This window comes from Albidovulum inexpectatum, assembly GCF_002927635.1.
Lineage (GTDB): Bacteria > Pseudomonadota > Alphaproteobacteria > Rhodobacterales > Rhodobacteraceae > Albidovulum > Albidovulum inexpectatum.
Genome location: NZ_PRDS01000011.1, coordinates 1 through 55941, shown reverse-complemented (window position 1 = coordinate 55941; position 55941 = coordinate 1). Strand labels below are relative to the sequence as shown.

At 65.1% G+C, this 55941-nt stretch carries 54 protein-coding genes, 2 tRNA genes and 1 rRNA gene (1 of these 57 only partly in view); 17 read left to right on the top strand and 40 right to left on the bottom strand.

What is annotated here, in order from left to right:
- From LV82_RS13750 to rlmB, 18 genes are all read right to left on the bottom strand, one after another.
- Positions 1-1216 carry the 5' portion of an ArnT family glycosyltransferase gene (locus tag LV82_RS13750; protein WP_170063448.1) on the bottom strand. 206 nt of this gene lie to the left of the window's left edge, so 1216 of the gene's 1422 nt are visible here — the first part of the coding sequence; it begins with the start codon at positions 1214-1216; its stop codon lies off the left edge, out of view.
- On the bottom strand, positions 1209-1514 hold the full coding sequence (locus LV82_RS13745) for a lipid-A-disaccharide synthase N-terminal domain-containing protein (protein ID WP_104072628.1): 306 nt from the start codon (positions 1512-1514) through the stop codon (positions 1209-1211). The genes LV82_RS13750 and LV82_RS13745 overlap by 8 nt, the downstream gene beginning before the upstream one ends.
- A gap of 3 nt (positions 1515-1517) precedes the next feature.
- Positions 1518-2249 (bottom strand): glycosyltransferase family 2 protein, encoded by a 732-nt coding sequence (locus LV82_RS13740; protein ID WP_104072626.1) that lies wholly within the window; start codon positions 2247-2249, stop codon positions 1518-1520.
- A gap of 45 nt (positions 2250-2294) precedes the next feature.
- The gene (locus LV82_RS13735; protein WP_104072624.1) at positions 2295-3146 is read right to left on the bottom strand and encodes a glycosyltransferase; all 852 of its coding nucleotides are present in this window, start codon (positions 3144-3146) and stop codon (positions 2295-2297) included.
- A 108-nt stretch (positions 3147-3254) separates the two neighbouring features.
- Positions 3255-7490 carry a DNA-directed RNA polymerase subunit beta' gene (gene rpoC / locus LV82_RS13730; RefSeq protein ID WP_104072622.1) on the bottom strand — a complete coding sequence of 1412 codons (4236 nt, stop codon included), beginning with the start codon at positions 7488-7490 and terminating at the stop codon, positions 3255-3257.
- 48 nt (positions 7491-7538) lie between these two features.
- Positions 7539-11672 (bottom strand): DNA-directed RNA polymerase subunit beta, encoded by a 4134-nt coding sequence (rpoB, locus tag LV82_RS13725; RefSeq protein ID WP_104072620.1) that lies wholly within the window; start codon positions 11670-11672, stop codon positions 7539-7541.
- Between the two features lie 251 nt (positions 11673-11923).
- Entirely contained in the window at positions 11924-12304 is a 381-nt protein-coding gene (rplL, locus tag LV82_RS13720) for a 50S ribosomal protein L7/L12 (protein WP_104072619.1), read from the bottom strand.
- Between the two features lie 64 nt (positions 12305-12368).
- A complete protein-coding gene (rplJ, locus tag LV82_RS13715; RefSeq protein ID WP_104072617.1) occupies positions 12369-12884 on the bottom strand; it encodes a 50S ribosomal protein L10 in 516 nt (171 codons plus the stop codon).
- 266 nt (positions 12885-13150) lie between these two features.
- A complete protein-coding gene (rplA, locus tag LV82_RS13710) occupies positions 13151-13849 on the bottom strand; it encodes a 50S ribosomal protein L1 (protein WP_104072616.1) in 699 nt (232 codons plus the stop codon).
- Positions 13850-13852: 3 nt separating this feature from the next.
- The gene (gene rplK / locus LV82_RS13705; RefSeq protein WP_104072614.1) at positions 13853-14305 is read right to left on the bottom strand and encodes a 50S ribosomal protein L11; all 453 of its coding nucleotides are present in this window, start codon (positions 14303-14305) and stop codon (positions 13853-13855) included.
- A gap of 96 nt (positions 14306-14401) precedes the next feature.
- Positions 14402-14935 carry a transcription termination/antitermination protein NusG gene (gene nusG, locus LV82_RS13700; RefSeq protein ID WP_104072612.1) on the bottom strand — a complete coding sequence of 178 codons (534 nt, stop codon included), beginning with the start codon at positions 14933-14935 and terminating at the stop codon, positions 14402-14404.
- Between the two features lie 185 nt (positions 14936-15120).
- Positions 15121-15315, bottom strand: coding sequence for a preprotein translocase subunit SecE (gene secE, locus LV82_RS13695; RefSeq protein WP_104072611.1), 195 nt, complete (start codon positions 15313-15315; stop codon positions 15121-15123).
- A 92-nt stretch (positions 15316-15407) separates the two neighbouring features.
- Positions 15408-15725, bottom strand: a complete 318-nt coding sequence (locus tag LV82_RS13690; protein ID WP_104072609.1) for a phosphoribosyl-ATP diphosphatase — start codon at positions 15723-15725, stop codon at positions 15408-15410.
- Positions 15722-16483, bottom strand: a complete 762-nt coding sequence (hisF, locus tag LV82_RS13685) for an imidazole glycerol phosphate synthase subunit HisF (RefSeq protein WP_104072608.1) — start codon at positions 16481-16483, stop codon at positions 15722-15724. Before hisF ends, LV82_RS13690 begins: the two co-directional genes overlap by 4 nt.
- 57 nt (positions 16484-16540) lie before the next feature.
- A complete protein-coding gene (gene hisA, locus LV82_RS13680; protein ID WP_104072606.1) occupies positions 16541-17260 on the bottom strand; it encodes a 1-(5-phosphoribosyl)-5-[(5-phosphoribosylamino)methylideneamino]imidazole-4-carboxamide isomerase in 720 nt (239 codons plus the stop codon).
- A 64-nt stretch (positions 17261-17324) separates the two neighbouring features.
- The gene (locus LV82_RS13675; protein WP_104072604.1) at positions 17325-17801 is read right to left on the bottom strand and encodes a CoA-binding protein; all 477 of its coding nucleotides are present in this window, start codon (positions 17799-17801) and stop codon (positions 17325-17327) included.
- A 165-nt stretch (positions 17802-17966) separates the two neighbouring features.
- Complete coding sequence (locus LV82_RS13670; protein ID WP_245873171.1) at positions 17967-18458, bottom strand: YHS domain-containing (seleno)protein; 492 nt, start codon at positions 18456-18458, stop codon at positions 17967-17969.
- Between the two features lie 94 nt (positions 18459-18552).
- Positions 18553-19335 (bottom strand): 23S rRNA (guanosine(2251)-2'-O)-methyltransferase RlmB, encoded by a 783-nt coding sequence (rlmB, locus tag LV82_RS13665; protein ID WP_104072646.1) that lies wholly within the window; start codon positions 19333-19335, stop codon positions 18553-18555.
- 122 nt (positions 19336-19457) lie between these two features.
- Between rlmB and LV82_RS13660 the strand changes: the two genes are divergently transcribed.
- Positions 19458-19541 (top strand) — tRNA-Tyr (locus tag LV82_RS13660).
- Between the two features lie 53 nt (positions 19542-19594).
- On the opposite strand, the gene LV82_RS13655 is transcribed toward LV82_RS13660, so the two are convergent.
- From LV82_RS13655 to LV82_RS13625, 7 genes are all read right to left on the bottom strand, one after another.
- Positions 19595-20374 (bottom strand): beta-keto acid cleavage family enzyme, encoded by a 780-nt coding sequence (locus LV82_RS13655; protein ID WP_104072603.1) that lies wholly within the window; start codon positions 20372-20374, stop codon positions 19595-19597.
- The gene (locus LV82_RS13650) at positions 20371-21699 is read right to left on the bottom strand and encodes an aspartate aminotransferase family protein (RefSeq protein WP_104072601.1); all 1329 of its coding nucleotides are present in this window, start codon (positions 21697-21699) and stop codon (positions 20371-20373) included. Before LV82_RS13650 ends, LV82_RS13655 begins: the two co-directional genes overlap by 4 nt.
- A gap of 3 nt (positions 21700-21702) precedes the next feature.
- The gene (locus LV82_RS13645) at positions 21703-22128 is read right to left on the bottom strand and encodes a universal stress protein (RefSeq protein ID WP_104072599.1); all 426 of its coding nucleotides are present in this window, start codon (positions 22126-22128) and stop codon (positions 21703-21705) included.
- An 11-nt stretch (positions 22129-22139) separates the two neighbouring features.
- Positions 22140-24785, bottom strand: a complete 2646-nt coding sequence (locus tag LV82_RS13640; RefSeq protein ID WP_104072597.1) for a TRAP transporter permease — start codon at positions 24783-24785, stop codon at positions 22140-22142.
- A 133-nt stretch (positions 24786-24918) separates the two neighbouring features.
- Positions 24919-25881 (bottom strand): TAXI family TRAP transporter solute-binding subunit, encoded by a 963-nt coding sequence (locus LV82_RS13635; RefSeq protein WP_104072596.1) that lies wholly within the window; start codon positions 25879-25881, stop codon positions 24919-24921.
- A 311-nt stretch (positions 25882-26192) separates the two neighbouring features.
- Positions 26193-27356, bottom strand: a complete 1164-nt coding sequence (locus LV82_RS13630; RefSeq protein ID WP_104072594.1) for a lytic murein transglycosylase — start codon at positions 27354-27356, stop codon at positions 26193-26195.
- Positions 27357-27422: 66 nt separating this feature from the next.
- Entirely contained in the window at positions 27423-28397 is a 975-nt protein-coding gene (locus LV82_RS13625; RefSeq protein ID WP_104072592.1) for a glutathione S-transferase family protein, read from the bottom strand.
- 200 nt (positions 28398-28597) lie between these two features.
- On the opposite strand from LV82_RS13625, the gene LV82_RS13620 reads away from it, so the two are divergent.
- Positions 28598-28951 (top strand): hypothetical protein, encoded by a 354-nt coding sequence (locus LV82_RS13620; protein ID WP_104072591.1) that lies wholly within the window; start codon positions 28598-28600, stop codon positions 28949-28951.
- A gap of 34 nt (positions 28952-28985) precedes the next feature.
- Here the strand turns inward: LV82_RS13620 and LV82_RS13615 are convergent, their stop codons facing one another.
- Positions 28986-30176 carry a MalY/PatB family protein gene (locus LV82_RS13615; RefSeq protein ID WP_104072589.1) on the bottom strand — a complete coding sequence of 397 codons (1191 nt, stop codon included), beginning with the start codon at positions 30174-30176 and terminating at the stop codon, positions 28986-28988.
- Positions 30177-30277: 101 nt separating this feature from the next.
- Here LV82_RS13615 and def (LV82_RS13610) point away from each other — a divergent pair, with 101 nt between their 5' ends.
- The 4 genes from def (LV82_RS13610) to LV82_RS13595 are packed head-to-tail and all read left to right on the top strand — an operon-like array spanning position 30278 to position 32503.
- Entirely contained in the window at positions 30278-30799 is a 522-nt protein-coding gene (gene def / locus LV82_RS13610; protein WP_104072587.1) for a peptide deformylase, read from the top strand.
- Positions 30796-31326: a peptide deformylase gene (def, locus tag LV82_RS13605; RefSeq protein ID WP_104072585.1), complete on the top strand. Its 531-nt coding sequence runs from the start codon at positions 30796-30798 to the stop codon at positions 31324-31326. Before def (LV82_RS13610) ends, def (LV82_RS13605) begins: the two co-directional genes overlap by 4 nt.
- 25 nt (positions 31327-31351) lie before the next feature.
- Entirely contained in the window at positions 31352-32248 is an 897-nt protein-coding gene (gene fmt / locus LV82_RS13600; protein ID WP_104072583.1) for a methionyl-tRNA formyltransferase, read from the top strand.
- A 12-nt stretch (positions 32249-32260) separates the two neighbouring features.
- The gene (locus LV82_RS13595) at positions 32261-32503 is read left to right on the top strand and encodes a GlsB/YeaQ/YmgE family stress response membrane protein (protein ID WP_104072581.1); all 243 of its coding nucleotides are present in this window, start codon (positions 32261-32263) and stop codon (positions 32501-32503) included.
- Between the two features lie 3 nt (positions 32504-32506).
- On the opposite strand, the gene LV82_RS13590 is transcribed toward LV82_RS13595, so the two are convergent.
- The 4 genes from LV82_RS13590 to LV82_RS13575 form a co-directional block, all read right to left on the bottom strand.
- Complete coding sequence (locus tag LV82_RS13590) at positions 32507-33127, bottom strand: trimeric intracellular cation channel family protein (RefSeq protein WP_104072579.1); 621 nt, start codon at positions 33125-33127, stop codon at positions 32507-32509.
- Positions 33114-33590, bottom strand: coding sequence for a ribonuclease HI (gene rnhA / locus LV82_RS13585; protein ID WP_104072578.1), 477 nt, complete (start codon positions 33588-33590; stop codon positions 33114-33116). Before rnhA ends, LV82_RS13590 begins: the two co-directional genes overlap by 14 nt.
- Positions 33591-33596: 6 nt before the next feature.
- Positions 33597-34544 carry a 4-hydroxy-3-methylbut-2-enyl diphosphate reductase gene (gene ispH / locus LV82_RS13580; protein WP_211289221.1) on the bottom strand — a complete coding sequence of 316 codons (948 nt, stop codon included), beginning with the start codon at positions 34542-34544 and terminating at the stop codon, positions 33597-33599.
- 76 nt (positions 34545-34620) lie between these two features.
- Positions 34621-35205: a LabA-like NYN domain-containing protein gene (locus tag LV82_RS13575; RefSeq protein WP_104072576.1), complete on the bottom strand. Its 585-nt coding sequence runs from the start codon at positions 35203-35205 to the stop codon at positions 34621-34623.
- Positions 35206-35308: 103 nt separating this feature from the next.
- Between LV82_RS13575 and folK the strand changes: the two genes are divergently transcribed.
- From folK to LV82_RS13550, 5 genes are all read left to right on the top strand, one after another.
- Entirely contained in the window at positions 35309-35929 is a 621-nt protein-coding gene (gene folK, locus LV82_RS13570) for a 2-amino-4-hydroxy-6-hydroxymethyldihydropteridine diphosphokinase (protein WP_104072574.1), read from the top strand.
- 36 nt (positions 35930-35965) lie between these two features.
- Entirely contained in the window at positions 35966-36319 is a 354-nt protein-coding gene (rpoZ, locus tag LV82_RS13565) for a DNA-directed RNA polymerase subunit omega (RefSeq protein ID WP_104072572.1), read from the top strand.
- Positions 36320-36350: 31 nt separating this feature from the next.
- A complete protein-coding gene (locus tag LV82_RS13560; RefSeq protein ID WP_104072570.1) occupies positions 36351-38474 on the top strand; it encodes a RelA/SpoT family protein in 2124 nt (707 codons plus the stop codon).
- A 16-nt stretch (positions 38475-38490) separates the two neighbouring features.
- Positions 38491-39141 (top strand): DUF2062 domain-containing protein, encoded by a 651-nt coding sequence (locus LV82_RS13555; RefSeq protein ID WP_104072568.1) that lies wholly within the window; start codon positions 38491-38493, stop codon positions 39139-39141.
- Positions 39142-39219: 78 nt separating this feature from the next.
- Entirely contained in the window at positions 39220-39966 is a 747-nt protein-coding gene (locus tag LV82_RS13550) for a pyridoxine 5'-phosphate synthase (protein WP_104072565.1), read from the top strand.
- A 47-nt stretch (positions 39967-40013) separates the two neighbouring features.
- Here the strand turns inward: LV82_RS13550 and dapA are convergent, their stop codons facing one another.
- Complete coding sequence (dapA, locus tag LV82_RS13545) at positions 40014-40889, bottom strand: 4-hydroxy-tetrahydrodipicolinate synthase (protein ID WP_104072563.1); 876 nt, start codon at positions 40887-40889, stop codon at positions 40014-40016.
- A gap of 147 nt (positions 40890-41036) precedes the next feature.
- Between dapA and LV82_RS13540 the strand changes: the two genes are divergently transcribed.
- Positions 41037-42971: a lytic transglycosylase domain-containing protein gene (locus LV82_RS13540; protein WP_104072561.1), complete on the top strand. Its 1935-nt coding sequence runs from the start codon at positions 41037-41039 to the stop codon at positions 42969-42971.
- Here LV82_RS13540 and LV82_RS13535 read toward each other — a convergent pair.
- Positions 42968-43846, bottom strand: a complete 879-nt coding sequence (locus LV82_RS13535; RefSeq protein ID WP_104072559.1) for a DMT family transporter — start codon at positions 43844-43846, stop codon at positions 42968-42970. The two genes, LV82_RS13540 and LV82_RS13535, sit on opposite strands and share 4 nt — an antisense overlap.
- A 21-nt stretch (positions 43847-43867) precedes the next feature.
- The gene (gene mnmC2 / locus LV82_RS13530) at positions 43868-44548 is read right to left on the bottom strand and encodes a tRNA (5-methylaminomethyl-2-thiouridine)(34)-methyltransferase MnmC2 (protein ID WP_104072557.1); all 681 of its coding nucleotides are present in this window, start codon (positions 44546-44548) and stop codon (positions 43868-43870) included.
- 43 nt (positions 44549-44591) lie between these two features.
- Here mnmC2 and LV82_RS13525 point away from each other — a divergent pair, with 43 nt between their 5' ends.
- Together LV82_RS13525 and smc are read left to right on the top strand one after the other, a co-directional pair.
- Complete coding sequence (locus tag LV82_RS13525) at positions 44592-45644, top strand: NAD(P)/FAD-dependent oxidoreductase (RefSeq protein WP_104072555.1); 1053 nt, start codon at positions 44592-44594, stop codon at positions 45642-45644.
- Positions 45645-45782: 138 nt separating this feature from the next.
- The gene (gene smc, locus LV82_RS13520; protein ID WP_104072554.1) at positions 45783-49238 is read left to right on the top strand and encodes a chromosome segregation protein SMC; all 3456 of its coding nucleotides are present in this window, start codon (positions 45783-45785) and stop codon (positions 49236-49238) included.
- A gap of 4 nt (positions 49239-49242) precedes the next feature.
- Here smc and bluB read toward each other — a convergent pair whose 3' ends face one another.
- From bluB to LV82_RS13500, 5 genes are read right to left on the bottom strand one after another with little or no spacing between them, the layout of a single operon-like run.
- Positions 49243-49866: a 5,6-dimethylbenzimidazole synthase gene (gene bluB / locus LV82_RS14995; protein ID WP_170063446.1), complete on the bottom strand. Its 624-nt coding sequence runs from the start codon at positions 49864-49866 to the stop codon at positions 49243-49245.
- Positions 49867-49873: 7 nt separating this feature from the next.
- Positions 49874-50845, bottom strand: coding sequence for a threonine-phosphate decarboxylase CobD (cobD, locus tag LV82_RS14990; protein ID WP_170063445.1), 972 nt, complete (start codon positions 50843-50845; stop codon positions 49874-49876).
- Between the two features lie 9 nt (positions 50846-50854).
- Complete coding sequence (cbiB, locus tag LV82_RS13510) at positions 50855-51796, bottom strand: adenosylcobinamide-phosphate synthase CbiB (protein WP_104072552.1); 942 nt, start codon at positions 51794-51796, stop codon at positions 50855-50857.
- Positions 51793-52617 (bottom strand): propanediol utilization protein, encoded by an 825-nt coding sequence (locus LV82_RS13505; RefSeq protein ID WP_245873170.1) that lies wholly within the window; start codon positions 52615-52617, stop codon positions 51793-51795. The genes cbiB and LV82_RS13505 overlap by 4 nt, the downstream gene beginning before the upstream one ends.
- Complete coding sequence (locus LV82_RS13500) at positions 52614-53201, bottom strand: histidine phosphatase family protein (RefSeq protein WP_104072640.1); 588 nt, start codon at positions 53199-53201, stop codon at positions 52614-52616. Before LV82_RS13500 ends, LV82_RS13505 begins: the two co-directional genes overlap by 4 nt.
- Positions 53202-53253: 52 nt before the next feature.
- Here LV82_RS13500 and cobU point away from each other — a divergent pair, with 52 nt between their 5' ends.
- Genes cobU through LV82_RS13485 form a run of 3 tightly spaced genes read left to right on the top strand, consistent with a single transcriptional unit; the run spans position 53254 to position 55527 of the window.
- A complete protein-coding gene (gene cobU, locus LV82_RS13495; protein ID WP_104072551.1) occupies positions 53254-53760 on the top strand; it encodes a bifunctional adenosylcobinamide kinase/adenosylcobinamide-phosphate guanylyltransferase in 507 nt (168 codons plus the stop codon).
- A 1-nt stretch (position 53761) separates the two neighbouring features.
- Positions 53762-54781, top strand: coding sequence for a nicotinate-nucleotide--dimethylbenzimidazole phosphoribosyltransferase (gene cobT / locus LV82_RS13490; RefSeq protein ID WP_104072549.1), 1020 nt, complete (start codon positions 53762-53764; stop codon positions 54779-54781).
- Complete coding sequence (locus tag LV82_RS13485) at positions 54778-55527, top strand: adenosylcobinamide-GDP ribazoletransferase (RefSeq protein WP_104072547.1); 750 nt, start codon at positions 54778-54780, stop codon at positions 55525-55527. The genes cobT and LV82_RS13485 overlap by 4 nt, the downstream gene beginning before the upstream one ends.
- A 55-nt stretch (positions 55528-55582) precedes the next feature.
- Here LV82_RS13485 and LV82_RS13480 read toward each other — a convergent pair.
- A tRNA-Met gene (locus tag LV82_RS13480) sits at positions 55583-55659 on the bottom strand.
- Positions 55660-55721: 62 nt separating this feature from the next.
- Positions 55722-55836 (bottom strand): 5S ribosomal RNA (gene rrf, locus LV82_RS13475).
- Positions 55837-55941: the final 105 nt, after the last annotated feature.

Here is a 55941-nt window from a genome sequence, read left to right as displayed (position 1 = left end):
ATTTCAGGCCCGTATCGCGGCCGGTATGGAACAGATCGGCGAGAATGTCGCGGCTGACCGCAACGACGGTATCGACCCCATTGCCCTGCGCCGTTTCGATGATCTGGCGTGACAGCTCGGCGCGGCCCAGATACCGCTCAAGCACGGGCTTGCCGCCGATTTCGGGAAACGGCGCGACAACCGCCAACACGGGCAGAGCCAGCGAAACGAACCCGTTGATTGCCAGCGACACCGGCAGAAGCCTGGGGGCGCGATCCAGCATCTGGACGACGGCCAGAATCGTGCCCGCGAAATAGGCCGCGACCGCCCAGTTGGCATAGGCCTTGTCCAGAAATGCCTGGGTGCAGACGATCGCCACGATCGGAGCCGACAGCCAGATCAGCGGCCCCAGCCCGGGGCGCGCCGGTCGAAGCCAGGCCCAGAGCAGTGCGGAAAACAGGACCGGACCCGCAACGGCAAACTGCGCAAGGAAGAACGCGACAGCGCCGATCGGGTTCAGCCGTGCCCACCAGGCCTCTTGGCGGACCCACCCGACATTGTCGAGCGTGTGCGCCACGGTCGCCAGATCATGGCCAAGGTTCCACAGGATGTTCGGCGCTATCACGGCAAGAAAGGCCGCCAGCATTGCGCCCCACTGCCGCAGTCTCAGCCGCGCCTTCGGCAGGAACAGCGCAGCCAGCATGGTCCCCAACAGAAAGTAGATGCCCGCATATTTCGCCAGAAAGCCAAGACCCGCGGCGACGCCTGCCGCGACCGAATCCGTGATGCGGCCGCTCGCGATCGCGCGCTGATGCAACAGGATGGCCGCCGCGAAAAACGGCGCCATTACCGTGTCGGTCGAGATCAGGAGACTGCCGAGCGCGGCCAGGGGCAATGTCACGTAGCTGGCCGCAACCCAGATCGCGGCGCGCGCGGAATGCAGCCTTGCCGCCACCGCGCCAAGGACCAAAGCCGTGAGCGCATGCAGAAACGGCGCGGGAAGGCGCACGAAGAAGGGCGCGTCGGATCCGGCCAGATCGGTGACGGCACGGATCAGCCATGCGATCAGCGGCGGTTTCGAATAATAGCCAAGATCGAGCCGCTGCCCCCACAGCCAGTACTGGCTTTCATCGACGAACAGATCGGTCCGGTTGAACCACAGCGCGACGACCCGCGCGAATGTCACGACGCCCACGACAAGGGCGGCGCGGGGCAACCACGCGCGGTTCTCAGGCATCCGCATTCCGTTCGCGGTGGATCAGGTACAGGTTGCGGGCATAGATGAAGACACCCGTGGATTGCCCCAGAATGAACACCACGTCCCGGCGCCAGATCGCGTAGCTCAGCAGGATCAATCCACCCGCCATGGAGAGGTACCAGAAGGCCAGCGGCACGACCGAACGCCGCGCGCGCTCGGACGCGATCCATTGCACCAGGAACCGTCCGGTGAACATCAGCTGCCCCAGAAGACCGAAGGCAACCCACCAGAACTCGGCCCAGCCCGAGACATGGAGTATCGCGAAGACCCGCTCCATCCGTCAGTTTTCCACGGCAATTTCAGTGGGGCGCGACCGCTTGCGGCGCCGGATCAGCCACATCACACCGACCATGTCCACGATCCCGACCAGCGCCCGCTGAAGGTTGGAATATTTCGACCGGCCTGCGCCGCGCGGCCGATGACCAACATCAACATGAACGATCTTCCAGCCGTCCCTGTTGAACAGTGCGGGAAGATAGCGGTGCATATGGTCGAAATAGGGCAAGGCAAGAAAGGCATCGCGGCGAAAGGCCTTCAGCCCACAGCCGGTATCGCGAGTGCCGTCGCGCAGAAGACGCGAGCGGATACCATTCGCGATCTTCGATGCCATGCGACGCGAGAACGTATCCTGACGCCCGACCCTCTGCCCCGCGACCAGGCCGACGCCATCGCTGCCGGGCGCCAGAAGCGGCGCGAACAGGCGCGGGATCTCGGCCGGGGGGTTCTGACCGTCACCGTCGAGCGTGCAGACGATCTCGCCCCGCGCGGCGCGGACCCCGGAATGAATGGCCGCGCTTTGTCCGCCCGACCGGTCATGCCGGATCAATCGCAGGTTCGACCGCCCCGTCATCCGATCGCGCACGACCCTGTCGGTGCCATCATCCGACCCATCGTCGACGACAATGACCTCGTAATTTCCATGCGCGGCACAGGCCGCATCGATCTCGTCGATCAGCGAACCGATATTCTCCGCCTCGTTCCTGGCGGGTATGACGACCGAGATCATGGTCATGACAGATGCCCTGGATTGGCCCGGATTGCGGGGTCTTACTTCCGCTCAGGGCGATTGTAAATCAGCGCGCGCCTCTTCAAGCGCCCGCATCAGCCGCCACGCGCGAATTCCAAAGCGCCGGCGCAGGATCTGGCGGGCGCGTGCATCCTCCAACCGGGCGACATAGGCGCGCCGGCCGGCGTTGCTGTCATTGTCCTCATGCGCGCCGCGCACATACATCGGCTGGTCCTGCAGGCTGAGTACCGGCATGCGGCGGAATACCAGATGGTGGGCGTAATCAAGAACGGTGCGATCATGGTCCGGCGGCATGTAGATCGTCAGGCCGCAGGACAACGATTGCGCCGTCACGCGATAGACCTCGGGCTGACCATCGCGTGGCAACAGCGTCAGCCCGTGGCAATAATCCAGCGCGGCCACCGAGTGCATCGCAAAGACCGGCGCAAGGAACATGCGAAAATCGCCCCGGACCCGCTCGACGTAATCACGCGCGACCGCGTCATCATCGTCCAGCCTGAACTGGGCAACGATATCGGCCCGGGGGTCGATCCGGTCCGCGATCGCTGCCCGCGTCACGTCGGCCTGCAGCCCCACCGGAAGGCGGACGATCTCGATCTGAGGCACGCGCGCAACGGCGCGGACCAGGCGTTCATACCAGTCCTCGGGCAGATCCTCGCCCGTCGCGATGATCAGGGTGAAATCGGGATCGGTCTGACCGGCGATCGAGGGCAGGAAAACCTCGGTGAACCATGCCATGCGCCGGGCCATCCGGCCCGGGTCGTAGAGCTGCGCGCGACGTTCGGCCAGGGTTTCCGGCATGCGCTGAAATCCGTCACTGACAAGCAACGAAAAGCGGCAGATGCCGAGAACCTGTATGCGCACGGGTGTCGCCCCCACCATTCGCTTCGGTGATCGGCAGGATGCGGGCCGGCACCGCGCAATGTCAACGCAGGACCTGAATGAAAAGGCCCCCGCGAATTGCGGGGGCCTTTGATCTTCCGCTCCGTATCAGTCGCGGCTTTCGAACGGGTCGCCTGCCTCGGCGATGTCGTCGATCACCTCTTCGGCCGGTGCCGCGAGGCGTGCTGCCTTTTCGGCCTCGGCCCGACGTTCCTCGATCACCTTCTGGTCGCGGTCATGCGCAATCTTGGTCAGGCGCTGGATCGCGCCGCCGGTGCCCGCCGGGATCAGGCGGCCAACGATGACGTTTTCCTTCAGGCCGACCAGCTTGTCGCGCTTGCCCTGGACCGCGGCCTCGGTCAGCACCCGGGTCGTCTCCTGGAACGACGCCGCCGAGATGAACGACCGGGTCGTCAGCGAGGCCTTGGTGATGCCCAGCAGAACCGGTTCGCCGGTTGCCGGGCGGCCGCCGCGGGCGATGACCTTTTCGTTCTCCTCGTTGAACTCGGCCTTGTCGACGTGCTCGCCCTTCAGAAGCGTCGTGTCACCGCTGTCGGTGATCTCGATCTTCTGCAGCATCTGGCGAACGATCACCTCGATGTGCTTGTCGTTGATCTTCACGCCCTGCAGGCGATAGACCTCCTGCACCTCGTCGATCAGGTAATCGGCAAGCGCCTCGATGCCCAGGATCCGCAGGATGTCGTGCGGTGCCGGGTTGCCGTCCATGATGTAGTCACCCTTCTGGACGTGGTCACCTTCCTGGACCGGAATGTGCTTGCCCTTGGGCACCATGTATTCGACGGGCTCCAGCGACTCGTCGATCGGTTCGATGGTGATGCGGCGCTTGTTCTTGTAGTCCTTGCCAAAGCGCACGTAACCCTCGACCTCGGCGATGATCGCGTGATCCTTCGGCCGGCGTGCCTCGAACAGTTCGGCAACGCGCGGCAGACCACCGGTGATGTCCTTGGTCTTGGCGCCTTCGCGCGGAATACGCGCAACGACGTCACCCGCCTGGATCGAGGCGCCATCCTCGACCGACAGGATCGCATCGACCGACATCGGATAGGTGACCGGGTTGCCCAGATCGTTGCGCACGGGCTCGCCCGTTTCGGGGTCGACGATGATGATCTCGGGCTTCAGATCGCTGCCCTTCGGCGCGCTGCGCCAGTCGGAAACGATCTTCTGCGTCATGCCGGTCGCCTCGTCGGTATCCTCGCGCAGCGAGATGCCCGAAACGAGATCCACGAACTTCACGACACCCGGCTTCTCGGCGATGATCGGCAGGGTATAGGGGTCCCATTCGAACAGCTTGGCGCCCCGTTCGACCATCTGGCCATCCTCGACCAGAACCTTGGCGCCATAGCCCACCTTGTAGGTGGCGCGTTCCTGGCCGTTCTCGTCGATGATCGCGATTTTCATCGCACGTCCGGTGACGACACGTTCGCCGTTCGCGTTGGTCAGGATCGTGGCATTGCGGAACTCGATCCGGCCTGCCTGACTGGCTTCCTGGAACGACTGGCTGCCGCCCTGGGCGATACCGCCGATGTGGAAGGTCCGCATCGTCAGCTGCGTGCCCGGTTCGCCGATCGACTGGGCCGCGATGATGCCCACGGCCTCGCCGATATTCACCAGCGTACCGCGCGCCAGGTCGCGACCATAGCACATGGCGCAGACGCCCTCCTCGGCCTCGCAGGTCAGCGGGCTGCGGATGCGGATCGAGGCAAGACCGGCGGCTTCGATCTCGTCGGCCTTGCGTTCGTCGATCAGTTCGCCCCTGCGGATCAGAACCTCGTCGGTGCCCGGCAACAGCACGTCCTCGGCCGCGACACGACCCAGGATGCGCTCGGACAGCGACGCCACGACCTCGCCGTCATTGATCGCGGCCTTGGCCGTGATGGCCCGGTCGGTGCCGCAATCATGCACCCGCACGATGCAGTCCTGCGCGACATCGACCAGACGGCGCGTCAGGTAACCCGAGTTCGCCGTCTTCAGCGCCGTATCGGCCAGACCCTTCCGCGCGCCGTGCGTGGAGTTGAAGTACTCCAGCACGGTCAGGCCTTCCTTGAAGTTCGAGATGATCGGCGTCTCGATGATCTCGCCCGACGGCTTGGCCATCAGGCCACGCATGCCGCCCAGCTGCTTCATCTGCGCGGGCGAACCCCGGGCGCCCGAATGGGCCATCATGTAAATCGAGTTGGGTTCGAGCTCGCGCCCCTCTTCGTCCCGGCGCACGGCCGAGATCTCGGCCATCATGGCCTGAGCCACGGCATCCGAGCATTTCGACCAGGCATCGACGACCTTGTTGTACTTTTCGCCCTGGGTGATCAGGCCGTCCATGTACTGCTGCTCGAACTCCTTCACCTGCTCGCGCGTGGCATTCACGATCTCCCACTTCTTCTGCGGGATGACCATGTCATCCTTGCCGAACGAGATGCCGGCCCGGAAGGCCTCGCGGAAGCCGAGCTGCATGATCTGGTCACAGAAGATGACCGACTCCTTCTGACCGCAATAGCGATAGACGGTGTCGATGACGTTCTGGACGTCCTTCTTGCGCAGCAGGCGGTTGACAAGATCGAACGGAGCCTTGGCGTTCTTCGGCAGAAGCGCGCCCAGCCGGACACGGCCCGGCGTGGTTTCATAACGCTTCAGGACCTCGTTGCCTTCCTCGTCGATCTGGGGAATGCGCGCGGTGATCTTGGCGTGCAGATGCACCTCGCCGGCCGCCAGCGCGTGCTCGACTTCCTCGATCGATGCAAAGGCCATGCCTTCGCCCTTCATGCCCTCGCGCATCATCGTGATGTAATACAGCCCCAGGACCATGTCCTGCGACGGCACGATGATCGGCGCGCCGTTGGCGGGCGACAGCACGTTGTTGGTGGACATCATCAACACGCGCGCTTCCAGCTGGGCCTCCAGCGAGAGCGGCACGTGCACGGCCATCTGGTCGCCGTCGAAGTCGGCGTTGAACGCCGCGCAGACCAGGGGGTGCAGCTGAATCGCCTTGCCCTCGATCAGAATGGGTTCGAACGCCTGGATGCCGAGCCGGTGCAGCGTCGGCGCGCGGTTCAGCAGCACCGGATGCTCGCGGATCACCTCGTCGAGGATGTCCCAGACCTCCGGGCGCTCCTTCTCGACCAGCTTCTTGGCCTGCTTGACGGTGGACGACAGGCCCTTGGCCTCGAGCCGCGAATAGATGAACGGCTTGAACAGTTCGAGCGCCATCTTCTTGGGCAGGCCGCACTGGTGCAGCTTCAGCTCGGGGCCCGTCACGATGACCGAACGGCCCGAGAAGTCGACGCGCTTGCCCAGCAGGTTCTGACGGAACCGGCCCTGCTTGCCCTTCAGCATGTCCGACAGCGACTTCAGCGGGCGCTTGTTTGCGCCGGTGATGACGCGGCCGCGACGGCCGTTGTCAAAGAGCGCGTCCACTGCTTCCTGCAGCATCCGCTTCTCGTTGCGCACGATGATGTCGGGCGCGCGCAGTTCGATCAGCCGCTTCAGACGGTTGTTGCGGTTGATGACCCGACGATAGAGATCGTTCAGGTCCGAGGTGGCGAAGCGACCACCATCCAGCGGAACCAGCGGGCGCAGTTCGGGCGGAATGACCGGGATCACGGTCAGGATCATCCATTCCGGCCGGTTGCCCGATTCCAGGAAATGCTCGACCAGCTTGAGCCGCTTGATGATCTTCTTGGGCTTCAGCTCGCCCGTGGCTTCCTTCAGCTCTTCGCGCAGGCGCTCGGCCTCGGCCTCGAGGTCGATCTGGCTCAGCATCTCGCGGATGGCCTCGGCGCCGATACCGGCGGTGAACGCGTCCGCGCCGTACTGATCCTGCGCGTCGAGATATTCCTCCTCGGTCAGCAGCTGCCCATAGGACAGATCGGTCAGGCCGGGCTCGATGACGACGTAGTTCTCGAAATACAGGATGCGCTCAAGGTCGCGCAGCGTCATGTCCAGCATCAGGCCGATGCGCGAGGGCAGCGACTTGAGGAACCAGATATGGGCGACCGGCGCGGCCAGCTCGATATGGCCCATGCGCTCGCGGCGGACCTTCTGCAGCGTGACCTCGACGCCGCATTTCTCGCAGACGACGCCGCGATACTTCATCCGCTTGTACTTGCCGCAAAGGCATTCGTAATCCTTGATCGGGCCAAAGATGCGGGCGCAGAACAGGCCGTCGCGCTCGGGCTTGAAGGTCCGATAGTTGATCGTTTCAGGCTTCTTGATCTCGCCATAGGACCAAGAGAGGATCCGTTCGGGGCTGGCCAGAGAGATCTTGATCTCGTCGAACTGCTTGGGCGAGGCCAGCGGGTTGAACGGGTTGTTGGTCAGTTCCTGGTTCATTTTGCGTCCTTCAGATCAGGGGATGGGTGAGTGGGGCGAAGACCGCCCTCACTCCTCCTCCGCATCCAGGAGTTCCATGTTGAGGCCGAGGCCCCGCACTTCCTTGACGAGAACGTTGAACGATTCCGGCACGCCGGCTTCGAAATTGTCCTCGCCCTTGACGATGGCCTCGTAGACCTTGGTCCGGCCGGCCACGTCGTCGGACTTGACGGTCAGCATCTCCTGCAAGGTGTAGGCCGCGCCATAGGCTTCCAGCGCCCAGACCTCCATCTCGCCGAAGCGCTGGCCGCCGAACTGCGCCTTGCCGCCCAGCGGCTGCTGCGTGACCAGGCTGTAGGGGCCGGTCGAACGCGCGTGGATCTTGTCGTCCACCAGGTGGTGCAGCTTCAGCAGGTACTTCACGCCGACGGTGACGGGACGGGCGAACTTCTCGCCGGTACGGCCATCGAACAGTTCCGACTGGCCGGACGTGTCAAAGCCCGCGCGGATCAGCGCATCGTTGACATCGTCCTCCTTGGCGCCGTCAAAGACCGGGGTCGCGATCGGCACGCCGCGCTTGACGATCTCGGCCCGCTCGACAAGGGCCTCCTCGTCTAGGTCGGCGAAGGCCTCGGCATAGGCTTCCTCGCCATAGCCGTATTTCAGCGCCTCGCGCACCGGGGTCAGGTCGCCCGAGCGGCGGTATTCCTGCAGCGCCTCGTCGATCTTCAGGCCCAGGCCACGCGCGGCCCATCCCATGTGCGTTTCAAGGATCTGGCCGACATTCATCCGCGACGGAACGCCAAGCGGGTTCAGCACGATGTCCACCGGGGTACCGTCGGCAAGGAACGGCATGTCCTCGATCGGCACGACCTTGGACACGACACCCTTGTTGCCGTGACGGCCAGCCATCTTGTCGCCCGGCTGCAGCTTGCGCTTCACCGCGACAAAGACCTTGACCATCTTCATCACGCCCGGCGGCAGGTCGTCGCCACGGCGGACCTTCTCGACCTTGTCCTCGAAACGATGCTCAAGCGCGCGCTTCTGCGCCTCGAACTGGGCGTTCAGCGCCTCGACTTCCTGGGCGTCGCTCTCCTCGGCCAGCGCCAGCTGCCACCACTGCCCCTTGGACAGCGAGTCCAGCAACTCCTCGGTGATCTCGGAATTGGCCTTGACGCCTTTCGGCCCCTTGACCGCGACTTTGCCCAGAAGCAGCGCCTTGAGACGGGCATAGATGTTGCGCTCGAGGATCGCCAGCTCGTCATCCCGGTCACGGGCCAGACGCTCGATCTCCTCGCGCTCGATCTGCAGCGCACGCTCGTCCTTCTCGACGCCGTGGCGGTTGAAGACCCGCACCTCGACGACGGTACCGTAATCGCCCGGCGGCAGACGCAGCGACGTGTCGCGGACATCCGAAGCCTTCTCGCCGAAGATGGCGCGCAGAAGCTTTTCTTCGGGCGTCATCGGGCTTTCGCCCTTGGGCGTGATCTTGCCCACCAGGATGTCGCCCGGGCCAACCTCGGCCCCGATATAGACGATGCCGGCCTCGTCGAGATTGCGCAGCGCCTCTTCGCCGACATTGGGGATGTCGCGGGTGATCTCCTCGGGTCCCAGCTTGGTGTCGCGGGCGGCGACCTCGTACTCCTCGATATGGATCGAGGTGAAGACGTCGTCGCGCACGATCCGCTCGGAGATCAGGATCGAGTCTTCATAGTTGTAGCCGTTCCACGGCATGAACGCGACGATGACGTTCTTGCCAAGCGCCAGCTCGCCCTGATCGGTCGAGGGGCCGTCGGCGATGACATCACCCTTGGCAACCTTCTGACCCACCTTCACCAGGGGTTTCTGGTTGATGCAGGTGTTCTGGTTCGACCGCTGGAACTTGCGCAGACGGTAGATGTCGACGCCCGGATCGCCCGGCTCCAGGTCCTCGGTCGCGCGAATGACGATACGGGTCGCGTCGACCTGGTCGATCACGCCCCCGCGGCGCGCCACGATCGCGGCACCCGAGTCCAGCGCAACCTTGCCTTCCATGCCGGTGCCGACAAAGGGAGCATCGGCCTGCAGCAGGGGCACGGCCTGCCGCTGCATGTTCGAGCCCATCAGCGCGCGGTTGGCGTCATCGTTCTCAAGGAACGGGATCAGCGCCGCGGCGACCGAAACCAGCTGCTTGGGGCTGACGTCGATCAGGTCCACGGCCTCGGGTGGGTTCAGCATGAACTCGCCGCCCTGCCGGGTCGAGACCAGTTCGTTCACGAAGCGGCCATTCTCGTCCAGCTGGGCATTGGCCTGCGCGATCGTGTGCCGCATCTCCTCGGTCGCGGACATGTAGACGACCTCATCGGTCACCTGCCCGTCCTTCACGCGGCGATAGGGCGTTTCGATGAAGCCGTACTTGTTCACCCGCGCATAGGTGGCCAGCGAGTTGATCAGACCGATGTTCGGGCCTTCCGGCGTTTCGATCGGGCACATCCGGCCATAATGGGTCGGGTGCACGTCGCGCACCTCGAAGCCCGCGCGCTCGCGGGTCAGACCGCCCGGCCCAAGCGCCGACAGGCGCCGCTTGTGCGTGACTTCCGACAGCGGGTTGGTCTGGTCCATGAATTGCGACAGCTGGCTGGAGCCGAAGAATTCGCGCACCGCCGCCGCCGCGGGCTTGGCGTTGATCAGGTCCTGCGGCATGACCGTGTCGATCTCGACGCTGGACATGCGCTCCTTGATCGCGCGCTCCATGCGCAGCAGGCCGACGCGATACTGGTTCTCCATCAGTTCGCCGACCGAACGCACCCGGCGATTGCCCAGATGGTCGATATCGTCGACCTCGCCCCGGCCATCGCGCAGCTCGACCAGCGCCTTGATGCAGGCAACGATGTCCTCGCGGTCAAGCGTGCGCTGGGTGTCGGGCTTGTCGAGCGCAAGGCGCATGTTCATCTTGACCCGGCCAACGGCCGACAGGTCATAGCGCTCGCGATCGAAGAACAGCGACTGGAACAGCGCATCCGCGGCCTCGACCGTGGGCGGCTCGCCCGGGCGCATGACCCGGTAGATGTCCATCAGCGCGGTTTCGCGGTTCCAGTTCTTGTCGGCCGCCATCGTGTTGCGGATGTAGGGGCCGACATTGACGTTGTCGATGTCCAGAACCGGGATCTCGGTGATGCCGTTGTCCAGCAGCGTCTTCAGCGTGCCGCCGCTGATCTCGCCATCCTTGTCCAGCGTCAGCGTCAGCTCTTCGCCCGCCTCGGCATAGATCGCGCCGGTTTCCTCGTTGATGATGTCGTGGGCAACGAAACGGCCGACGATATGATCGAAGGGAACAAGAAGCTCGGTCACCTTGCCTTCGTCGATCCACTTCTTGACCATCCGCGGCGTGGCCTTGTCGCCAGCCTTCAGGATGACTTCGCCGGTGGCAGCGTCCACGAGGTCATAGCTTGGCCGGGTGCCGCGCACGCGCTCGGGGAAGAATTTCGTCACCCAGCCCTTGTTCTTGGCAAGCTTGAAGGTCACCGTGTCATAATAGGCCGACATGATGTCGTCCTGGTCCATGCCCAGGGCATAGAGCAGGGTCGTCACGGGCAGCTTGCGGCGACGGTCGATGCGCGCAAAGACCAAATCCTTGGCGTCGAATTCGAAGTCCAGCCACGAACCGCGATAGGGAATGATGCGGCAGGCGAACAGCAGCTTGCCCGAGGCATGGGTCTTGCCCTTGTCGTGATCGAAGAACACGCCCGGGCTGCGGTGCATCTGGCTGACGATGACGCGCTCGGTGCCGTTGATGATGAAGGTGCCGTTCGACGTCATCAGGGGCATGTCGCCCATGTAGACGTCCTGCTCCTTGATATCCTTGACGGACTTGGCGCCGGTCTCTTCGTCGACGTCGAACACGATCAGGCGCAGGGTGACCTTCAGCGGCGCGGCATAGGTCAGGTCGCGGGCCTGGCATTCCTCGACATCGAATTTCGGCTTCTCGAGCTCGTATTTCACGAATTCGAGAATGGCCTTCTCGTTGAAGTCCTTGATCGGGAAGACAGACTGGAAGACACCCTGGATGCCCTCGCCGTCCAGCGGCTTGTCGCCGTCCCCGGATTTCAGGAACAGGTCATACGAGGCCTTCTGAACCTCGATGAGGTTCGGCATCTCGAGGACTTCGCGGATCTTGCCATAGTATCTGCGGATACGTTTCTGGCCAACGGTCGCTTGCGCCATGCTCGTCGTCACCTTTCGTCTCTTCGCGGGTGTGGCTCCGTCGGGGACACGGCGCCACGCCGCTTGCGAATGAAGGGGGCCGGTTCAATTCATGCACCCCGTCCCACCGGGGCACTCCCGAACCGTGAACCTCGCCTTGAAGGGGGCACCGACGCCGTGCCCGGCGCCACCTTCAAGACAGGTTCGGCTGGGCCCGGGAAAGCCCCGGACCCAGCCCAAGTTCCATGTCGGGACCGAAGCCCCACACGGTCTTACTTCAGCTCGACCTTGGCGCCAGCCTCTTCGAGCTTCTTCTTGATCTCTTCGGCCTCGGCCTTCGGAGCAGCTTCCTTCACCTTGCCGCCGGCTTCGACCAGTTCCTTGGCCTCTTTCAGGCCCAGGCCGGTGATGGCGCGAACTTCCTTGATCACGTTGATCTTGTTCGCACCGGCATCGGTCAGAACGACGTCGAATTCGGTCTTTTCTTCGGCAGCAGCGCCAGCGTCACCGCCAGCAGCCGGACCGGCGACCATGACCGCGCCACCGGCGGCGGGCTCGATGCCGTACTCGTCCTTCAGGATTTGCTTCAGCTCCTGGGCTTCGAGAAGCGTGAGGTTCACGATCTCTTCGGCAAGTTTCTTCAGATCAGCCATTTCAGTATTCCATTCCTGGTTTGTGTTCCAACGTCAGGCCGCAGCCGACGAAGGCAGTTGTTGCTCACGCGGCTTCCCGCTCTTCCAAGGTCGAAAGGATGCCCGCGATGTTCGAAGCAGGCGCGCCAATGGCCCCGGCGATGTTGGAGGCAGGCGCCCCGATGCAGCCGGCGATGGAAGCGATGAGCTCCTCGCGCGACGGCATGGCGGCAACGGCCTTCACACCAGCCTGGTCCAGCGCCGTGCCGTCCATTGCGCCGCCAAGGATCACGAACTTGTCGTTCTTCTTGGCATAGGCATCCGCGACCTTCGCTGCTGCGACAGGGTCCTCGGAATAGACGAGCACGGTCATGCCCGTGAGAAGCTGGCCGATGCTTGCGCAGGGCTTGCCTTCAAGGGCGATCTTGGCGAGCCTGTTCTTGGCGACACGGACGGACCCACCCGCTTCACGCATGGCCGCGCGCAGGTCCTGCATCTGAGCAACTGTCATGCCTTCGTAGCGGGCAACCACCACGACGCCAGAGCTTTCGAAGATCTGGCCGAGTTCCTCGACCACTTTCTCTTTCTGGGCTCTATCCACAGTCTCACTCCAAGTATGGGGGTTTCCCCCCGGCTCTCTAGGTCCCGGCACGTTCGCCGGGGTTCGGGTCCGTGATGGTCCCGAGGCCAGGATCGCCCGAGGCATCGCCCCGGTTGTTCCAGTCTCGTTTCCCATCTCAGGAAGGACTTATGGGGAAGTTCCCCGCCCTCCGTCTCGGACAGGACGGCGCCGCTTGCGGCACCGTCATCCCCGGCCCCGAAGGACCGGGAATCTTGCCGGGGCGGGCTTGCCCGCCCCGAAATCCGTTACTGCGCGGTCGCCGAGGCGAGATCCACGCTGATGCCCGGCCCCATGGTCGAGGACAGCGACACCTTCTTCAGGTAGGTGCCCTTGGCGCCGGCCGGCTTGGCCTTGGCCACCGCATCGACGAAGGCGCGGACGTTCTGCGCCAGCTTCTCTTCGTCGAACGACACCTTGCCAATGCCGGCGTGAACGATACCGGCCTTCTCGACCTTGAACTGGACTTCGCCGCCCTTGGCCGCCTTTACGGCCGCGGCGACGTCGTTCGTCACCGTGCCGACCTTCGGGTTCGGCATCAGGTTGCGCGGACCCAGGATCTTGCCCAGACGGCCGACCAGCGGCATCATGTCGGGCGTGGCGATGCAGCGATCGAAATCAATCTTGCCCGACTGGATCGTCTCCACCAGGTCCTCGGCGCCGACGATGTCGGCCCCGGCTTCCTTGGCCTCGTCAGCCTTGGCACCACGGGCAAACACGGCCACGCGCACATCCTTGCCCGTGCCATTCGGCAGCGTGACGACGCCGCGCACCATCTGATCGGCATGACGCGGATCAACACCCAGATTCAGGGCGATCTCCAGCGTTTCGTCGAATTTCGCCCCGGCGGTGGACTTGATCAGCTTGACCGCCTCTTCAACCGTGACGTTCGACTTGCCGGCGAAGGCCTCGCGGGCCGCCTTCATGCGTTTCCCAAGCTTGGCCATGACTTACCCCTTTACCTCGATGCCGCAGGACTTGGCCGAGCCAAGAATGATCTTCATCGCGGCTTCGATATCGTTCGCCGACAGATCCTTCATCTTCGCCTCGGCGATCTCGCGGATCTGCGCGGGCGTCACGTAGCCGGCGACCTCGCGTCCGGGCTTCGACGACCCCTTGGGACGGTTGCGCTTGCCGACCGGCTTCAGACCCGCGGCCTTCTTCAGATACCACGACGCCGGCGGCGTCTTGATCTCGAAGGTAAAGGACTTGTCCGCGTAATAGGTGATCAGCGTCGGGATCGGCGCGTCCTTTTCCATGTCCTGCGTGCGGGCATTGAACGCCTTGCAGAACTCCATGATGTTGATGCCGCGCTGACCCAGAGCCGGACCAACGGGCGGCGACGGGTTCGCAGCCCCCGCCTTGATTTGCAGCTTCAGCTGCCCAACGACCTTCTTGGCCATCTGGCCTCTCCTTCTTCACTGGCGCCACCCGCCAAGGGTCTGGCGCAGTTTAGTGGTCCGGCCAGGCTGCCGCCTGAACCTCCCACGACACACGCCTCAGGCGACTTTCTGCACCTGGGCGAATTCCAGCTCGACCGGCGTCGGCCGGCCAAAGATCGACACCATCACCTTCAGGCGGTTGGCATCTTCGTCCACCTCTTCGACCATGCCCGTAAAGCCGTCGAACGGGCCATCGGTGACCTTCACCTGTTCGCCCACCTCGAAATGGATCAGGCTGCGCGGGGCTTCCTGGCCTTCCTCGACACGGTTGAGGATCGCGTTGACCTCCGAATCACGCATCGGCATCGGCTTGCCCTGCTGACCCAGGAAGCCCGTCACGCGGTTGATCGAGTTGATCAGGTGATAGCCGCGATCGGTCATTTCCATGTGGACCAGAACATAGCCGGGCATGAAACGGCGCTCGGTCTTGACCTTCTTGCCGCGGCGAACCTCGATGACCTCTTCGGTCGGGACCAGAACCTCGTCGATCTCGTCCTCAAGGCCCTGCTCGGCCACGGCGTGCTTGATCTGCTCGGCAACCTTCTTCTCGAAGTTCGAGAGAACGCTTACCGAATACCACCGTTTCGCCATCTGCCTCTGACCTCGTCTGCCGGCGACACGACGCCGGATCTTGAATGAATTTCAGCGGGTTGCCCCATTCTTGCCTGAACAAAAAACAGCGCGCAGGACGAATCGATGCGCGCCGGGCCCAGGCAGTTAGGCGTTCAGTTACAGGCCTTCGGCGCGAATTTCAAGGCCGAATGGCACGGCCACCTTCAGCTGCTGAGCCCAAGGATCGTGGTCAATCCCAGCCGGATGACCAGATCCACCAGAAAGAAGAAGACCGATGTCAGCGCCGCCATGACGAAGACCATCGCCGTGGTGACCATCACCTCGCGCCGGTTGGGCCAGTGAACCTTGGCAACTTCCGAGCGCACTTGCTGGATGAACTTGAGCGGATTGGTGGCCATGAATGGACCCTTCGCGGTGGTGGAACCATGGCGGGATACGCGGAAGCGTTCGGGAATTCAAGCCCGCCCCGCCCCGCGCGACCGAAGTGCCATCACGATTGATTGCGCGACTGCCGCTCGGCAATACCCGACACGCCCTCGCGCCGGGCAAGTTCGTCCACCACCTCCTCCAGCGTGACGCCGCGCGCGCTCAGCATGACCAGAAGGTGATACAGCACGTCGGCGGCTTCGGCGACCAGCCTGCCGCGATTGCCACGCACGGCCTCGATCACGGCCTCGATGGCCTCTTCACCGAATTTCTCGGCGCATTTTTCCGGCCCCCGCGACAACAGCCGCGCCGTCCACGACGATTCGGGGTCGGCGTCACGGCGCGAATCGATCGTCGCTGCCAGGCGTTCCAGAACGTTCATTCCAGCCTCATCGGTATGCCCGCGCGGGCCATATGCTCCTTGGCCTCGCGAATGGTGTAATCCCCGAAATGAAAGATCGACGCGGCCAACACCGCCGAGGCATGGCCCTCGACGATGCCCTCGACCAGGTGGTCCAGCGTCCCGACGCCCCCCGATGCGATCACCGGGATGTCCACGGCATCTGCAATCGCGCGGGTCAGCGGAATGTTGAATCCTGCGCGGGTTCCATCCCGATCCATCGAGGTCAGCAGGATCTCGCCCGCGCCGCGCTCTTCGACCTTGCGGGCAAACTCCACCGCGTCGATTCCCGTCGGGCGCCGCCCTCCATGGGTGAAGATCTCCCACCGCCCCGGTTCGACGGTCTTTGCATCGATCGCGACGACGATGCACTGGCTGCCGAAGCGATCTGCGGCTTCTGCCACGACATCGGGGTTTGCCACGGCGGCCGAGTTGAACGACACCTTGTCGGCACCGGCCAGCAACAGCGCACGCACGTCGTGATGACTGCGCACACCCCCGCCGACCGTCAGCGGGATGAAGCATTGCTCGGCCGTGCGCGACACCAGGTCATACATCGTGCCGCGGTTTTCATGCGTGGCGTGGATGTCCAGAAAGCAAAGCTCATCCGCGCCCGCCGCGTCATAGGCCTTGGCCGCCTCGACCGGATCGCCCGCATCGACAAGGTTCACGAAGTTGACGCCCTTGACAACGCGGCCATCGGCCACGTCCAGACAGGGGATGATCCGGGTCTTCAGCATCGATGCATCCTTTCGGAAATGTCCTAGCGCGCCACCGCCGCGATGGAAAGGGCGCGCTCAACCCGCCAATGCACGGATCGCCTGAGTCACATCGATCGCCCCGTCATACAGTGCCCGCCCCGAGATCGCGCCCGAGATCACGCCGGTATCCCGCAGCGCGATCAGGTCATCCAGCGACGACACCCCGCCCGACGCGATCACGGGGATCGAGACGGACCGCGCCAGATCTGCCGTGGCCTCGATATTGGGGCCCGTCATGGCGCCGTCGCGGCCGATATCGGTATAGATGATCGCGGCCACCCCGGCATCCTCGAACCGGCGGGCCAGATCGATGGCCACGACATCGGTCTGGTCTGCCCAGCCGCGCGTCGCGACACGCCCGTCGCGGGCATCGATCCCAACCGCGATCCGGCCGGGAAACGCGCGCGCGGCCTGGCGCACCAGATCCGGGTTCTCGACCGCGACAGTCCCCAGAATGACCCGCGCCAGCCCCTTGGACAGCCACATCTCGATCGTGCCCATGTCGCGGATTCCCCCGCCCAGCTGGGCGGGCACTTTCACGCGCGACAGAATCGACTCGACGGCGGCGGCGTTGACGGGTTGGCCGGCAAAGGCCCCGTTCAGATCGACCAGGTGCAGCCATTCGCAGCCCGCCGCCTCGAAGGCCGCGGCCTGCGCGGCCGGGTCATCACCAAAGACCGTGGCCTTGTCCATCTCGCCATGTAGCAGGCGGACACATTGGCCATCCTTCAGGTCAATCGCGGGATAAAGGATCATCGCGGCTTCTCCGTGTCGGTTCCGGCCGCGTCTTGCCACAGCGGGGCGCGATTGCAAAGCCATCCTACAGCCGAGACGATATCACGCCCGTCGCAAAGCCTCCCATCCGCAATTCTCCGAACAGCCGCTGATATTCGATCTTGGGACAGCGATTCTGAACAACGCTCAAGCCGGCTGCCTCGGCCTTGCGCGCGGCCTCGGGATGTTCGACCCCGATCTGCATCCAGATGGTGCGCAATCGCGGCAGATGCGTCATCGCCTCGTCCACGATCGCGGGAACGGCGTCGGGGCGGCGAAAGATGTCCACCATGTCCACACCGGCTTCGTCGGGGATCGAGGCCAGGTCGGGATAGACCGTCTGCCCAAGGATCGTCTGCCCCGCATGGCCGGGATTGACCGGGATCACGCGATACCCCTTCAACCCAAGATAACGCGCAACGTAATGCGATGGCCGTACCGGATTGGGGGAAACCCCCACCACCGCAACGACGCGGGTCGTGCGCAGGATATCCTTCAGATATTCGTCCGAACACGCGGTCATGGCGTCATCATGCACGAAAAAAGCGCCCGATCCAGAGAACGGGCGCCAGTCGCGGAACGAGGGACAGTGAATGAGAAGCAGCGATGTTCCGTGTGCGCCGCTTCCAGTATGGAATTTAGGACGGATCGGTCGGCTTGAAAGACCTGTCGCGGGAATGTGATCACGTCATTGCCCCAGAACCGATGGCCAGTTGCGATCGGCCATTGCCACATAGGTCGCGATGTCCTGCCGCCAGATGGCGCGAATCTCGGGCGAGAAATTGAGGTACAGCCGCCCGTCATGGATGGTGAAGGCATCGGGATCGCCGGGCGCCAGGCTGCCCTTGGCGACGGCATAGGCGCAATAGCCGCCATAGCGCGGCATATAGGCCATGGGATTCATCTCGAAGGCCTCGAGGTTTTCGGGCGTCGAGAAATACCACATCACGCCATGCCATTTCAGCGCAAGCGAAGACAGGCCCATGACCGGCTTGCCCTGGGTGAAATAGGCAACCGGATCATAGCCCGAAAGCGCGATTCCCCCCGGTGCATTGATCTCGGGTTCGGTGGCCAGTGCGGGGCGCAGGATCGTCCCCGTGACCGGAAGCAACAACAGGGCCGCGATGATGGCGCGGCGCGTCACGGCTTGGCCGGCGGTTCGGACATGGGCGGATCGCATTCTTCCTCCTCTGGCTTCGGACAGGCCAAAGATGTCACCCCGCGCGCCGTGGCGAAAGACCGCTCCCGCAAGCGTGAAGACTTGTGTCCAACCGTCAGCGGCGCGAGGCCGCATAAAGCGCAACCGCCGCCGCGTTCGAGACATTGAGCGATCCGAACTGGCCGACAAAGGGGATACGGACCAGCCGATCGCAGGTCTCGCGCGTGCGCGCGCGCAGGCCGGGCCCCTCGGCCCCAAGCACCAGAACGACGGGGCGGCCCGAAGCCTCTGCCAGTCCCTCTTCCAGGGTCGTTTCGGCCTCGCCATCAAGGCCCAGCGCGACATAGCCCATGGCCTGCAGACGCTGCAACGTATCGGCCAGGTTGCCGACGCGCAGATAAGGCTGGCGTTCAAGCGCGCCGCTTGCCGTCTTGGCCAGCGCCCCGGTTTCGGGCGCGGAATGGCGCGAAGGCGCGATCACGGCGCGGGCCCCGAACACCTCGGCCGATCGCAGGATCGCGCCGACATTGTGCGGATCGGTCACGCGGTCGAGCGCCACGACAACGGCACCCGGGCCGGTCGAACACAGCTCGTCCACGGATCCCCAGCGCAAGGGGCGAACCTCGAGCGCCGCGCCCTGGTGCACGCTGGCCGGGTCCAGCGGCACCTGCTTGTCGAAGATACGCGCATCGACGATTTCGGGCTCGATCCCGGCCGCCCCCAGAACATCCGAGCCCAGCCGGTCGGCAGCGTTGCGCGTCAGGACCAGCCGCAACCGTTCACGCCGCGGATTGGCGAGCGCATCGCGCACCGCGTGCAGGCCGAACAGCCACACCGTCTCGGCCGAGGCCTTGCGGCGGGCGCGCTCCTTTTCGATGACCCAGGCGGGTTTCTTCATGGCGATATCCATATCTCGGGTTGCAACCGGGCCTATCCCAGATCACGCGGTCTGTGAAGCGCATTGCGGCCAAGATTTGGTGTTGACGCCCCGCGCGTTGGGCAGTAATCAGCCAGCGCGTCGGGCGACGTGCTGCAAGGTGCGGCAGCGGACTGTAACTCCGCCGGGGAGACCCATGCCTGGTTCGATTCCAGGGTCGCCCACCATCCCCTTCCCTGCAAATACATGACCTGTCAGGCTGCGTGAACAGCTCTACCGTTCACCGGTGCAGTCCTGCGGCTCGAAGCTCGGCGATCAGTTCCGCCACGCGCTCGGCATTGTCGCGCGCCACGCGACCGTCCCGCATCAGGCGGTTGTTCTCGAAACCGATTCGGGCCTTTCCGCCGGAGGCAACGGCAGCCACAAGGCACTCGGTTTCATGCGGACCAAAGGCGCACAGGGCCCAGTCGGGGGCGAGCCCGGCGCTGTTCTGCGCCTCGAGCACCGGCAGCAGCTGATCTGGCGTCGATACCTGGCCCGGCACATAACGTCCAAGGACGTGCAGAACGCAAAGCCCTTCGGCCGACACGATCCCGGCGCCGACCATCAGGGCAAGCCGCGCGATGTCCTGCGGGCCATACAGGATATGCTGCACCTCGATACCGGCCTCGTGGCACAGGCCAAACAGGCGGGCATTCGCCGCGTCGTCATCGTCTGCCGTGATCTCGGCAACCGCGATGGAAACCGCAGGTGGGCGCAAGGTCTCGACCAATGCCCGCTGTTCGGCCGGGCTGTAGCGGCCCACGGATTCGGTCGTGACCTGAACGTACAATCCGGGGCAGGCAACGTTCAGCTCGGCCAGCAGCTCGGCATAGAGCCCGGCATCCAGAACGTGCTGGCCCTTGGTGTCGCGCACATGGGCATGCAGTCCGTCGGCCCCCGCGGCCTGACAGGCGCGCGCCGTCCGGACGATCTGCTCGACCGTCACGGGCAGCGCAGGATGATCGTCCGGCCCAAGCCGAGCGCCGTTCGGCGCAACCATCACGCGCGGCAGGCTCATGCCACGAGCGCCCGGTCGATGGCGATTGCCAGCTTGTCCACCAGTTCACCGATTTCGTCATCGCTGATGATGAAAGGTGGTGCCAGCAGCACGTGGTCACCGCGCCGCCCGTCGATCGTGCCGCCCATCGGATAGCAGATCAGCCCCACCTCCATGGCGGCGGTCTTGATCCGCGCGTGCAGGCGCCGGGCGGGGTCGAAGGGCGCCTTGGTCTCGCGGTTCTCGACCAGCTCGACGCCCCGGAACAAGCCGCGCCCGCGAATGTCACCGACATGGGGATGCTGCCCCAGCCGCGACCGCAGGGCAGCGTCCAGCTTCTGGCCCTGCGCGCGCACGCGCGGCAGGAGCCCGTCATCAAGGATGCGCGACAAAACGGCATTCGCCGCCGCAGCCGCCATGGAATGGCCCATATAGGTATGACCATGCTGGAAGAATCCCGACCCCCGGTCGATCGCATCAAAGATCGCGCCGCTGCACAGCAGCGCGCCGATCGGCTGATACCCCGCGCCCAGACCCTTGGCGATCGTGATCATGTCGGGCGACACGCCGTCCTCGAGACAAGCATACAGGTGACCCGTACGCCCCATGCCGCACATGACCTCGTCCAGGATCAGCAGCACGCCATGGCGGTCGCAGATCTCGCGGATACGCTTCAGATAGCCCGGCACCGCGGGGACGGCGCCGGCGGTTGCCCCGACGACCGGCTCAGCGATGAATGCCATCACCGTTTCGGGCCCAAGCCGGTTGATCTCGGCCTCCAGCTCACCGGCGACGCGCCGGCCATAGGCCTCGACGCTTTCGCCTTCTTCGCGGCCGCGATATTCGTAGCAGGGCGAGATATGGGACGTCTCGATCAGCAGCGGCGAGAACTGCGCGCGGCGCCATTCGTTTCCACCGGCGGCAAGCGCCCCCAGCGTGTTGCCGTGATAGCTTTGCCGTCGCGCGATCACCCTGTGACGCGCCGGCTGGCCGATCTCGAGGAAATACTGCCGGGCAAGTTTCAGGGCTGCCTCGACAGCCTCGGACCCGCCGGACACAAGATAAACCCGTTCGATCCCTTCGGGTGCCTCTTCAACCAGCCGGTCGGCCAGCGCTTCGGCGGCTTCGGTCGTGAAAAAGCCGGTATGGGCAAAGGCCAGCCGGTCCAGCTGCGCATGCAGTGCCGCGCACACCTTTTCATCCGAATGGCCAAGACAGGATACCGCGGCACCGCCCGACCCATCCAGATAGCGGCGGCCCTGGGCATCGATCAGGTAGCAGCCTTCGCCACCCACGGCAAAAGGCAGCTTTGCGCGGGTCGAGCGGCCAAAGATGTGACCGGGCATGGCTCAGCTCCGCGCCACATAGACCGATTGGCGGGCATGGCGAACGACCCGCGCCGCGTTCGGCCCCAGCAGGTAATCCTTCAATGCCGGACGGTGCGACCCGATCACGATCACATCCACATCGTATTTGTCCGCCGCCTTCAGGACCTGGTCGTAGATCGTGCCGTGCCCGACATGGGCATGGGTTTCGATTCCTTCGGGCGCATGCCGACGAATCCAGTCCTTCAGGCTTTCCAGAATTTTGGCATGCGCCTTCTTCTCGTATCCCTCGGGGAAGAAGCCCGAGACCTGCGGCAGGCCGAAATCCGGCATCACCGTGATGACGTGCAGAACCCCGCCGTCGTGCAGAAGATCCAGCGCGGCGGCAAGTGGCGCGCGGCTTGTTTCCTCGTTTCCGATATCGACGGCCAGCAGGATCGTCTTGGCCATGGCTCAACTCCTCAGAAGGCGGGTTTGGTTTGGCGGCGGCGTTGCAGCGCGACGACCAGCCCAAGCAGCAGCAGGGCGGGGATGTAGAATACCTGCTTTGGCATCCGCTGCGCTGGCGTCAGAAGGCTGACAACCTCGACCCGCGTGTCGGTGTAGAAGTCGAATCCCTTCAGCTGTTCGCCGTAATACGACCCGAACATCGGCTCGTCCATGAAGAGCCTGTCACCCTCCTGGATCAGGAACAGGCCGGCGGCCTCGGCGCGACCGGTCGGCGGATCCGACTCCGTCACCGTGTGGACAAGGGTCATTCGGGTGATGCTGCCATCCGAGAAGGACGGGCCTTCGACCACGAAGCGGACCGTCTCCCCGGGCTGCGCCGCATCGATGGCCGCGGCCAGATCGGTCGGCGGGCTTTCATGGAACCGGGGCTGGATCCGGTCCAGCCAGAACCCCGGCACGAACAGCGTGAACGCCACCAGCAGCAGGGCGGCACTTTCCCACAGCCGCGACGGCGCCAACAGATAGCCCTGGGTCGCGGCCGCAAACAGAAGCATGGCGATGGTCGCAACAACAAAGATGAAAGCCGCGTGCAGCAGGCCCGCCCATGTCCCCAGATCCACGCCATACAGGATCAGCGTGGGGTTGTAGATGAACAGGAACGGCAAGGCGACCGTGCGCATGGAATAGAAGAACGCCGTGAAGCCCGTGCGGATCGGATCGCCGCCCGATACGGCCGCGGCGGCAAAGCTTGCCAGCCCGACCGGCGGGGTCACATCGGCCATGATCCCGAAATAGAACACGAACAGATGCGCCGCGATCAGCGGCACGATCAGGCCCTCCTGTGCGCCCAGGCTGACCACGACCGACGCCATCAGTGACGAGACGACGATATAGTTCGCCGTCGTCGGAAGGCCCATGCCCAGAATCAGCGAAAAGACCCCGACCAGAAGCAGCATGATGAACAGGTGGCCGCCCGACAAGAGCTCGACCAGACCCGCAAGTTCGGTGCCGATCGGGGTCTTGGTCACGGTCGCCACGATGATGCCGGCGGCTGCCGTGGCCACGCCGATGCCGATCATGTTGCGCGCGCCCATGATCAGGCCCTCGATCAGATCCAAGAACCCGGCCCGCGTGGCCTGAGCCACATCTTCGCCCCGGAACATGGCCTTCAGCGGCCGCTGGGTCACGATGATGAACAGCATCAGTCCAACGGCATAAAAGGCCGACTTTGCCGGAGATTGCATCTCGACCATCAGGAACCAGACCAGCACCAGGATGGGCAGCAGGAAATGCAGCCCCGTGGGAAAGACCTGTGCGATGGTGGGCAGCTTGATCTCGGTCGAGTTCGGATCGTCCAGGGCAAGGTCCGGGCGGCGCGCCGCAACACGCACGGCCAGCACATAAACCCCCAGGATCGCGGCCATCACGACCCAGTCGGCAATGCCCGGCGCGGCGGCACGCAGACCGCGGATGCCATAGATCAGGGCCGTGAAGGCGATTGCCGCCAGGACGAAGCCGATGAAGATCTTGAGAAACATCTGAAGCAGGCTGCGGGCCTCGCCCAGCGCGGGCATGTCCTTCTTCAGCGCCTCGAGATGCACGATATAGACCAGGGCGATATAGGAGATCACCGCCGGGATGAAGGCGTGCTTGATCACCTCGACATAGGAAATCCCGACGAATTCGACCATCAGGAAGGCCGCAGCCCCCATGACCGGCGGCATGATCTGTCCGTTGACCGAGCTTGCGACCTCGACCGCGCCGGCCTTTTCCGAGGAAAATCCAACACGCTTCATCAGCGGGATGGTGAAGGTCCCGGTGGTCACGACATTGGCGATCGACGAGCCCGAGATCAGACCCGTCATCGCCGACCCGACAACCGCCGCCTTGGCTGGCCCCCCGCGCAGATGCCCCAGCCCGGCAAATGCCAGCTGGATGAAGTAGTTGCCCGCCCCGGCCTTGTCGAGAATCGCGCCGAACAGGACAAACAGAAAGACGAAGGCCGTCGAGACGCCCAGCGGAATGCCGAACACGCCTGTCGTATCCAGCCACAGCGAATTGATCAGCGCCGTGAAGGACAGGCCGTTATGTTCGATCAGGTCGGGGATCAGCCAGCCTTGCCCGATATAGGCATACAGCATGAAGAGCGTCCCCACGATCGCCAGCGCGGGGCCCAGCGCCCGGCGCGAGGCTTCCAGCAGGACCACGATGCCGACGGCGCCGATTGCGACCTGCATCTGCGTGGGCAGACCCGAGCGCGCGGTCAGCGCCAGCTCGGTCGAGAATGCGAAGACGTAGAAGGCGCAGCCAAAGCCGACGAAGGCCAGAATCCAGTCCACCAGAGGCACGCGGTCGCGCGGCGAAGACTTGAAGGCCGGATAGGCGAGATAGGCCAGCACCATCGCAAAGGCCAGATGCATCGGCCGGGTCTGCGAGGAATTCATCACCGGCAACCATGCCCCGAACCAAAGCTGCGGCTGGGCGATCCACAGCTGGAACAGCGACCAGGCAAGCGCAAGGCCCGAGATCAGCAGAGCGACCTTGCGGTTGGTCGGCGCGCGGCCTCCGGTATCGGTTGCGGCAACCAGCTCCTGCAGTTCTTCCTCGGACAGCGCGGCGGCGCTCTGGTCCTGGCTCCGATCCTGGTTCTGGCTCATCACGGGGTCCCTCGTTTGCTGCGGGGCCGTGCCGGATCTTCAGGCCGTCAGCCCCTGAGACGTGAAGGGCGCCGACCAAAGCCGGCGCCCGGTCGCGGCCCGGGCTGTCCGGGCCGCAATCGGCGCCGGCCGATTATTCCAGAAGGCCGGCTTCGCGATAGTACTTTTCGGCCCCCGGATGCAGCGGCGCGGACAGGCCGTCCTTGACCATCTGCTTGGGGTCCAGATTGGCGAAAGCCGGATGCAGGCCCCGGAACTGGTCGATATTCTCGAAGACCGACTTGACCAGCGCATAGACGACGTCATCGGGCACATTGGCCGACGTCACCAGCGTTGCGCCCACGCCGAAGGTTTCGACATCGTCGGGGTTGCCGCGATACATGCCGCCCGGGATGACCGCCTTGCGATAGAAGGGGTTTTCCTCGACCAGCTTGTCGATTTCGGGGCCGGTCACGCTGACCAGGACCGCATCACAGGCCGTGGTCGCTTCCTGAATCGAACCCGACGGATGGCCGACGGTGTAGACCATCGCATCGATGTTGTTGTCGCACAGTGCCTGGCTTTGTTCCGCCGCCTGCAGCTCGGAAGCAAGGGCGAAGTCGTCCATGGTCCAGCCCTTGGCGGCCATCACCACTTCCATCGTGCCACGCTGGCCGGAACCGGGGTTGCCGACATTGACGCGCTTGCCCTTCAGATCGTCGAAGGTCTTGATGCCCGCATCGGCGCGCGCCACGACGGTGAACGGCTCGGGGTGAATCGAGAAGACGGCGCGCAGCTCCGTGAACGGGCCGTTCTCCTCGAATTTCGAGGTGCCGTTATAGGCGTGGTACTGCCAGTCGGACTGGGCCACGCCGAATTCCAGCTCGCCCGAGCGGATGGCGTTGATGTTGTAGACCGAACCGCCCGTCGATTCGACGGCACAGCGGATGCCATGTTCGGACCGTGTCTTCGACATCATGCGGCAGATCGCGCCGCCCGTCGGATAATAGACGCCGGTGACGCCCCCCGTGCCGATCGAAATGAACTTGTCCTGCGCCGCGGCCGGGCCCGCAGCAAGCCCAAGCGCAACGAGCGCTCCAAAAACGGCATGTTTCATGCTCAACTCCCTTGTTGTCCCAATGGATCGGAACCAAGAGACGCTTTCGTCCGCGACATGTCAACGCAAGAAGGAAGACAGGCCCTTGGCATCCGTGCACCCCGGCATGACCGGAAGCGGCTGATGACCGGACGCGCGCGGGACATTCATCGCTCCCGGCTCGCGGCCGATCGACACCGCGCGAGGCCATCCAGACCGGTCCAATTGCAGCGCCGGACCCATCTGCACCCCATGGGCGCGCCCCGCATTGCAGTCGACCGCGCCAATCGCGAATGGGGCCGCCCCGCGGGATCGTCAATGACCCGGGCGCGCTACAGCCGGCCCAGCAACGCCGGCGTCGGCCAGGCATCCGCGGGCAGGCCAAGACGGACTTGCTCCTTCTGAACGGCCTCGCGCGTTTTCTCGCCCAGGATGCCATCGACACCGCCCACGTCGTGACCGCGCGCCACCAGTCTGCGCTGCAATTCCTTCATCTGCTGGGTCGTCAGGCCAGGTTCGGGATTGCGCGGATCGAAGACCGGCGCGCCCTCCAGCCGCGTGGCGAAATAGGCGGCGGTCGTGACATAGACGAAACTGCGGTTCCATTCGAACAGCACACTGAAATTCGGATAGGCCATGAAGGCCGGTCCCTTGCGCCCCATCGGCAGCAGGATCGCACCTGACAGGCCACGCGCCAGAGGGGCGCTGCGCCCGCGAACGCCCATCCGCTCCCATTCCTCGATCCGCCTGGGATGGTTCAGGCCCGTTCGGGACCAGTCCAGGTCGGACGGCACGACGATTTCCTGCAGCCAGGGCTCATTCGGGCGCCAGCCAAGCCCGCGCAGCATATGCGCGGCGGACATCAGCGCATCGGGGGCCGAGGTCTTCAGTCGGACATGACCGTCCCCGTCGCCATCGACTCCGTTGCGCAGGATGTCCTCGGGCAGCATCTGGACCATGCCGATCTCGCCCGCCCATGCCCCCGTCGTGCGGCGTGGATCAAAGTCGCCGCGTTCATACAGTTCCAGCGCGGCAAAGATCTGGGGACGGAACAGTTCCGGCCGGCGGCAGTCATGGGCAAGCGTGACCAGCGCGTTCAACGTGTTGAACTTGCCCTGAACGGCGCCGAAATCGGTCTCGAGCCCCCAGAAGGCCAGAAGGATGCCCCTGGGCACGCCAAGCTCGGCCTCGATCCGGTCGAATACGGGCCCATATTTCTGCGCGTTGCGCCGGCCATTCTCCAGCCGGTCGCGCCGGATGACCGCGCGCGCGAAGTCGATGAAGGACTTGCGAAACACACCCTGGGACCGATCTGCCCGCAGCACGGCAGGGTCCTGCCGGACATGCGCGAAGAAGGCTGTCACCGTCTGCGGATCGTGCCCCATCGCGATGGCCTCGCGCCGCAGTTCCGAAACAAAGTCGCCAAACCGGCCACCGCAGGCGACGGCCGTTTGCGGAAGGACAAGCATGACAATTGCCGCAACGATGGGCCGCATCGGTTTCCCCCCTGCATCTCGGACCGGAAAAGGCTCACCGATGGCGGGCCGGATTGCAAGGCCGGGTCAGTAGCGGCCGTGCGGGGCCGCGAAATCGATGACCGGATTTATCGGGATGATACGGTGCGGATTTATCATCTCGTGGCTGTAGTGGTAGTGACGCACGAAGTGATCCGGCCGAACCGTTCCGGCCACGCCCGGCCATTGATACAGCGCGCGGGTATAGGCCCACAATGCCGGGTAGTCGATCAGCCGTCGGCGGTTGCACTTGAAGTGCAGGTGATAGACCAGATCGAAGCGCACCAGCGTGGTGAACAGGCGCCAGTCGGCCTCGGTCAGCCTGTCGCCCATCAGCCATGTCTGGCGTGACAGCCGGTCCTCGAGATCGTCGAGGGTGTCGAACAGCGCATGCACCGCTTCATCATAGGGCTGCTGCCGTGTCGCGAAACCCGCCTTGTAAACCCCGTTGTTGACCTTGTCGTAAATCCGGGCGTTGATCTTCTCGATCCCGTCGCGCAGGTCTTTCGGCCAGTAGTCGTCGCGATTTCCGGTCAGCTCGTCGAAGGCTGAATTGAACATCCGAATGATGTCGGCACTTTCGTTCGAAACGATCGTGCCGGTTTCGCGGTCCCACAGGACCGGCACCGTCACCCGCCCCGTGTAGCGCGGATCGGCCCGGACATAGACCTCGCGCAGGTAGTCATGCCCGAACAGACGGTCCCCCGTCGCGCCAGGGAAATCCGTATCGAAAGTCCAGCCGTCATCCAGCATGTCGGGATGGACGACCGAGACGTCGATGATGTCGTCCAGCCCCTTCAGCGCGCGAAAGATCAGCGTGCGATGCGCCCATGGGCAGGCATAGGAAACATACAGGTGATAGCGCCCCGCCTCGGCCTTGAACCCGCCCCGCCCGGTCGGACCCGGCGAACCATCTGGCGTGACCCAGTTCCGAAAGCGCGACTCGCTGCGCTTGAATGCGCCGCCCGTCGCTTCGGTATCATACCATTCGGACGACCAGCGCCCCTCGATCAACATGCCCATAATCGGTTCCTTTCCTTGCCAACAGATAGGGCATCCGTGGACCGGGCCAAAGCGCGTCAGGGCGAAGCCTGCGTGCATTCATGCACGGAACCAAGGCTTCATTGGCCCGTTACCTTTCCCGGTCAGGATGGTGACAGATCGAATGTCGAGCTTGATTCACCGCGCGAATGGCGCATGCTGAACGACGGGGGGTATTTGAGATGACCGATTTTTGTCTGCCAAGGGATGTTCAGGCCGGGCTGGAAGAAGCCCACAAAAGGGACCAGTTGCGCCGCGCGCGCCTGCGCGTGCAGGTCGGAGATGAGACTTACCCGATACTTCGGTTTTCGGAATCGGTCTTCCGGCTGGATGCCGGCCAGGTCGCGCATCTGCGCGGTCTTGTCGATATTTATGACGGGGCGCGGCATCTGTATCAGTCGCTGATCGTCGCATCGGAAATCGACAACGGCGAGCTGGTCTGCACCTCCAAGCGCATGACAGCCGCGCGCGAGACAGCGCCGCTCGACTATGCGCGCGAGGACGATGCGCCGGTGGCCGCCCTGCCCTTCATGTGACATGCCGGGCCGCGCTGGCGGCCCGGCGTCCAACTTACTGAAGATCGTCGAACGCCGCCTGGAGGCGTTCGACCGCTTCCCTGATACGCGCGCGGGGCATCGCCAGGTTGAAGCGCAGATGCTGATCCCCGCCCAAACCGAAGGCAGGCCCCGGGCTGGCAGCGATTCGTGCCCGCCCCGCGACGCGGGCGGCAATTTCCGCCTGGTCCATACCCGTTCCCGAGAAATCCACCCATGCAAGATAGGTGCCCTGCATCGGCGCCATGCGCACACCCGGAATGGCCTGCACGCCTTCGCGGAACAGCTGATGGTTCCCGTCAAGATAGGCCACGCAAGCGTCCAGCCACGCGGCCCCTTCCGGCGAATAGAGCGCGGGCGTCATGTGCAAGGACATCGCATTAGGCGAAATCGCCATGCGTGCGATCTGACGCGCAAAGGCCGCACGCAGGGCCGGATCGTGAATGATCGCATTGCCGCAATGCATGCCCGCGACGTTGAAGCTCTTGGACGTCGCGCTCAGCACCACCAGCCGGTCGGCGATTCCGGTATCGGCAAGCGGCATCACGGTATGCCGGTGTCCGGGGAAGACCAGATCATGATGGATTTCGTCCGACACCAGGATCAGATCATGCCGGCGCGCGAAATCGGCCACGCCGCGCAATTCCTCGACCGTCCAGACCCGGCCGCCCGGATTGTGTGGCGAACACAGGATCAGCATGCGCGCATTGCCCGTCATCATGCCATCCCAGCGATCGAAATCCATCTGGAACGTCCCATCCGGGGCGACCGCCAGAGGACATTCGACAAGCTGCCGGTCATTGGCCCGCACGACCCGGCCAAAGGCATGATAGACGGGCGACATGACGACCACGCCATCGCCGGGATTTGTATAGGCCTGGATGCACAGGGCCACGGCATTCACCAGCCCATGCGTGGTGAAGATCGCGTCGCTCTCGATCTGCCAGCCGTGGCGCTCGCGCATCCACCAGATGATCGAGTCGTGATATTCGCGCAGATCGCCGAAATAGGTGAAGATGCCGCTTTCCGCGACATCGCGCACGCGGGCGATGACCGATGGCGGCGCGCGGAAATCCATGTCGGCAACCCACATGGCCAGACCCTCTTGCGCGGGTATGCCGAACTGCCGTTCCATCCCGTCCCATTTCTCGGAATGGTGTCCACGAAATTCGACGATCTCGTCGAAATCGAAGCTGTGTGAATTCATGGGGGCTCCTTGTGTTTGGGCCGAGCCTACCGATCCTTGCCAAAGGCGCAAGCCGGTGCTGCCCCATTGCGAAAGCCCCCTGCTTGACCTACATCACGCACATGACGATACGCCCGATCCTGATCCATCCCGACCCGCGCCTGAAGAAGGTGGCCGATCCCGTGACCGAGATCACGGACGATCTGCGCCGCGCTGCCGACGACATGCTGGAAACCATGTATGACGCACCGGGCGTGGGGCTTGCCGGCCCCCAGATCGGGCTGATGAAACGCATCCTGGTGATGGATTGTTCGAAGGACCCCGAGGGCAGCCGCAATCCGATGGTTCTGATGAACCCCGAAATCACCTGGGCTTCGGACGAGCTGAACACCTACGAGGAAGGCTGCCTGTCGATCCCCGAGCAATATGCCGAGGTCACGCGCCCAGCCCAGGTCGAGGTGCGCTGGCTGGGTCTTGACGGGCAGCTTCACGAACAGCGCTTCGACGGGCTGTGGGCGACCTGTGTCCAGCATGAAATCGACCACCTCAACGGCAAATTGTTCATCGATTACCTCTCGCCGCTGAAGCGCCAGCTGATCACGCGCCGCATGATCAAGCTGAAGCGCGAAATGGCCCGCGCGTGACCGTTCGGCCCTGCATCCCCTGGCCCGATCGGCGGCTGCGCACGCCCGCCCAGCCGGTTCCGGCGATCACCGAAACGGTGCGCATGATCTGGGACGACATGATCGAGACGATGGAGGCGATGCCCGGTTACGGCCTTGCCGCGCCCCAGATCGGCATCATGCTGCGCCTTGCCGTCGTCGATTGTTCGACCCGCCGGGGCGAAGTGATCCGCATGGCCAATCCGGAAATCCTGCATGCCTCGGTCAAGACCCGCAGGCACGAGGAAGCCAGCCCGAACCTGCCCGGCGTCAGCGCGGTCGTCGAGCGTCCGCGCGCGGTCACGGTGCGCTTTCTGAATGCCGATGGCCAGATCGAGGAGCGCGACTTCGTCGGCCTGTGGGCAACTTCGGTCCAGCACCAGATCGACCATCTGAACGGCAAGATGTATTTCGACCACCTGTCGCCGCTGCGCCGGCGCATGCTGATCGCGCGGGCCGAAAAGCTGCGGAAATCCCGCGCCTCCGGAACCGCCGCATCGCGCGGTTAGCCGGAACACGAAAAGGATTGCCACGATGCGCATCGTTTTCATGGGCACACCCGAATTTTCGGTTCCATCCCTTCGGGCACTGGCCCAGCGCCACGAAGTCGCCTGCGTCTATACCCAGCCTCCCAGACCGGCCGGCCGTGGCAAGCGCGAGCGTCCCTCGGCCGTGCACAGGGCGGCCGTGGAACTGGGCCTGCCCGTCCGGCACCCGGTCAGCCTGCGCGACCCGCAGGCTCAGGCCGAGTTTGCCGCATTGAAGCCGGATGTGGCCGTGGTCGTGGCCTATGGGCTGATCCTGCCGGCCGCGATCCTGCAAGCGCCAAGGCGGGGCTGCCTGAATATCCACGCCTCGCTGTTGCCGCGTTGGCGGGGGGCCGCACCGATCCATCGCGCAATCATGGCGGGCGATACCGAGACCGGTATCTGCATCATGCAGATGGACGAAGGTCTGGACACGGGCCCGGTCCTGCTGCGCCGCCGAACCGCCATCGGCCCCGAGGAAACCACCGGCGACCTGCACGACCGCCTGGCCGAGATGGGCGCCGCGGCGATCGTCGAGACGCTGGAGCGCCTGGACAGCCTGGTTCCCAAGCCCCAGCCAACCGAAGGCGCGACCTATGCCGCCAAGATCGACAAGTCCGAAACGCGCGTGGACTGGACCCGGCCCGCGGTCGAGATCGACCGCATGATCCGGGGTCTGTCCCCCTTTCCCGGAGCCTGGACCATGATTGGCGATGAGCGGGTCAAGCTGCTTCGGTCCCGCATGGCCCAGGGATCGGGGGTTCCCGGCCAGGTTCTGGGTGGTTTTCGCATTGCCGCCGGTGAAGGCGCCGTCGAGATCACCGAATTGCAACGCGAAGGACGGCGCCCCATGCGCGCCCAGGACGCATTGCGCGGGCTGACTCTGCCCGCCCGCTTGGGCTGAAGGAGACGCAGCATGGCCGTCATCGGACTCATCATAATCGGCGCCGCAGCAGGTTTTATCGCCACCCGCCTGATGGGCTGGGAAACCGACCTGATCACGACGATCGCGATCGGCGTCTTCGGGGCGCTTCTGGGCGGGTTGGTGATGCGTTTCCTGACCACGATCACCGGCATGGCGGGCGGATTTGTCGGTGCCGTTCTGGGGGCAATGGCAGTGATCTGGCTGTGGAAGACCTACGGCTCGGGACGGCGCTGACGGTCAGCTGCGCGGGGGGCGCGGGCGATAGACGGGCAGGCGCCAGCCAAAGGCCAGACTGCCGGCGCGAAGAATCAGCGTCACGGCCGCGCATAGCAACAGGGCCGTGCCCTGCGGCAGAAAGTGCACGCCCAGAACCGCCGCCGTGGCGCCCGCGAATGCCGCGGTGACGTAAAGCTCACCCTGCTTGAGCACCAGCGGCACCTCGTTGCAGACCACGTCGCGCATCAGGCCGCCAAGACATCCGGTGACCATGCCCATCAGAACGACCGTCGCCGGATGATGGCCAAGGCTGAGCGCAAGCCCCGTCCCCGCCGGAACGGCAACGGCCAGCGCACAGGCATCCAGCCAGGTCAGCACGCGCAGGCGGCTTTCGAACAGATGGGCGGTGAAGAACACCAGGACGGCGGCGATGACGGCCGTTCCGATCAAACCCGGTGCGTCGATCCAGAAGATCGGGTGCCGATTCAGCAGAAGGTCGCGAACCGTGCCGCCGCCCACGGCCGTCAGGCTGGCGACAAAGGCAAATCCCACGATGTCCAGCTGGGCCCGGCTGGCAACCAGCGCACCGGTCAGCGCAAAGATGAAGACCGACGCATAATCCAGCGCCTCAAGCAGCGTCATGGCCCGCCTGCCCGGACTTGAAGGGCTTCATCCCCTCGCGCGCAAGTTCATCCGCGCGTTCGTTCTCGGGATGGCCGGCATGGCCCTTGACCCATTCCCAATGCACGTTGTGACGCGCCTGGGCCGCATCCAGCCGCTGCCACAGATCGACATTCTTGACCGGCTTGCGATCAGAGGTCCGCCACCCGTTGCGCTTCCATCCATGGATCCACTGGCTGACCCCGTTCTTCACATAGGCCGAATCGGTGATCACCGTGATGTCGGACGGACGCTTCAACGCCTCGAGCGCCGAGATCGCGGCCATCAGCTCCATCCGGTTGTTGGTCGTCTCGGCCTCGCCGCCCTTCATTTCCCGGGTCTTGACGATCCGGTCGCCCTCGCGCGCGACCAGCAGGACGCCCCAACCCCCGGGCCCGGGATTGCCCGAACAGGCCCCATCGGTATAGGCAAACACTTTCGGCATGGCGGGTCAGGCGGGTTCGCGCAGGATGCGCGGTACCTTGAACTCGACGTCTTCGCGCGCGGTTTCGACCGGGATCAGCGTCACGTCAAAGCGCGCGCGGAAGGCCTCGACGACCTGTTCGACCAGGATCTCCGGCGCCGAGGCGCCGGCCGTGATGCCGACCGCCTGCGTGCCTTCCAGCGCGCGCCAGTCGATCTCTTGCGCGCCGTTCACCAGCTGCCCATGCGGACAGCCCGCCGCGCGCCCGACCTCGACAAGGCGGCGGGAATTCGACGAATTCTGCGATCCGATGACGACAAGCGCGTCGATCCTGCCGGCAATCGCCTTGACGGCCTCCTGCCGGTTGGTCGTGGCATAGCAGATGTCCTTGCGGTGCGGCCCGACGATATTCGGAAAGCGCGCCTTCAGCGCGGCAACGATCTCGGCCGTGTCATCCACCGACAGCGTCGTCTGGGTGATATAGGCCAGCCTGTCCGGGTCTCGGGGCGCGATGTTCGCGACGTCTTCGACGGTCTCGACCAGAAGAACCTCGCCCTCGGGCAGCTGGCCCATCGTGCCCAGCGTCTCGGGGTGGCCGGCATGACCGATCATCACCAGCTGCAACCCGTTCTGGAAATGGCGCTCGGCCTCGATATGCACCTTCGAGACCAGCGGGCAGGTCGCGTCAACATAGACCATGTTGCGGCGCGCGGCCTCGGCGGGAACGGATTTCGGAACCCCGTGCGCCGAGAAGATCACCGGCCGATCGTCCGGAACTTCGTCCAGTTCGTCGACGAACACGGCGCCCTTGGCCCGAAGATCCTCGACAACATGGCGATTGTGGACGATCTCGTGACGCACATAGACCGGCGCGCCCCATTTCTCGATCGCCATTTCGACGATCTTGATGGCGCGATCCACACCCGCGCAGAAACCGCGCGGCGCCGCCAGATACAGGGTCAGGGGTGACTTCATGGCAATCCTCGACTGTCGGAGCGCGACAGTAATCGACATGGCGCGCCCCGACAACCTGACCGACCCGTCTGTCGGATTATTTCGCCGTGGCCATCTCGCCGCCGTTCGTCTCGCTCCGCGTCTCGCGCGGTTCGCGCGGGGGCCGGCCGATGACGTCGCGCAGCGCGTCCAGTTCGATGAAATTGTCAGCCTGGCGGCGCAGCTCATCCGCGATCATCGGTGGCTGGCTGCGGATGGTCGAAACGATCGACACGCGGACGCCCTGGCGCTGCAATGCCTCGACCAGGCGCTTGTAATCGCCATCGCCCGAGAACAGGACCGCATGATCCAGCCGCGGCGCCAGCTCCATGGCATCGACCGTCAGCTCGATATCCATGTTGCCCTTGACCTTTCGACGGCCCTGGCTGTCGATATATTCCTTGGCCGGCTTCGTCACCATGGTGAAGCCATTGTACTGCAGCCAGTCCACAAGCGGGCGAATCGGCGAATAGTCGTCGTTTTCCAGCAGCGCCGTATAGTAGAAGGCGCGCACCAGCTTGCCTCGCCGTTCGAATTCCTGCCGCAGCAGCTTGTAATCGATATCGAATCCCAACGCCTTGGCCGATGCGTAGAGATTCGCCCCATCGATGAACAGCGCAAGCCGCTCGTCCTTGTAGAACATAAATCATCCCCTTCAAATGACCCGACATGTGGCCGAAAAGCGCGTGGAGTGGCACACGCGGCGCATGTCAGAATGATTGATCCCTGATCAGGATATAGACCAAATGGTTCAGAAATCCACACATGTACAAAAGTGCAGGGTAGCAGCTATTGCCCTCGGCGGCAATTCGCCGTCGCCCGCCGGATCGCCGGCCGAGACCCTGCGCGCCGCGCTGATGCGCATGCCCGGCCGGCTGCTGGCGGTCTCGCGCTTCTGGCGCACGCCCGCCTATCCGCCCGGATCCGGGCCCGACTTCGTCAATGCGGCGGCGCTGATCCGCGCCGACCTGAGCGCCGACGCGCTCTTGTTGGCGCTTCATGACATCGAGGCCGCGTTCGGGCGGGAACGACAGACGCGCTGGGGGCCGCGCAGTCTCGACCTCGATCTGCTGATGATGGGCGATATGGTTCTGCCCGACCCCAAGACGGTGCGCGACTGGATCGACCTGCCCGAAGCACAACAGCGAATCACCGCACCCGATCAGCTGATCCTGCCGCATCCCCGGATGCAGGATCGCGGCTTTGTCCTGATTCCGCTGGCCGAGATCGCGCCGAATCTGCGTCACCCCCTGACCGGTCGGACCGTATCTGACATGGTTCACGCGCTTTCGGATGCCGAAAAGGGCGCGATCCTTCCGATTCAACGGCAAGATCGCTTGTCAAGAGGGATCGGAACGCCTAAATAGCGGTTCCCATATCTCCCAATCGGATTGGAGTGTCCAATGGCCCGCGTGACGGTTGAAGACTGCGTTGACAAGGTCCCGAACCGGTTCGAACTCGTGCTGCTCGCCGCCCATCGCGCGCGCGAAATCGCAAAGGGTGCGCCGCTGACCGTGGATCGCGACAACGACAAGAACCCCGTCGTCGCCCTGCGCGAAATCGCCGAGGAAACCCAAAGCGCTGAAGAGCTGCGCGAACGGTTGATCGCCAGCCACCAGACCCAGATCGAGGTGGACGAGCCCGAAGAGGATTCGATGCCCCTGCTGATGGGCGCCGAGGCGGATCGCCCGGCCGAGGACGACATGTCCGAAGAAAAGCTGCTGCGCGCATTGATGGAAGCCCAGAACCAGGGCTGATCACACCCAAACCGAAGGCCTGCGGACCAGAATGATCGACGTCGAAGACCTTGTCACGCTGGTCCGCAACTACAACCCGCGCACGAACGCCGACCTGATCCGCAAGGCCTATGATTACGGCAAGCGGATGCACGAAGGCCAGTTTCGCCGCTCGGGCGAGCCGTATTTCACGCATCCCGTCGCGGTGGCCGCGATCCTGACCGAACAGCGTCTGGACGATGCCACGATCGTTACCGCGCTTCTGCACGACACGATCGAGGATACCAAATCCACCTATTCCGACATCGCCCGCGAATTCGGCGAAGAAATCGCCGAGCTGGTGGATGGCGTGACCAAGCTGACCAACCTGCAGCTGTCGGCGACCTCGAACAAGCAGTCGGAAAACTTCCGCAAGCTGTTCATGGCCATGTCCAAGGATCTGCGCGTGATCCTGGTCAAGCTGGCCGACCGGCTGCACAACATGCGCACGATCCGCTCGCTGCCGCACGAAAAGCAGGTCCGCAAGGCGCGCGAGACGATGGACATCTTTGCCCCGCTGGCGGGCCGGATGGGCATGCAATGGATGCGCGAAGAGCTGGAAGACCTGTCCTTCCGCGTCATCAATCCCGAGGCGCGCGCCTCGATCATTCGCCGTTTCATCACGCTGCAAAAGGAAAGCGGCGACGTCATCCAGAGAATCACCGCCGATATCCGCGCCGAACTGGACAAGGCGGGCATCCGGGCAGACGTCTTTGGCCGCGCCAAGAAGCCCTATTCGATCTGGCGCAAGATGCAGGAGAAGCAGCTGACCTTCTCGCGCCTGTCGGATATCTACGGCTTCCGCGTGATCTGCGAGACCGAGGCCGACTGCTATCGCATCCTGGGCGTCATCCACACGCGCTGGCGCGCCGTGCCCGGACGGTTCAAGGACTATATCAGCCAGCCGAAATCGAACGGCTACCGCTCGATCCACACGACCGTGTCAGGCCGCGACGGCAAGCGGGTCGAGGTGCAGATCCGCACCCGCCAGATGCACGAAGTCGCCGAAAGCGGCGTGGCCGCGCATTGGTCCTATCGCGATGGCGTGCGGGTGCAGAACCCCTTTGCCGTCGATCCCGCGCGCTGGCTGGCCACGCTGACCGAGCGGCTGGACAACGGCGACGACACGGACGACTTTCTCGAGAACGTCAAGCTCGAGATGTATTCCGATCAGGTCTTCTGCTTCACGCCCAAGGGAGACGTCATCCAGTTGCCCAAGGGCGCGACGCCGATCGACTTTGCCTATTCCATCCATACCCGCATCGGCAATTCCTGTGTCGGCGCCAAGGTCGATGGCATCCGCGTGCCGCTGTGGACGCGGCTGAAGAACGGCCAGTCGGTCGAGATCATCACCGCCGCGGGCCAGCGTCCGCAGGCGACGTGGCTGGACATTGTCGTCACTGGCCGGGCCAAGGCGGCAATCCGTCGCTCTTTGCGGCAGGAGGATCGGGAAAGGTTCATCAAGCTGGGCCAGGAACTGGCGCGCGCCGCCTTTGAACATCACGGCCGCAAGTTGACCGAAAAGGCCCTGCGGACCGCCGCGCGCACCCTTGGCCTGTCGGACGAGAACGAGGTCCTGGCGCGTCTTGGCAGCGCGGAACTGACCACGCGCGAGGTGATCGAGGCGATCTATCCCGAGCTTGCCCGCGCCGAGCCCGAACACGAGGTCGATGCACGCCGCCCCGTCGTGGGACTCACGGCCGATCAGACCTTTCGGCGCGCGCAATGCTGCCAGCCGCTGCCGGGCGAACGGATCGTCGGCATCACCTATCGCGGGCAGGGCGTTGTCGTGCACGCGATCGACTGCCCTTCGCTGGCCGAGTTCGAGGACCAGCCGGCGCGTTGGATCGATCTGCACTGGCATTCCGGGCGCCATCCGGCGGTCTACAATGTCAGCCTGAACGTCACGATCGCCAATGATGCCGGCGTTCTGGGCCGCATCTGCACCCTGATCGGCCAGCAGAAGGCCAACATTTCGGATCTTACGTTCGTGGATCGAAAACCGGACTTCTACCGCCTTGTCATCGAAGTGGAGTTGCGCGACGCCGAACATCTGCACATGTTGCTGACCGCGCTCGAGGCCGAATCGGACGTCGCGCATGTCGAACGCCACCGGGATCTGACCCGAAAACCGTAATTCAGGAACGCCCACATTGGTCTTCAAGAGGCGCACACCGCGGTCCTATTGGCAGGTCCTGACCGAATCGGTCTGGCCCCGCGGCGGCTGGGCGCGCGCATTTCACTACGTCAAACACCGCATCCGGCGCCTGCCCGATCACCCCGATCGGATTGCCCGCGGACTGGCGGTCGGCGTCTTCGTCAGCTTCACGCCGCTGTTCGGGCTGCATTTCGTCCTGGCCGCGCTCTTGGCACGCCTTCTGCGTGGGAACGTTCTGGCGGCGCTTCTGGGCACGTTCTTCGGCAACCCCCTGACCTTTCCGCTGATTGCCTATTCCTCGATGAAGATCGGGCGCCTCATGCTGGGCAACGCGTTCGACGAGATCGAACATGCCACCCTGTTCGACCGGTTCGTGGGGGCCGGGCAGGATCTGAAGCACAACTTCCTTGCGATGTTCACCGATGACACAATGCAATGGGGCAACCTGGGGCACTTCTTTGCCGATGTGTTCCTGCCCTATCTGGTGGGCGGGCTGATCCCGGGCCTGATCGCTGCGGTCATCTCGTTCTACGCGTCCGAACCCCTGATCGCCGCCTATCAGAAGCACCGCCGCAAGCGGCTGAAGGAGCGTTTCGAAAAGCTCAAGCAACGGCTGCAAAGCCAGGCCCAGGAACGTCGCGGCTGAAACGGCCGTTCCGTGTTCCGTTGCCCGCCCGGCCGCGCTAGTCTGCCGCGCGAATCCGTGACCCACAAAGAGGCCCGCATGACCGAGCTGAGACTGGGCGTGAACATCGATCACGTGGCGACCGTGCGGAACGCACGCGGCACGACCTATCCGGACCCGTTGCGCGCCGCCATGGTGGCGCAGGAAGCCGGCGCCGACGGAATCACGGCCCATCTGCGCGAGGATCGCCGCCACATCACCGACGGCGATATCGACAGGCTGATGCAGGCGCTTTCGCTGCCGTTGAACCTGGAAATGGCCGCGACCGAAGAAATGCAGGCCGTCGCGCTGCGTCACCGTCCTCATGCGGTCTGCATCGTGCCGGAACGGCGCGAAGAGCGCACGACCGAGGGCGGGCTGGACGTGGTGCGCGACGAGGCCCGCCTTGCCCGGTTCATCGCGCCGCTGGCCGATGCGGGTTGCCGCGTGTCACTGTTCGTTGCCGCCGACGCCGGACAGATCGAAGCCGCTCACAGGGTTGGCGCGGCCGTGGTCGAACTGCATACCGGCGCCTATTGCGATTTTCACTACGAAGGGCGAATCGCCGCGCGGGATGAGGAACTTGACCGCCTGCGTGACGCCGCCGCACTCGCCGAATCGCTGGGGCTGGAGGTCCATGCAGGCCACGGGCTGACCTATGAAACGGTGGGTCCGATCGCCGCGATCCCGCAGGTTCGCGAACTGAATATCGGCCATTTCCTGATTGGCGAGGCGATCTTTGTCGGCCTGAAAGCCGCGATCGCCGAGATGCGCCGACATATGCAGGCCGCGCGCGGCCAGATCTGACCGACAGACACCGCGTCGGTCGCTGCGCCCTGCCCGAGCAGACCGGATCAGTCGATCAGGCCCGCGTGCCGCATCGCCGCGTCGATACGGGCGCGCGTCTCGGGCAGGATCGGCACCAGCGGCAGGCGCACCTCTTCCGAACACATCCCCAGCCGCGACAGCGCGTATTTCGCGCCACAGAGCCCCGGTTCGATGAAGATCGCCTCGTGCAGCGGCATAAGGCGATCCTGGTATTCCAGGGCGCGGGCGAAATCGCCGCGAAGTGTGGCTTCCTGGAACTCGGCGCATAGCCGCGGCGCAACATTGGCCGTGACCGAGATGCAGCCCACGCCGCCATGCGCGTTGAAGCCCAGGGCCGTCGCATCCTCGCCCGAAAGCTGGATGAAATCGGGGCCGCACAATGCGCGCTGCTGGCTGACGCGTTCGATCTTGCCGGTTGCATCCTTGACGCCGATGATGCGCGGCAGCTGGGCCAGTTCGGCCATTGTCTCGGGCGTCATGTCCACGACAGATCGTCCGGGAATGTTGTAGATGATGATCGGCAGGTTGCAGGCGTCGTGCATCGCCTTGAAATGGGCGATCATCCCGCGCTGGGTGGGCTTGTTGTAATAGGGCGTGACGACCAGCGCCGCGTCCGCGCCGACGCGTTCGGCCTCGCGGATCAGGAAGATGCCCTCTTCGGTCGAATTCGACCCCGCGCCTGCGATCACCGGCACGCGGCCCGCGGCGGCCTTGACCACCTCGGCGATGACGCGGACATGCTCCTCGTGGCTCAGCGTCGGGCTTTCACCGGTGGTGCCCACGGGCACCAGCCCATGGCTGCCTTCGGCGATGTGCCATTCGACAAGTTTGGCGAGCGTCTCCAGGTCCAGTTCACCGTCCTTGAACGGCGTCACAAGAGCAGGGATGGACCCCTTGAACATGACACGCTCCTTGCTGTTTTCGGGCAGACTCGCCCCTTGGTCGCGGCGGAACCTATAGGGATTGATCGGTCTTGCCAAGTTTGTGTGTTGCGGGCCGGGCGCGTGCCTGTATCCTTGGCGAAAAATCGCATTCGAGGCAGCCCAGACATGATCCGCAAGACCCTGATCGCAGCGTTCGTGACGCTGACCATGCCCATCGCGGCGCGGGCCGACGACCCGGCCCTGTTCGCGCGTGCGCTGGCAGCCGCCGACCGCGGTGACTGGCCCTCGGCCGTGACGACGGCCCGGCAGGCGGGGCCGATCGCCGCGGACGTGATCGAGTGGGAGCGCCTGCGCGACGGAAAGGGCGTGTTCGAGGAGTATGTCGCCTTTCTTTCGCGCCATCCCGACTGGCCGGGCCTGCCGCTTCTGCGCGAGAAGGGGGAACAGGCGATCAAGGCCGACACGTCGCCCGAAGCGGTCATTGCCTATTTCCAGGCGCAGAAGCCCCGCACCGGCATGGGCAGCCTGGCCCTGATCGACGCCTACCAGGCGCGCGGCCGGGGCGATGCCGCCCGGGCCGAGGCCGTCCGCGCCTGGCGCAGCCTGTCGCTGAGCGACGAAGAACATGCCCTGTTCCTGGCGCGTCATGCCGAGATCTTGCGCGACCACCACGATGGGCGGACCGCAACGATGTTGCGTCGGGGCAACCTTGCCGATGCCAGACGCATGTTGCCGCTGAACAGCCCCTATACCCGCGCCGTGGCCGAGGCCCGGATCGCGCTGCAATCCAACCAGAGCGGTATCGATGCCCTGATCGCGGCATTGCCCGAAGCCGCCGAAAGATCGGGCGGTCTGGCCTATGATCGGTTTCGCTGGCGTATCCGGCGCGATCTGTACGATTCTGCCGGGGATCTTCTTCTGGAACGTTCGACCAGCGTGCAGGCCTTGGGCGATCCCGAACAATGGGCCGATTGGCGCCGACGCCTGGCGCGGCGCGAGATGCGCGTGGGTGACCCGCGCCGTGCCTATCGCATGGCGGCCAACCACCACCTGACATCGGGCGACGATTTCGCCGACCTCGAATGGCTGGCGGGCTATATCGCCCTGCGAAAGCTTGGCGATCCGCAGACCGCGCTGACCCATTTCGACCGTTTCGCACGCGCCGTCAGCTCGCCGATCAGCCTGTCGCGCGCCCATTACTGGATCGGGCGGGCGCATGAGGCCCTGGGACAGGCCGACGCGGCGCGACGCGCCTATGCCGAAGGCGCGCGCTACACGACCGCCTTCTATGGGCTGCTTTCGGCCGAGAAGGTGGGCTTGCCCCTGCCCCCCGCGCTGGCCGGGGGCGAAACCTTTCCCGACTGGCGCAGCCAGCGCTTTGCCGGCTCGACGGTGCTGCGCGCGGCACGCGAACTGATGGCGGCGGGCGACCAGACCCTGGCGGCGCGCTTTCTTCTGCACCTGTCCGAAGGCCTGAACGGCGTCGAGATCGGCGCGCTGGCCGGCATGGCGCTGCACGAAGATCACCCCCATGTCGCACTGGCGCTGGCCAAGGCGGCGGCGGCCAAGGGCGTGATCTGGCCCAGTGCCTATTTCCCCGTGCCCGCGCTGGCGGGGCTCGATCTGCCCGTGCGGCCGGAACTGGCGCTGGCCATCGCGCGGCGGGAAAGCGAGTTCAACCACACGGTCGTCTCGCATGCGGGGGCGCGCGGGCTGATGCAGGTGATGCCGGGCACGGCCAGGATGATGGCGGGCAAGATCGGCGTGGCCTATGAACCGGGGCGGCTGACGCAGGACTGGCGCTATAACGCGCGGCTGGGGGCTGCCTATCTGCGGCAGCTGGTGGACGAATTCGGCGATTCACCGATCCTTGTCGCGGTGGGCTACAATGCCGGACCGGGCCGCGCGCGCCAGTGGATCGCCGAGCTGGGCGATCCGCGTGCGCCGGGCGTGGACCCGATCGACTGGATCGAAACGATCCCGTTTCGCGAGACACGCAATTACGTCATGCGCGTGGCCGAGACATTGCCCATCTATCGCGCCCGACTGTCGGGACGCGCTGGACCGGTCAACCTGACCGACGAGCTGAAGGGGCGCTAGCTGCGCCTCGCCCGCACCTTTCGGCTGCGCAACAGGGTGAACAGCCCCGCGCCAACGACGATCGCCGCCCCGACGACGACATTGGGGCGCAAGACCTCGTCAAAGACCAGCATCCCCAGCGCCGAGGCAAAGACAAGCTGCAGATAGGCAAAGGGCTGGATCGCGCTGGCTTCGGCCAATTCCAGCGCGCGGATCATCAGCCAATGGCCCAGCGCGGCCGAGCAGCACAGGATCGCCATCCAGACCCAGTCGCGCGGGATCATCGGCTGCCAGTAGGAAAGGCCGACCGCGGTCATCGCCACGGCCCCCGCGATACCCGTCCAGAAAAAGCTGACCGCGCTGCGATCGCCGCGGGCGACATACCGGGTTAGAAGCCCATACAGCGCGAACATGAATGCCGCGGCCAGCGGAATCAGCGCCTGGGGCGAGAAGACCCGGAAACCCGGCTGCAGGATCACCATGACGCCTGCAAAGCCGATGCCGATCGCCGCCCAGCGCCGCCAGCCCACGCGCTCGCCCAGCACCGGGCCGGACAGGGCCGCGATCAACAGCGGATAGCAGGCAAAGACCGCGTGACTTTCCACCAGCCCCAGCAGGGTGAAACCCGTGACCATCACGCAGATCTCGGCCGCCAGAAGCAAGCCGCGAAAGACCTGCAGAACCGGAAAGCGCGGGCGCAGCACGACACCCAGCCCGCCGGCGCGACGCAGCGCCAGCACGGTGACAAAGGCCGCGAAGAACCAGTAGCGGACCATCACGACCATGAAGACGTTGTATTCGCCCGCCAGGTGACGCGAGATCCCGTCCTGCATGGCGAAGACGAAACTGGTCGCGATCATCAGCGCTGCGCCAAGGCGGAAATTGCCCTCGTCCATCGCGACCTCTTTCGCGCGAAATCACCCGGGCATGCGGCCGCGACTCATGTGCCGCTTGGTGCCATGGCCCTTGATCCGCTCTACCTGAAATCCTGCGTCCTGCAAGGCCCGCCGCACGAAACCGGCCGCCGTGTATGTGGCAAAGCTGCCGCCGGGCGCGGTATGGCGGGCAACTTCGCGCATCAGGTCCGGCGACCACAATTCCGGATTGCGCGCCGGCGCGAAGCCGTCCAGATACCACGCATCGGCATGGCCGGGCCAGCCGGGCAGGGTCTGGCGCGCGTCGCCCTCGATGATCTCGACCTCGACCGGACCGAGCGTGAAGCGCCGCGCGCCCCGGCCCCATTCAGCCACCAGCAATGCGGCCGGACCAGCCAGCTCGGGAAAGGCCGACAGCGCGCGCGCCATGTCGGACGCAGGCATCGGATAGGCCTCGAAACTGGTGAAACGCATCCCGCCCGCGATGCCGGCACGCTCCCATTCGACCATGGTGGCCAACAGGTTCAGCCCCGTGCCGAAGCCGAGTTCGGCCACGTGAAAGCCAGCACGGAACCTTGCGGGCAGGTCGTTGCCCGCAAGAAAGACATGGCGGGTTTCGGCCAACCCATCGACGAGCGAGAAATACGGATCGTCGAACAGCGCCGATACCGGCGTGCCCCCTTCCCGCCACAGGACGGTCTCGCTCTGGCTCTTTGCGTTCATCTGGATTACCCCCTCGATCGGCAGTTAGGCGAAGGCAGCGGATATGGCAATCTACGACGTGGTCGTGATGGGCGGCGGGATCTTTGGCCTGTCCATCGCCTGGGAATGCAGCCGGCGCGGCGCAAGGGTCGGCCTGTTCGAACGCGACCGGATCGGGGCGGGCGCGTCTGGCGGGGTCGTTGGCGCGCTTGCGCCCCATGTGCCGGACCAGTGGAACGCCAAGAAGGCCTTGCAATTCGATTCCCTGATCGCGCAGCGCACGTTCTGGGACGACGTGCGCGCGGCCGGGGGCGTGGATCCGGGCTATGCCCGTCTGGGCCGGATCCAGCCGATACCGAACGCGGCCGCGCTGGAACTGGCCCGCAGCCGCGAGACCACCGCACGCGATCTGTGGCAGGGGCTGGCCGAATGGCGGGTCGTGCCGGCCGGCGATGATGGCTGGTCGCCGCCCAGCCCGACCGGCTGGATGATCCTTGATACATTGTCCGCGCGCCTCCATCCGCGGCTTGCCGCCGCCGCCCTCGTCGCGGCCATCCGCGCCACCGGCGGAGAGGTGCATGAGGGCCAGGCGCTTCCCCCCGATGGCTTTGCCGGTCCGGTCATCTGGGCCACCGGCGCGGCCGGGCTGCAGGCGCTGTCGCAAGATCTGGGCCGCCGCGTCGGATCGACGGTCAAGGGACAGGCGGCGGTCTTCGCCTGCAATGCCCCGGACAAGCCACAGCTTTACGTCGATGGTCTGCATGTCGTGCCCCATGTCGATGGCACGGTGGCAATCGGTTCCACCTCGGAGAACACCTTCGAAAATGCGGAAAGCACGGACGCGCAGCTTGACGTCTTGATCGAAAAGGCGCGCGCGGCATGCCCCGCCTTGCGCGACGCGCCGGTCGTCGAACGCTGGGCGGGTCTCAGGCCGCGGGCTCGAAGCCGCGCCCCGATCCTTGGTCCCTGGCCCGGCCGACCGGGGCATTTCGTGGCCAATGGTGGCTTCAAGATCGGCTTTGGCATGGCGCCGGTCATCGCCGGCATCATGGCAGACCTGGTGCTGGACGGGCCCGACCGGGTTCCGCCCGGCATGTCGGTCAGCGACTGTCTGTGACAGCAAGATACCGCCGCTCATGGCGATATCTTGTGGATAAGCCCCCGTTTCAATCCAGATCGTGGGGTTGTGGATTGACTCACCGCCTTGCCGGGCCAAGGATGAACAAACCTTGGAATCACGGCAGAGAGATGATCCTTGCGCTTTACCCGGCTGCGACTGAACGGCTTCAAGAGCTTCGTGGACCCGACCGATCTGGTCATCCACGATGGCCTGACCGGCGTGGTCGGGCCGAACGGCTGCGGCAAGTCCAACCTGCTCGAGGCTCTGCGCTGGGTCATGGGGGAAAACCGCCCCACCGCGATGCGCGGCAGCGGCATGGAGGATGTGATCTTTGCCGGCGCTGCGACGCGCCCGGCGCGCAACTTTGCCGAGGTCTCGCTGCTGCTCGAAAATTCCGACCGGCGCGCGCCCGCGGGCTTCAACGATCAGGACCAGATCGAGATCGTGCGCCGCATCACGCGCGATGCGGGCTCGGCCTACAAGGTCAATGGCAAGGATGTACGCGCGCGCGACGTCCAGATGCTTTTTGCCGATGCCTCGACCGGCGCGCATTCTCCGGCCCTGGTGCGCCAGGGGCAGATCTCGGAGCTGATCAACGCCAAACCCAAGAACCGCCGTCGCGTGCTGGAGGAAGCCGCCGGGATCTCGGGCCTGTATCAGCGCCGGCACGAGGCCGAGCTGCGGCTGAACGCGACCGAGCAGAATCTTGCGCGCGTCGAGGACGTCGTCGAACAGCTTGCCTCTCAGCTGCAGACGCTGGCCCGGCAGGCGCGGCAGGCCGCGCGCTATCGCGAGATCGGTGCACAATTGCGCCGGGCCGAGGGCATGTTGCTGTACCGCCGCTGGCGCGAGGCCGAAGATGCGCGGATCGCGGCCGAAACCCTGCTGGCCGAGCGCACCCGCGCGGCCTCCCAGGCCGAGGCCGCGGCGCGGGCCGCGGCGAAGGCTCGTGCCGAGCGCGAGGATGCCCTGCCGCCCTTGCGCGAGGAAGAGGCCATTGCCGCGGCGATATTGCAGCGTCTGCAGGTGCAGCGCGATTCTCTGACCGAACAGGAAGATCGCGCCCTGCGCACGATCGAGACCCTGCGGGCCCGGATCGACCAGCTGACCCACGATATCGAGCGCGAAACCGGCCTGAACCGCGATGCGGGCGAGACGATCGAACGGCTGAACTGGGAGCTGGAACAGCTCTCCCGCGCCTCTGAGGGGCATGAGGACCGGCTGATCGAAGCGCTGGAGGCGGCACAGGATGCGGCCCGGATCCTGTCCGACCGCGAGGCGACGCTGGCCGAACTGACCGAGGATGTCGCCCGGCTGGCCGCAAGACATCAATCGGCGCAGCGTTTGGTCAGTGACAGCCGCGCCACGATGCAGAAATCGGAAACCGAAGCCGACCGCGCCCGCGCCGCGGCACAGGAGGCCGAAGCCGCTCTGGCGCGCGCCGAGGCCGATCACGACGCAGCCGTTGCCGCCCAGGAGGAGGCCACCGCCGCCGCCGAGGCCGCCGAGGAAGCGCTGATCGCCGCCGATGAGGCGCGGGGCGAATTGCAGGCCCTGGAAACCGAGGCCCGCGCCGCGCTGTCGCAGGCCGAGGGCGAAGCGGGGGCGCTGCGCGCCGAAGCCGCCGCCCTGCAGCGGCTGGTGGATCGGGAATCGGCTTCGGGGCGTCAGGTCCTGGATCATGTGCGGGTCGAGAAGGGCTATGAAAAGGCGCTTGGCGCGGCTCTGGCCGACGATCTGCGCGCGCCGATGATCGAAGCCGGGATGCGCTCGGGCTGGGCCGTTCTGCCCGCCTATGACGAAGCGCCCCGCCTGCCCGAAGGCGTGCGGCCGCTGACGGATTTCGTCGCAGTTCCCGACGTCCTGCAGCGGCGCATCGGCCAGATCGGGCTGGTGGACCGCGAGGCGGGCGACAAGCTGCAGGCGGCGCTTCTGCCCGGTCAGAGGCTCGTCTCGGTCGAAGGCGATCTGTGGCGCTGGGACGGATTCCGCGCCGGGGCCGAGGACGCGCCTTCCGCCGCCGCCTTGCGCCTGCAGCAGCTGAACCGGCTGGCCGAACTGAAGCGCGATCTGGACGCCGCCGAAGCGCGGGCCGAAGCCGCACGACAAACCCACGAAGATCTGATTGCCCGCCTTGCCGCGGCGACCGAGGCCGACCGGGCCGCGCGCGAGGCGCGGCGCGAAGCCGACCGGCGGATGGCCGAAGCCTCGCGGGCGCTGTCGCGCGCCGAGGCGGATCGCTCGATCGCGGCGGGCAAGCTGGAGAGCGCCCGGCTTGCCGTGGCACGCCACGAAGAGGAGGCGCGGGCCGCCCTGCGCCAGCTGCGCGAGGCCGAAGCCGCGCTGAAGGCCCTGCCCGATCTCGATGCCGAAAGGGCCAAGATCGAGGATGTCAAGCTGACCGTGGAAGCGGCCCGGATGACCATGCTGGCCAAGCGTTCGGCCCATGACGAGCTCCGCCGTGAGGGCGAGGCCCGCACCCGCCGCCGGCAGGAGGTCATGAAGGAAATCTCGGGCTGGAAGCACCGGCTGGAGACGGCCGAAAAGCGGATACGCGAACTGACCGAACGCAAGGCCGCGACCGAGGAGGAGCTGCGCGACGCCTCGGCCGCGCCGTCCGAACTGGCCGCGCGGCGCGAGGAATTGAGCGAGGCCATCGAGGAAGCCGAGACGCGACGCAGCGAAGCTGCCGAACGCCTGTCCGTGGCCGAAGCGGCCCTGCGCGAGGCCCGCGACGCCGAGCGGGACGCGGAGCGGATGGCCTCGGAGGCCCGCGAAGCCCGCGCCCGGGCCGAAGCACGTCTGGATGCCGCGCGAGAAACCGTATCCTATGCCGCCGAGCGCATCCGCGAGGAAACCGAGCAGGAGCCCGAGGAGCTGCTGGCGGCCATCGGGGCCGATCCGACCGACATGCCGGATGCCGAGACGCTGGAGGCCGAGGTGCAGCGCCTGCGCCGCCAGCGCGATGCCCTGGGTGCGGTCAACCTGCGCGCCGAGGAAGATGCCCGCGCCGTTCAGGAAGAGCATGACGCGCTGGTCGCCGAAAAGGCGGATCTCGAAGAAGCGATCAAGAAACTGCGCGCAGGCATCGCGGGGCTGAACCGCGAGGGGCGCGAACGCCTGCTGACGGCCTTCGAGCAGGTCAATTCGAACTTCCGCATGCTGTTCACGCATCTCTTCGGCGGGGGCGAGGCGAATCTTGTCCTGGTCGAAAGCGACGACCCGCTGGAAGCGGGGCTGGAGATCATGTGTCAGCCGCCGGGCAAGAAACTGTCCACGCTCTCGCTTCTGTCCGGGGGCGAACAGACCCTGACGGCCCTGGCCCTGATCTTCGCGGTCTTCCTGGTGAACCCCGCCCCGATCTGCGTCCTGGACGAGGTGGACGCCCCGCTGGACGATGCGAACGTGACCCGCTTTTGCGACCTGCTGGACGAAATGACCCGGCGGACCGACACGAGATTCCTGATCATCACGCACCATGCCGTGACGATGAGCCGGATGGACCGTCTGTTCGGCGTGACCATGCAGGAACAGGGTGTCAGCCAGTTGGTCAGCGTCGATCTGAAGCGCGCCGAGGCAATGGTCGCCTGACGCTTCAGATCTTCTGCCAGACGGTCGGCGCGTTCTCCTGCCAGCCCGTGCGATGCAACAGCGGCGTGTCGTCGGTGAATTCCGGCCAGCCGATGCACAGATAGGCGGTAAAGATCCAGTCGTCGGGCGTCTTCAGAATCCTGCAGACCCGATCGGGGTCAAGGATCGACACCATGCCCAGCCCCAGATTTCGCACGCGCGCCGCAAGCCACAGCGCATGGATCGCCATGGCGGTGGATTGCTGCAGGGTCTGCGGCATGGTGCGCCGCCCAAGTCGCCGGCCCGCCGCAGGATCGGCCACGGTGAAGACCGCAAGCTGAACCGGCGCGGCGTCCAGCCCGGCGAGCTTCAGGCGCGCATATTCGGCCCGCGTCGCGTCGTCATAGGCCGCCGCGGCCTCGGCATTGCAGCGCTCGAACTCGGCCCGGATGGCCGCGCGCAGATCGGGGCTTTCGACCCGCAATACCCGCCACGGGCGCGCATTGCCGACCGAAGGGGCGCTTGCCATTGCCGCGCGCAGTTCAAGCAACAGGCTTTCCGGCACGGGATCGGTCCGAAAATGGCGCACATCCCGCCGCCATCGCAGGATGCGGTTCAGGGTGGCGGCCTCGTCATCTGAGAACTGCATTGATGCCTCACATCGCATTCATGGCGGCCACCAGGCGTTGCCATTCGTGCTCGGGCCCGGGCAGGCCAAGCCGGATCAGGTCATCGGACCATGGAAAGATGCGCGACCATACGTGCCCGCGCGCCAGCCGTTGTTGCGTCGCGCCGGCATCCGGCACGCGATAGAGGCGAAACAGGGATGTCCCGCCGACGAGATGCCAGCCCGCGCCGGCTGCCAGATCGTCAAGGCGGGCGGCATCTTCGGCAAGGGTTCGCCTCATCCTTTCGGCCCAATCCCGGTCGGCCAGCGCCGCGCTACCGACCGCGATGGCGGGCCCCGAGACGGGCCAGGGGCCGGCCATGTCAGCGAGCCTTGCGATGTCATGTTCGGCCCCCAAGGCGAATCCCAGGCGCAGGCCGGCAAGGCCATAGAACTTGCCAAAGGACCGCAGGACCAGCATTCCGGCCTCGCCCGCCCGGGCAGCCACGGAACATGCCGGATGGGGGTCGGCAAAGCTTTCATCCACCACAAGACGCCCGACGCGCCCGGCAAGCTGCAGGATCTGCCTTGGGGGCAGGACACGCCCGTCCGGATTGTTCGGATTGACGATGACGGCCAGATCCGCGCCGGGAAGGTCGTCGGACGCGGTGACTTCCTCGACCCGCCACCCGGCGGCGGCAAGCGCGGCGGCATGTTCGTTGTAGGTCGGCGAGAGCACACGCGCGAGGCCCGGCCTTGTCATTCGGGGAATCAGCTGGATCGCGGCCTGCGCCCCGGCGACCGGCAGGACCGCCGCGCCGGTTCCATAGGCCGCGCGCGCCGCATCGCTCAGTCGGCGCAGCGCGGTCCGGGTCGGAAGGGCGCGCCAAGCCTCGGCCGGCAGTCCTTCGGGCACCGGCCAGGGGCGGCGATTGATACCCGTGGACAGATCAACCCAGTCCCCGGCATGACCGCCGAAGCGGGCGATTGCCCCGTCCAGATTGCCGCCGTGATCGCGCATCCACCCCCCTTACACGGCCGCGATTAACGCGATCAGCGCCGCCAGCGCAAGCATGGCGCGGTGATAGGCGCTCAGCGCGCGCATCACGTCGGCAGGCGTGGGATCGGGGGCCTCACCGTTGACCCAGGGCTCGGGTGCAACGCGGTCGCCATAGATGCGGGGCCCGGAAAGACGGATGTTAAGTGCACCCGCCAGCGCCGCTTCGGGCCAGCCGGCATTGGGAGAACGGTGATCGGGCGCGTCGCGCAGCATCGTCACCAGCGCGGCGCGCGGCCGGGCCGAGGTCAGCGCGAAGATCAGCCCCGTCAGCCGCGCGGGGACGAGATTGGCCACGTCATCGATCCGCGCGGCCGCCCAGCCAAAGGCCTCGTGCCGCGGGCTGCGATGTCCGATCATCGAATCCATCGTGTTGATGGCCTTGTAGACGGTGATGCCGGGCAGGCCGAACACGAGCCCCCAGAAGACCGGGGCAACGATCCCGTCCGAGGTGTTCTCGGCGAGGCTTTCTATCGCGGCGCGGGCGACGGCTGGGGCGTCAAGGCGGTTCGGGTCGCGTCCGACGATCATCGATACCGCGCGCCGGGCGGCTGGCAGATCGCCCGCCGTCAGGGGTCGCGCGACAGCCAGCACATGATCATGCATCGAACGCAGGGCGACGAGAGGCCATGCGAGAATGCCGGTCAGAACTATTCCCGCCCATCCCTCGGGCAAAACGTATTGCAGACCAGAGGCGGCTGCCCAGACCACGACGATCACGGACAAGGCAGTTGCCACACCCGCAAGGCGCCGACGCGCCGGGCTGTCGGCATCGCGGTTGACCGACCCGTCCGCCCAGGCAATCAACCGCCCGATCCAGGTCACGGGATGCCCGATACGGGTAAAAAGCCGATCCGGCCAGCCGATCGCGGCGTCGATGAGCATCGCAATCAGCATCGCGGCTGCGTGGCTCATCGCGGCATTCCTCCCAGAGTGAACCGGATGACCCGGGAATAACCCAGGCGACGCAGACGCACCGGAAGATCCGCCGGCGCATGCCCCGGACGGAACAAGAGCGCGCGCGCCGATCCGGTATGTGCAATGGCAAAGCCCAGGGCGCCCGTCTGCTCGGCAATGCGCGCGGTCGGGTCTCCTTTCGGGCCTCGCATCGCCAGCGTTCGCTCGGCCGACCGCGCGGCAAGCTGCGCAAGCATCGCGGAATCGCCCGCCCTTGCGGCGGCACGCCAGGGCGAGATCAGATCGGAAATGTCCGGGAAATCCATATCGCGCGGATCCGTCCGTCGCGGATCGCCAAAGAAGCCTCCGACGATCTCGAACCTGGGAAGAGGCGGCAGACGACTCAGCACCTCGGCCCGGCGCGATGCCCAAAGCAGGCGTTCCGGCATGCCGAACATCAGCGGATCGGTGGCCCCCTCGGTCGCGACACAGGCGCGGGCAAGCGCCGGCGGTGATACATCGGGCCGCGCAAGCCGCGCGACAGCCACCAGCGCCGCGGTGGAAACGCCAGCCCCGCCCCCGGCCGGCATGTTGGCCGAAAGAACGATGCGACCGCTCAGCCGCAGGCCCAGCCGATCCAGCAGGTCCAGCGCGCGCGCCGGTGTCAGCAGCCTTTGCCCGCCACCATGGATCGAAAGACCCGGGCCGGGCAAGTGCCATGCCTCGACGGCCAGAGCCGGACAGGGAAGCGTGATCAGCGCCACCGGACCATCGGACCCAAGCCGCCCCTGGATCAGCTCGCCCAGATGGCCGGACACGCGCACCACGCCGCGCGTCATTGAGCAGCCCGGTTCACTTCGGCGATCGACCATTCGTCCTGACCCAGATTCACGATTCGTGTCAGCGACAGCGGGGCGATCTGAAAACGCAAGCCCGCCGCCACCGAATGCAGCACCATCGACAGGGCCGCGCGGATCACGCCTGCATGAACGACCAGCGCGACGCGCCCGCCCGTGTCCACCGAACGCAGGACGGGCCAGACACGATCACACAGATCGGCAAAGCTTTCACCCGGCGTGTCGCCGGCGGGGGGGCGGTGATGGGCCAGATCCAGTGTCGGCATGCGGCCCAGATCTGGCAGGTCTGAATAGGCGTGCCCTTCCCACGCGCCGAAATCCTGCTCCCACAGGGCCGGGTGGATTTCGACCTGTGCCGCGGGCCACAGGGTATCCGCCGTCTGTCGGCAGCGCTGCGCTGGACTGACGACAATCCGGTCCGGATGCCCCAGCGCAGCGCGCAGGGCACCAAATGCCGCGCCTGCCGAACAATCCGCCGCGACATCGGTGCGCCCGCACAACCGCCCCGCCGCAAGCGTGGGCGCGTGGCGGATCAAGAGCAACTCTGTCGTCTTCGGGCCGGTCACGGTCGAATTCCTTCGTTCCACTTCAGCCCGTTTTGTGCTTTGTCCCTTGGGCATGAGCAAGACGATACTGGTCACGGGCGGCGCCCGATCGGGCAAAAGCGGCATTGCCGAGACGAAGACGCTGCAACTGGGGCGGCCGGCGATCTATGTCGCGACCGCACAGGCGCATGACGCGGAAATGGCGCAGCGCATTGCCCGGCATCAGGCGCGGCGTGGCGATGACTGGACAACGATCGCAGAGCCGATCAACATCGTCCAAACACTCGCGCGAACCGACGGCCGGGGGCCACGCCTGCTGGATTGCCTGACATTATGGCTGTCGAACCTGATGCTGGCCGATCGTGATTGGCAAAGCGCGGGCGATGCACTTGCCCGGGCCTTGTCGGCGCAACGCAGCCCGGTCGTCATCGTGACCAATGAAGTCGGCAGCGGTATCGTCCCCGAGAACGCGCTGGCACGTGCCTTCCGCGACGCCGCCGGAGAACTGAACCAGAAGATCGCGAAGGTCGCAGACGAAGTCTGGCTGGCCGTCGCCGGTCTTCCCCTGAAGGTGAAATGACATGGATCTGCCCAGCATCACATCATTGTCCCAGATTGCCAAACTGGCAGATCGTCTTCCCGAAGCAGACCAGAAGGCCGCAATCGCGGCGCGAGAGCGGCAGAATTCGTTGACCAAGCCCCCGGGATCGCTGGGGCGGCTTGAGGAAATCGCCGAATTCATGGCGGCCTGGCGCGGCACGCCCCGCCCCCGGATCGATCGCGCACAGGCATTGGTTTTCGCCGGAAATCACGGGATATGCGCGCAGGGGGTGAACCCCTATCCGCAAGAGGTGACCGCGCAGATGGTTGCCAATTTTCGGTCAGGCGGTGCGGCAATCAACCAATTGTGCGAAATCAACGGCGCCGATTTGTCAGTGATCGCGCTGGAGCTTGATCGCCCGACGCGCGACTTTACCGAGGCCCCGGCAATGGACGAATCCGAATGCCTGGATGCCCTTTGGCAGGGGGCCTCGTCGGTGGATGCGTCCGCGGACATCCTGATTCTGGGAGAAATGGGGATCGGCAATTCCACGGTCGCAGCTGCGCTTGCGGCGGCCTGTTTTGGCGGGCCGGTCGCGGAGTGGGTCGGCCCCGGCACGGGTTCGGACAAGGCCGGTATCGCGCGCAAGATCGCGGTCATTGAAAAGGGTTTGCGTCTGCACGCCGATTGTCTTGGCAAGGGCGCGGCGGTTCTGGCCGCACTTGGCGGTCGCGAGCAGGCCGCGATCTGCGGAGCGGTTCTGGCCGCGCGCGCTGCACGCATTCCGGTCATCCTTGACGGTTTCATTTGTACCGCGGCGGCCGCGGTTCTGTACGCAGCAGACAAGCGGCTTTTGGACCATTGCCTGGTTGGCCACGTTTCGTCCGAACCCGGACATCGCAAGTTGCTGGCCGCGATCCACAAACGTCCCATCCTGCAGTTCGACATGCGACTGGGTGAAGGCAGCGGCGCGGCGTTGGCACTTGGCATCGTTCGTTCGGCCCTGGCCTGTCACAACGGCATGGCAACATTCGCCGAAGCGGGCGTCGCAGAGGCATGACGCGCGCGCGGCTTGACGAGCTGCGGCTTGCATTCCTGCTGCTCAGCCGAATTCCGGTTGGGAGGTTGCGAGACCCCGCCCCCGAGCTGGGGTCAAGCGCATGGGCGTGGCCGATAGTCGGCGCCGTGGTGGGATTTGGGGCCGGTTTGGTCGGAACCGCGCTCATGAGCGCCGGGGCGCCGGCCATGATGGCAGCGTTCCTGGCGCTTGGAACATCGTGCCTTCTTACAGGCGCGTTGCACGAAGACGGACTTGCGGACGTCGCCGACGGATTTGGCGGCGGTCATGGCCGTGCGCGCAAACTCGAGATCATGCGAGACAGCCGGATTGGCAGCTATGGCGCAATCGCGCTGATCCTGGCGCTCGCCCTGCGCGCAATGGGTATTGCCGTGGCACTGGAACATGATTGTGCAATCATCGCCTTGCTCGCGATTTCTGCTGCAAGCCGCGCCGTCATGCCCGTCACATTGGCAATGATGCCCCCGGCGAAGGCCGCAGGATTGGGACGCAAGGCGGCGCAGGTCGATCGGACGCGCGCGGTCGCTGCAATCGCGATCGGCTTTGTCGCATTGCTGCCTTTGGGCGGAGCCGCGGCCATCCCGATTGCATTTGGCATGACACTGGCAGCCTTGCTGCTCGCCGGTTTGGCATTCCGTCAGATCCGAGGACAGACTGGTGACGTCCTCGGCGCAAGCCAGCAGATCGCGGAGATTGCGGCGTGGCTGGTTCTGGCTGTTGTCGTTTAACGCAAAAGGCCTCCCGCAAGGGAGGCTCTTAAGTAGCTCTATTCTTCGCGAGTTTTGGTTGCGGGGGTAGGATTTGAACCTACGACCTTCAGGTTATGAGCCTGACGAGCTACCGGGCTGCTCCACCCCGCGTTATGATTGGTTTTTTTTGATCGTGATGGAGAGATACGTTTTGAATGAGTGCTTCTTTCTAGGTTTGGCGGTGACCTACTCTCCCACGTCTTGAGACGCAGTACCATTGGCGCTGCGGCACTTATCGACCGAGTTCGGGATGGGATCGGGAGTTTTGCTCGCGCTATGACCACCAAACCGAGGAAGAAGCACTTTGTTTTCCAAGTCGAATGTTTGCTTTTGATTGGGTATTGAGTCTTGCTGTTTCTGGATCAGATCAAGCCTATCGAGCGATTAGTACCG

Excerpts from the sequence above, each read along its gene's own strand:
- secE (WP_104072611.1), bottom strand. The coding sequence starts at position 15,315 with ATGGCCACCAATCCGCTCAAGTTCATCCAGCAAGTGCGCTCGGAAGTT.
- LV82_RS13505 (WP_245873170.1), bottom strand. The coding sequence starts at position 52,617 with ATGACGCGCGGCGTGGTGCGCGTGTCCGGCCATCTGGGCGAGCTGATC.
- rpoB (WP_104072620.1), bottom strand. The coding sequence starts at position 11,672 with ATGGCGCAAGCGACCGTTGGCCAGAAACGTATCCGCAGATACTATGGC.
- cobT (WP_104072549.1), top strand. The coding sequence starts at position 53,762 with ATGGATCTGCCCAGCATCACATCATTGTCCCAGATTGCCAAACTGGCA.
- folK (WP_104072574.1), top strand. The coding sequence starts at position 35,309 with ATGGTTCAGAAATCCACACATGTACAAAAGTGCAGGGTAGCAGCTATT.
- LV82_RS13590 (WP_104072579.1), bottom strand. The coding sequence starts at position 33,127 with ATGACGCTGCTTGAGGCGCTGGATTATGCGTCGGTCTTCATCTTTGCG.
- fmt (WP_104072583.1), top strand. The coding sequence starts at position 31,352 with ATGCGCATCGTTTTCATGGGCACACCCGAATTTTCGGTTCCATCCCTT.
- LV82_RS13650 (WP_104072601.1), bottom strand. The coding sequence starts at position 21,699 with ATGCCCGGTCACATCTTTGGCCGCTCGACCCGCGCAAAGCTGCCTTTT.
- cbiB (WP_104072552.1), bottom strand. The coding sequence starts at position 51,796 with ATGAGCCACGCAGCCGCGATGCTGATTGCGATGCTCATCGACGCCGCG.
- LV82_RS13595 (WP_104072581.1), top strand. The coding sequence starts at position 32,261 with ATGGCCGTCATCGGACTCATCATAATCGGCGCCGCAGCAGGTTTTATC.
- dapA (WP_104072563.1), bottom strand. The coding sequence starts at position 40,889 with ATGTTCAAGGGGTCCATCCCTGCTCTTGTGACGCCGTTCAAGGACGGT.
- LV82_RS13525 (WP_104072555.1), top strand. The coding sequence starts at position 44,592 with ATGGCAATCTACGACGTGGTCGTGATGGGCGGCGGGATCTTTGGCCTG.
- LV82_RS13630 (WP_104072594.1), bottom strand. The coding sequence starts at position 27,356 with ATGCGGCCCATCGTTGCGGCAATTGTCATGCTTGTCCTTCCGCAAACG.
- rplK (WP_104072614.1), bottom strand. The coding sequence starts at position 14,305 with ATGGCCAAGAAGGTCGTTGGGCAGCTGAAGCTGCAAATCAAGGCGGGG.
- cobD (WP_170063445.1), bottom strand. The coding sequence starts at position 50,845 with ATGCGCGATCACGGCGGCAATCTGGACGGGGCAATCGCCCGCTTCGGC.
- LV82_RS13645 (WP_104072599.1), bottom strand. The coding sequence starts at position 22,128 with ATGGCCAAGACGATCCTGCTGGCCGTCGATATCGGAAACGAGGAAACA.
- mnmC2 (WP_104072557.1), bottom strand. The coding sequence starts at position 44,548 with ATGAACGCAAAGAGCCAGAGCGAGACCGTCCTGTGGCGGGAAGGGGGC.
- rpoZ (WP_104072572.1), top strand. The coding sequence starts at position 35,966 with ATGGCCCGCGTGACGGTTGAAGACTGCGTTGACAAGGTCCCGAACCGG.
- LV82_RS13535 (WP_104072559.1), bottom strand. The coding sequence starts at position 43,846 with ATGGACGAGGGCAATTTCCGCCTTGGCGCAGCGCTGATGATCGCGACC.
- LV82_RS13690 (WP_104072609.1), bottom strand. The coding sequence starts at position 15,725 with ATGAACGTTCTGGAACGCCTGGCAGCGACGATCGATTCGCGCCGTGAC.
- rnhA (WP_104072578.1), bottom strand. The coding sequence starts at position 33,590 with ATGCCGAAAGTGTTTGCCTATACCGATGGGGCCTGTTCGGGCAATCCC.
- LV82_RS13550 (WP_104072565.1), top strand. The coding sequence starts at position 39,220 with ATGACCGAGCTGAGACTGGGCGTGAACATCGATCACGTGGCGACCGTG.
- LV82_RS13485 (WP_104072547.1), top strand. The coding sequence starts at position 54,778 with ATGACGCGCGCGCGGCTTGACGAGCTGCGGCTTGCATTCCTGCTGCTC.
- LV82_RS13560 (WP_104072570.1), top strand. The coding sequence starts at position 36,351 with ATGATCGACGTCGAAGACCTTGTCACGCTGGTCCGCAACTACAACCCG.
- LV82_RS13540 (WP_104072561.1), top strand. The coding sequence starts at position 41,037 with ATGATCCGCAAGACCCTGATCGCAGCGTTCGTGACGCTGACCATGCCC.
- hisF (WP_104072608.1), bottom strand. The coding sequence starts at position 16,483 with ATGCTGAAGACCCGGATCATCCCCTGTCTGGACGTGGCCGATGGCCGC.
- LV82_RS13735 (WP_104072624.1), bottom strand. The coding sequence starts at position 3,146 with ATGGTGGGGGCGACACCCGTGCGCATACAGGTTCTCGGCATCTGCCGC.
- LV82_RS13575 (WP_104072576.1), bottom strand. The coding sequence starts at position 35,205 with ATGTTCTACAAGGACGAGCGGCTTGCGCTGTTCATCGATGGGGCGAAT.
- hisA (WP_104072606.1), bottom strand. The coding sequence starts at position 17,260 with ATGATCCTTTATCCCGCGATTGACCTGAAGGATGGCCAATGTGTCCGC.
- rplL (WP_104072619.1), bottom strand. The coding sequence starts at position 12,304 with ATGGCTGATCTGAAGAAACTTGCCGAAGAGATCGTGAACCTCACGCTT.
- LV82_RS13635 (WP_104072596.1), bottom strand. The coding sequence starts at position 25,881 with ATGAAACATGCCGTTTTTGGAGCGCTCGTTGCGCTTGGGCTTGCTGCG.
- ispH (WP_211289221.1), bottom strand. The coding sequence starts at position 34,544 with ATGAAGTCACCCCTGACCCTGTATCTGGCGGCGCCGCGCGGTTTCTGC.
- def (WP_104072587.1), top strand. The coding sequence starts at position 30,278 with ATGACGATACGCCCGATCCTGATCCATCCCGACCCGCGCCTGAAGAAG.
- rpoC (WP_104072622.1), bottom strand. The coding sequence starts at position 7,490 with ATGAACCAGGAACTGACCAACAACCCGTTCAACCCGCTGGCCTCGCCC.
- LV82_RS13670 (WP_245873171.1), bottom strand. The coding sequence starts at position 18,458 with ATGCGATCCGCCCATGTCCGAACCGCCGGCCAAGCCGTGACGCGCCGC.
- LV82_RS13655 (WP_104072603.1), bottom strand. The coding sequence starts at position 20,374 with ATGAGCCTGCCGCGCGTGATGGTTGCGCCGAACGGCGCTCGGCTTGGG.
- rlmB (WP_104072646.1), bottom strand. The coding sequence starts at position 19,335 with ATGAAGAAACCCGCCTGGGTCATCGAAAAGGAGCGCGCCCGCCGCAAG.
- nusG (WP_104072612.1), bottom strand. The coding sequence starts at position 14,935 with ATGGCGAAACGGTGGTATTCGGTAAGCGTTCTCTCGAACTTCGAGAAG.
- LV82_RS13620 (WP_104072591.1), top strand. The coding sequence starts at position 28,598 with ATGACCGATTTTTGTCTGCCAAGGGATGTTCAGGCCGGGCTGGAAGAA.
- LV82_RS13615 (WP_104072589.1), bottom strand. The coding sequence starts at position 30,176 with ATGAATTCACACAGCTTCGATTTCGACGAGATCGTCGAATTTCGTGGA.
- LV82_RS13625 (WP_104072592.1), bottom strand. The coding sequence starts at position 28,397 with ATGGGCATGTTGATCGAGGGGCGCTGGTCGTCCGAATGGTATGATACC.
- rplA (WP_104072616.1), bottom strand. The coding sequence starts at position 13,849 with ATGGCCAAGCTTGGGAAACGCATGAAGGCGGCCCGCGAGGCCTTCGCC.
- bluB (WP_170063446.1), bottom strand. The coding sequence starts at position 49,866 with ATGCAGTTCTCAGATGACGAGGCCGCCACCCTGAACCGCATCCTGCGA.
- LV82_RS13740 (WP_104072626.1), bottom strand. The coding sequence starts at position 2,249 with ATGACCATGATCTCGGTCGTCATACCCGCCAGGAACGAGGCGGAGAAT.
- cobU (WP_104072551.1), top strand. The coding sequence starts at position 53,254 with ATGAGCAAGACGATACTGGTCACGGGCGGCGCCCGATCGGGCAAAAGC.
- LV82_RS13675 (WP_104072604.1), bottom strand. The coding sequence starts at position 17,801 with ATGACCGCGTGTTCGGACGAATATCTGAAGGATATCCTGCGCACGACC.
- LV82_RS13640 (WP_104072597.1), bottom strand. The coding sequence starts at position 24,785 with ATGAGCCAGAACCAGGATCGGAGCCAGGACCAGAGCGCCGCCGCGCTG.
- LV82_RS13745 (WP_104072628.1), bottom strand. The coding sequence starts at position 1,514 with ATGGAGCGGGTCTTCGCGATACTCCATGTCTCGGGCTGGGCCGAGTTC.